Origin of the sequence: Amycolatopsis sp. CB00013 (genome assembly GCF_001905755.1) — a bacterium.
GTDB lineage: Bacteria > Actinomycetota > Actinomycetes > Mycobacteriales > Pseudonocardiaceae > Amycolatopsis > Amycolatopsis japonica.
Genome location: NZ_LIWC01000002.1, coordinates 1050807 through 1107287 on the forward strand (window position 1 = coordinate 1050807; position 56481 = coordinate 1107287).

The window sequence follows — 56481 nt, forward strand, 5'->3', positions numbered from 1 at the left end:
GGCGTTGCGAAAGCCACTTTCGCAACGTTGAAGGTTGCGAAAGTGGCTTTCGCAACGCCTCTTGCCGTCCGGTCGCCGAGTGGTCGGCTAGCCGTGTCGCGAAAGCCACTTTCAGGACATCTGACGTCCCGAAAGTGGCTTTCGCGGCACGGGCTTCCCTTGAAGGCAGGGCAAACGTGGCGTGATCGGACTGGCCGATGATCCAGCGCGCCGCGCCGCCCCCGGTGACGTTGCGAAAGCCACTTTCGCAACGTTGAAGGTTGCGAAAGTGGCTTTCGCAACGTCAGGCTTCTAGCTCCGGTACGCGAGTTTCCGCACCAAGATCTCCGCCGGTCCCCGATACGCCCGCCGGTGCATCACGTACGCGACGACGACCGTCAGCAGCCACACGCCGAGCCCGCACGCGGCCGCGACGAACGTGCTGCCGCTCAACCCCAGCATGAACGGCGGCGCCAGGATCAGCCACGCCACCGACTGGAACAGGTAGGCACTCAGCGTGCGCTGGCCGAGCGCCGAGATCGCGGTGACTAGGACGCCGCGGCGTTTTTTGCCGACCGCCATGCCGATGAGCCCGAACAGGCTGATGTAACCGATCGCGCCGAACAGGCCCGCTCCCTCGTACATCAGCTTGACGAGCCCGGCGGTCTCCTCGTCGAAGCCGACGTAGTCACCGGCGAAGAGCCCCATCGGCAGCGCGCCCGCGATCGCGACACCGAAACCCCCGAACAGACCGAAAAGGAGCAGTTTCCGATTCGGCTCCTCCAGCACCCGCTTCTTCGCGGCCCAGGCGCCCACCCAGACGAACAGGATCGACGACAGCAGGACCGCGGTGGTCATCGGCCATTCGACGAGCCGTTCCCGCACGGCGCCGCCGTACGTCGGCGCCAGTGACGACGCGTCCTCGATGGACGGAACCGGCGCGCTCCCGGAATTCCCGGTGAGCACCAGGTACATCAGCACTGCCAGATAGCAGACGCCGAAACCCAGGTACAGCACCGGAATCCGATAGAAACCCTTGCCGCGCCGCAAAAGCAGCAGGGCGAACACCATGCCGACCACTCCGTACGCACCGAGCACGTCGCCGGAGAAGAACAGCACCCCGTCGACGGCGCCGAAGACGAGCAGCCACGCGTGACGGCGGAGCAGGATGCCACGCGTGCGCGGCCATGACTGCCCCAGCGCTTCCTGCCGATCGGCGAACTGCACCATCCCGTAGCCGAGCATCATGCCGAACAGCGGCAGCGCGCACGCGTGGACGAGCACGAACAGCACCACGAAGTACGGCCGTTCCAGTCCTTCCGGCGTCTGATCGACGCCCGGCGTGTTGCCGAGGAAGATGCTCGCGGTATGCGCCAGCGCGACCAGCAGGAGCGCGAAACCCCTGGCCAGATCCGGTGCGAGCACACGCTCGCCCGTCGGTGTCGATGTCATGGATCCCCCTTTAGTATCCAACGTACACTAATTAATGTCCGGCGGATACTAAAGGCTGAGGAGGGGTTTTGTCAGCTCGCTTCGACGAGAGCGGCGATGCCGTCGAGGACGACGTCGAGACCGAAGTCGAAGTCGGAGTTCTGTTCGGAGCCACCGAGACCCGAGCTCAGGAAGCCCACGGCGTCGGGGAAACGCTCAGGGTCGATCAGCTCGGCGAGGCCCTTGCCGTAGGCCTGTTCCGCCTGCGCCTGGGTCAGCCCGCTGTCCTTCCGGCCCTCGGCGAGCTGCAGGGCCTGCGCGCAGGCGAGGCGGACATAGCCGCCGATCAGGACCAGGATCCCGCCCTTGGTCCCCCAGTCGAGGCCGGTTTCGCGCAGCGTGCGCAGGAAAGCGTCCATCCAGGCGACCGCGTGCGGACCGGCGGGCGGGCCGGAAAGCGGCAGCTCGACCAGCCACGGATGGCTCATCAGCACGTCGCGGTTGGCCTCGGCCAACGTGGTCAGCTCGGCCCGCCAGTCACCGGTGGGCTCCACCTCCGGCGGATCGCCGATGGCGACGTCGGCCATCAGCTCCAGCAGCTCCGCCTTCGAACCGATGTGGCGGTACAACGACATCTTCGTGACGCCCAGATCCTTCGCCACGTTCGCCAGCGTCACGTTCGCGACGCCTTCGCGATCGGCGAGGTCCACCGCCGCCGCCACGACACCGTCGATGTCGAGCACGGAAGGCCTGCCGCGCGTCGGGCGTTCCGACCGGCGCCAGAGCCGCATCAGCGTCGCCGGTGCGCCTGCGTCGTCGGTCATCCCGACAATTTAACCCGCGTTCGCGAGAGCGAGCCGTACGTGGTTCCGAAAGCGCGGTTCTCCAGCGAGACGTCGACGGCGTCGAGGAACGCCTGCCGCAGTCCCGGCCGGGCGAGGTCCGCGGCGTCGATGCCGAGCCGCACCAGCCCGCCGCGGCGCGCGGCCCTGGCGGCGGCCAGCACCAGCGCGAAACACCGGACGGTCTCCGTGCGGTGCGACGGTCCGCCGAACTCCTGCACCCTGGCGCGCTGGACGTCCCCGGACACCAGGTCCCGCACCGACGCCAGATCCGCGCACAACGTGAACCCGTGCTCGCGCAGGGCCTGCAGAGTGCCTTCCGAGGCGATCCAGCGCGGCGGCGCGAAGCCGTCGACGGCCATGCCGTTGGCGTCGAGCGCCGCCTTCGCCGCGATCAGGCGCAGCCTCGCCTCGTGCGCGGGCAGAGCCGCGAACTCGGCTCGTTTGCCCAGGTAGACGGCGCGATGGGTGGGCGGGATCTGGTGGTCGTACCCGTGCAGGAGGACGGAATCGCCGCGGGTGCGACGCGTCCGGACCCACTCGGTCACGGGGCCCTCGCCGGTGCGAGCGGCGTAGAGCACGGACAACGGGACCCTGCGCCGGTCGAGTTCGGCCGCGAGATCGGCGCAGCGGTGCAACGTCCGGGTGGTCACGCCGGACAGGGAAACCAGCAAACGTGCGTCCACCCCACCAGTGAGCCAGCCGCGACTTGCGCCGGACTGACCACGGGGTGAACGCCGCAGGTCAGGCGGGCCAATCCTGCAGCGACCGGCCGGTGATGCGTTCGTACGACTCGATGTACCTCGCGCGCGTGGCGGCGACGATGTCCTCGGGCAAGGGTGGCGACCCGGGTCTGTCCCGGCGATGCCAGCCGGACGCCGGACTGGTGAGCCAGTCCCGCAGCGGCTGCTTGTCGAACGACGGCTGCGGGCTGTCCGGCGCGTAGCCGCCCGCCGGCCAGTAGCGCGAGGAATCCGGGGTCAGGACCTCGTCGGCGAGCACGAGATTCCCTTCCCGGTCGACGCCGAATTCGAGCTTCGTGTCCGCGAGGAGGATGCCGCGTTCGGCGGCGAACTCCGCGCCGCGGCGATACACCGCCAGCGTCGCCTCGCGGACCTCCTCGGCCCGCTCGCGGCCGAGCTGCCCGACGACGTCGGAGAAGGCGATGTTCTCGTCGTGCGAGCCGCGGTCGGCCTTGGTCGCGGGCGTGAAGATCGGCTCGGGCAGGCGGGACGATTCGGTCAGACCGGGCGGAAGTTCGACACCGCAAACCGTGCCTCGCGCGCGATAATCGGCGAGACCGGTACCGGTGAGATAGCCGCGGGCGACGGCTTCGAACGGCAGCATCGCCAGCCGCCGCACCAGCAGCGCGCGGCCGCGGACCTCGGCGGGGATGCGGTCGTCGTCGTAGGAGACGAGATGGTTGGGGAGGACATCGGAGAGCAGGGAGAACCAGAACACGCTCATCGCGGTGAGCACCCGCCCCTTGTCCGGGATGGGCGTGTCGAAGACGACGTCGTAGGCGGAGATCCGGTCGGAGGTGACGAGCAGCAGATGCTCGTCATCGACGGCGTAGAGCTCACGGACCTTGCCGGCGGCGATCTTCGGGTATTCGAGCGTCGTCACGGCTGCACCCTAGCGATCAAGGATGATGGCTGATCATGCCGATCCACTGCGTTTCGTTCACGACCGACTACGGACTGAGCGACGGTTTCGTGGCCGCGTGCCACGGCGTGATCGCGCGGATCGCGCCGTCCGTACGGGTGATCGACGTGAGCCACGAGATCCCTCCGCAGCAGGTCAGGACCGGCGCCGAGGTGCTCGCCCAGACCGCGCCGTATCTGCCGGAGTCCGTCCATCTCGCCGTCGTGGACCCCGGTGTCGGCACCGCCCGGCGCGGCGTCGTGGTGGTCACCGACCGCGGAATGCTCGTCGGCCCGGACAACGGGCTCCTCATTCCCGCCGCCGAAACACTCAGCGGGGTGATAGCCGCGTACGAACTCGCGGCGCCGGAATACCGCCTTCCGGTGACGTCGTCGACGTTCCACGGACGTGACGTCTTCGCCCCCGCCGCCGCGCATCTCGCGCTCGGCGTCCCGCCCGAGGAGTTCGGGCCGCGCGTCGACGACCTCGTGCGGCTGCCCGACCCGTTCGTCGCGGTGTTCCCCGGCAAGCTGGTGGCCGAGGTGCTCACGGTCGACCACTTCGGCAACGTCCAGCTGGCCGCGAGCCCCGCCGACCTCGAACTGGCCGGGCTGGCGGGCACGGTCTCCGTCAGCAGCGAACACGTCCTGGTGAAAGCGCTGGTCGGCGACACCTTCGGCACGGTGCCGCCGGGCCGGAACGTGCTCTACACCGATTCCGCCGGACGGCTCGCGGTCGCCGTGAACGGCGGCTCGGCCTCGGCGGTACTCGGGCTCGGACCCGCCCAGGAGTGCACGATCACCTCGTCGCCGACGGCCACCTGACCGGGTCCGGTCACCGCCATTTTGATCCCGAACGAGACGCCGCCCTCGGGTTCGCGGCGGTAGTCGGCGAGCGACCGGATCGGCTCGGGACCGGCCTTCTTCCCGGTCTCCTGGTCGACCATCGGCACCGTGCAGCGGATGCAGACCTTCGCGTACCCCAGTTCGAGGCCACCGGCGGTGAGCGAGCGGACGTCGTCCTCGCGATGCGGCTCTGGCCAGCCCGCGACGACGATGTTGGGCCGGAAGCAGTCCATCGGCACGGCTTCGGCGCCGCGCGACGCGATACGCTCGTTCAGACCGTCCAAAGAGGACTCCGAGGTCAGCAGGATCGCGTGCGCGTCGGCGAAGGCCGCGGTGCCGGGGATCTCGCCGTTGGTGACGCGTTCGTGCTCCGGTGCGAGCCCGACGAACACCGACGGCAGGCCGAGGACGTCGGAGAACCACTCGGCGGCCTCGTCTCCCTGATGGACGCCCTTGCCCTGCCAGGTGAACGTCGCGGCGGGCTGCCTCGGCCCGTCCGTGACCGTCTCGACCAGCAGTTCCTCGACGCCGGGAGCGGCGAGACGCAGGCGGGCGCCGTCGTCGAGCACCTCGGCCCGGATCGACGCCATCACCGGATGCTTGCGCTGGCTGCGGAACTCGCCCTCCGGGGAGACGACCATCCAGGCCCGGTCGAACCTCAGCCCCGCGGGGGTGACGTCGGCCGTCGCGACCGACGTGCCCGCGCAGCCTTTGACCGGGTAATAGACCAGCTTCGCCACTCTCGCCATAGCCGCAGGTTAACGACTAAGGCGTGGTGAGTGGCGATTCGGGCCAAGGCTGTCTTAGGTGCCTACTGAATGTGGGTGGCCGTTGGCCGCCGGTCCGTGAAGGCCTCCTTCCCTACCCTGAAGGTAGGCAAGGAGGCCTTCACGGACTACACGATCGCCACCCGCGGCTCTGCGACACCACCAGCCCCAGCAGTCACAGCAGATGTGTGAAGGCCCCCCTCCCTCGGCTCAGCGGAGGAAACTCGACCTTCACACCTTCCCAAGTACATGAAGGCCCCCTTCACTGCGTCTAGCGCAAGGAAGGGGGCCTTCATGTACTGCGGAAGCGCGCTACAGCACTTGCGACAGGAAACGCTGCAGCCGCTCGCTCCGCGGAGCGTCGAAGATCGCCTCCGGAGCGCCCTGTTCGACGATCTTCCCGTCGTCCATGAACGCGACTTCGTCGGCGACGCCGCGCGCGAAACCCATCTCGTGGGTGACCACGAGCAGCGTCAGCCCGCGCTCGGCCAGCCCGGCCATCAGCGTGAGAACGCCCTTGACCAGCTCCGGGTCCAGCGCGCTGGTCGCCTCGTCGAACAGCATGACCTCGGGCTCCATGGCGAGCGCCCGCGCGATCGCGACCCGCTGCTGCTGCCCGCCCGAGAGCGCGCTCGGCCGGTACGGCGCCTTGTCGGCGAGGCCGACCTCGGCGAGGCGGGCGTGCGCGATCTCCGCCGCCTCCTCCTTGCCGAGTTTGCGCACACTGCGCAGCGGCAGGGTGATGTTGTCCAGCACGCTGCGGTGCCCGAACAGGTTGAAGTGCTGGAACACCATCCCGACGCGCTGCCGCAGCGCGTCCGGATCGGTCGAGATGACGCTCTCGCCGCCCAGCAGCAGGTCGCCCGAGTCGGGCTCCTGGAGGCGGTTCACACAGCGCAGCAGCGTCGACTTGCCGGACCCCGACGGCCCGATGATGCAGGTCGTGCGGCCCTTCTCGACCGTCAGGTTCACACCCTTCAGCACTTCGAGGGTGCCGAAGGAGACGTGGATGTCGCGGAGTTCGACGCTGGAGGAACGGACGGCGGCGGTCATGACATCGGCACCTTTCCGGCGTTCAGGAGTTCCGTTTCGCCGCCCTCGTCGTCGACCCGGATCTTCTTGCCGGTGCGCAGCTTCTTGTCGATGTAGTTGACCAGATGCGTCAGCGGCACGGTGATCACCAGGTAGACGGCACCGGCGGCGACAAGCGGCGACAGGTTCCCGGTGTTCGCCGCGAGGTCCTGCCCGATGCGGAACAGGTCGCGCTGCTCGGCGAGGAAGCCGAGGAAGTACACCAGGCTGGAGTCCTTGACCAATGCGATGAACTGGTTCACCAGCGCGGGCAGCACGCGCCGCACACCCTGCGGGATGACGACGAGCGTCATCGCCTTGGTGTAGCTCATGCCCAGCGCGCGGCTGGCCTCCATCTGTCCTTTTTCGACACTCTGGATACCGGCGCGGAAGATCTCGCCGATGTACGCGGCCGCGATCAGGCTCAGCGCCAGGATGCCCAGCGGGTAAGGATTCCGCGACAGCGACGGGATGAGGATCCCGCCGCCCTGCCCGATCACCAGGATGGTCAGGATCGCGGGCAGGCCGCGGAAGATGTCGGTGTACACCCGGGCGGGCCAGCGCAGCCACGCCTTGCTGGACAGGCCCATCGTGGCCAGCAGCATGCCGAGCACGGTGCCGATCAGTGCCGAGAACACCGACAGGATCAGCGTGTTCAGCAGGCCGGTCCCGAGGAGGTCGGGGAAGACCTCCCAGATGTACTCCCAGTTCAGGAAGGTGTTGAGGAAATCGTCCACTTACTTCTGCCCGGCCTTGAACTCCGCGGGCACCGGCGCGTTCGGTTCGAACCGCTGGTGCACCTTTTCCCAGGTCCCGTCGGCGATGACCGCCTTGAGCCCCGCGTTGATCTTGCCCGCCAATTCGGTGTTGCCCTTCTTGACCGCGAAACCGTGCGGGATCGTCGTGGTGATCGCCTTGACCACCTTGAGTTTCGCGTCCGGGTTCTTCGCCGCGTAGTCCTCGGCGGTCGCCTGGTCGAAGATCGCGCCGTCGATCGCGCCCGACTTCAGCGCGGCGAGCGCGGCGGCGTCCTGCGGGAACTTCACCGCCTGCGCGGTGGGCGCGTTGGCCGTCAGCCAGCTGTCCGACACGGTGCCCTGGACGACGCCGATCCGCTTGCCCGCCAAGGAGTTCTCGTCGGTGATCGCGACGCCCTCGCGGGTCTCGATGCCGAGCGACTGGTAGTTGTACGGCGCCGAGAAGTCGACGGTCTTGCGGCGTTCGTCGGTCTGCGAGATCCCCGAGCTGCCGATGTCGAACTTGCCGGTGGCGACCTGGCCGAGCAGCGCCGAGAACTCCGTGGAGACGAACTCGAGTTTCAGGTTCTGGTGCGCGGCGATGGCCTTCAGCAGCTCGTTGTCGAACCCGGTGAACACGCCGTTTTCCTGATAGGCGTTGGGTTTCGAGTCGCTGAGGGTGCCGACGCGAAGGGTTTTCCCGCCGGCGTCCTCACCGCCGCCGCACGCCGCCAGCACCGCCACGAGGACGGCACCGACGACGGCGGCGAGTGACTTCTTCATCGTGATCCTCACGCCTTGAACTGGGCCGGGACCGGGGCCGTCGGCAGGAACTTCTCGTGCAGCTTGACCCAGGTGCCGTCGGCGATGACCTGCTTGAGGCCCTCGTTGATCTTGGTGAGCAGCTCGCTGTTGCCCTTCTTCACCGCGAAGCCGTGGGGCACGTCGGTGGTGAAGGACTTGACGACCTTGAGCTTCGCGTCGGTGCTCTCCTTGACGTTCGTCTCGGCGATCGCCTGGTCGAGGATGTAGGCGTCGACGGCGCCGCTCTTGAGCGCGGCCAGCGCCGGGGCGTACCCGGGGAAACGCACGGCCTGCGCGTCGGGCACCGTCGAGGTGAGCCACTTGTCGCCGACGGTCGCCTGGATGACCGCGACCCGCTTGCCGGACAGGCCCTTCTCCTCGGTGATCGGCGAGCCGTCCTTGGTCTGGATGCTCATGACCTCGAAGTTGTACGGGCTGGAGAAGTCGACGTTCTTCTTGCGCTCGTCGGTCTGCGCGATGGCCGAGCTGGCGATGTCGAACTGGTTGTTCGCGACCTGGCCGAGCAGCGAGGAGAAGTCGGTCGAGGCGAACTCGAGCTTCAGGTTCTGCTTGGCGGCGATGGCCTTCAGCAGCTCGTTGTCGAAGCCGGTGTAGTTGCCGTTCTCGACGTAGATGTTCGGCGGCGCGTCGCTCAGCGTCCCGACGCGCAGGGTCTTCTCGGTGGCGGATTCGCCACCACCGCAGGCGGCGAGCACGGCGACGAGGCCCGCGGCCAGCGTGGCGAGCAGCGTTTTCTTCATGATTTTCAGACCCCCGGGTTCTGCACGGGCAGGCCGGGGCCGCCCTGTTCGAGTTCCTTGGGCAGCGGCTCGGTTTTGAAGAACTGAGCGTGCAGGCGGGCGACGGTGCCGTCCGCCACGGCCTTCGCGAGGCCGTCGTTGATCTTCTTCAGCAGTTCCTTGTTGTCCTTGCGGACGGCGAACGCGGACGGCGTGTCCTTGGTCTCGACGGTGTAGCCGAACTCCAGCTGCAGGTCCGGGTTCTGGTCGATGTACTTCTGCCCGATGTCCTTCGGCACGACCCAGCCGTCGAGGCTGCCGCCCTTCAGCTGCGCGAAACCGGCGTTGTAGTCGGGGAAGCGGACGACGTTGGCGCCGGGCACCTTGCCGCTGGCGAAATCGTCCTGCACCGACGCCTGCACGACGCCGAGCCGCTTGCCGTTGAAGGCGCCGACGTCCTTGAGACCCGCGCCCTTCTTGGTGATGATCGAGGTGAACCCGGTGCTGTAGCCGTTGCTGAACGCGACGGTCTTCTTGCGGGCCTCGGTGGTGGAGATCGTGGAGCTGCCGATGTCGAACTTGTTGGTGGCGACGGCCGCGAGCAGCCCGGCGAACTCGGTGCCGACGAACTCGACCTCGAAGCCCTCGCGCCTCCCGATGTCGCGCAGCAGTTCGTTGTCGTAGCCGGTGAAGGTGCCGTTCTCCAGGTAGATGGACGGCGGCGCGTCGGTCAGGGTGCCGACCCGCAGCTTCTGGCCGGTCGTGCTCGCGTCACCGGAGCCGCAGGCGGCGAGGGCGAGGGTGGCCGCTCCGGCCGTGACGACGGCGACGATTTTCGACAGCGTGGATCTCATCGCTTCTTCCGTGGGTGTCGGCGCGCAAGGCGCGATACAAACACGCCAGGCCGCCTCATGGGCGGCCTGGCGCTCCGGGTTCAGCGATCGAGATTAGGCATTTCGCCCGATCGAGTAACTTCGTCTCACTCTGTGAACGCCCCGTGGTGGGGCTGCTCACAGGTCAGAGGATCGGTGCCGGCGAGTAGTTCGCCGCCTCCGGGAAACGCTCCAGGATGGCCTCGACGCGGGCCGCGATCGCGGCCACCTGACGCGGCGCGACACCGGTGAACGAGATGCGGTCGGCGAGGAGTTTGTCCAGCTCACCGCGGTCGAGCGGGATGCGCTCGTCGGCGGCGAGCCGGTCGAGGAGGTCGTTCTCGGCCAGCCCCTGCTCCCGCATCGCGAGCGCGACGCCGACGGCGTTCTCCTTGATCGCCTCGTGAGCGGTTTCACGCCCGACCCCCGCGCGGACCGAGGCCATGAGCACCTTGGTGGTCGCGAGGAACGGCAGATAGCGATCGAGCTCACGTCCGATGACCGCCGGGAAGGCGCCGAACTCGGCCAGCACCGTGAGGAAGGTCTCCAGCAGACCGTCGAGCGCGAAGAACGCGTCGGGCAGCGCGACCCGGCGGACGACGGAGTCGGACACGTCGCCTTCGTTCCACTGGTCGCCGGCGAGCTCGCCGATCATCGACAGGTAGCCGCGCAGCACCACGGCGAGCCCGTTGACCCGCTCGCAAGAGCGCGTGTTCATCTTGTGCGGCATGGCCGACGAGCCGACCTGGCCGGGTTTGAAGCCCTCGGTGACCAGCTCGTGGCCCGCCATCAGCCGGATCGTCTTCGCCAGGCTCGACGGGGCGGCCGCGAGCTGGACGACGGTGGACAGCACGTCGAAGTCGAGCGAACGCGGGTACACCTGGCCGACGCTGGTGAACACGTTCTCGAAGCCGAGGTGGGCCGCGACCCGCGACTCCAGTTCGTCCAAAGTGGACTCGTCGCCGAGCAGGTCGAGCATGTCCTGCGCGGTGCCGACCGGGCCCTTGATCCCGCGCAGCGGGTAGCGGCCGATGAGGTTTTCGAGCCGGTCGAAGGCGACCAGCAGTTCGTCGGCGGCGGTGGCGAACCGCTTGCCCAGGGTCGTCGCCTGCGCGGCGACGTTGTGCGAACGACCGGCCATCACCGTGTCGGCGTGCTCGACCGCGATCGCGGTGAGCCGGGCCAGCACGGCGCCGACGCGGCTACGCACCAGCTCCAGCGACCGCAGCACCTGCAGCTGCTCGACGTTCTCGGTGAGGTCCCGCGACGTCATGCCCTTGTGGACGTGCTCGTGTCCGGCGAGCGCGTTGAACTCCTCGATGCGGGCCTTCACGTCATGCCGGGTGACGCGCTCACGTGCGGCGATCGAGTCGAGGTCGACCTGCTCCAGGACGCGTTCGTAGTCGGCGACGACACCGTCCGGCACCTCGACGCCGAGGTCGGCCTGCGCGCGGAGCACGGCGAGCCAGAGCTCGCGCTCCAGCACGACCTTGCGTTCCGGGGACCAGAGTTCGACCAGCTCAGGCGAGGCGTAGCGGCCGGCGAGCACGTTGGGGATGCGGGGCTTGTCCGTCACGCGGCCAGACTAACCCGCCCCGCGTTTCGTCCTCTGAATGCGGTGGTTCGCGACGCCAACTACCGCATTCAGAGGACGAAACGCGGGAGTTTCAGGCCAGGGCCGCCTGGAGCATGCGCGCGGCGGCGGCCCGGGGCTCCGGGTCGACCTCGATGAGCGCGTTGACCACGGCGCCGTCGACCAGGGCGACGAGCCGCTCCAGTTCGGTGGCGTCCACAGGAGTGCCGGAGCGCGCGAAGATCTCGTGGAGCAGCTCGTACAGCTGCGCGGACAGCGTCCGCATCAGGGGGCGAAGGTACGGGCGGCGCCCTGTCCCGACGAGGCGTTCGTAGCGCAGAAGGACCGCTTCGGCATCGGCCTCGCGATCCGGGCGGAGCGGGCCGAGGAGCATGTCCAGCACCAGGTCGACGGTGGCCTCGACGCCGCGATTGCGGGTCGCCAGCTCGTCGAGACGCTGCCGCCCGTCCTCCAGTTCCACCTTCGCGTGGTGCTCCACCGCGGCGGTGACCAGCTCTTCCAGCGAATCGAAGTAGTACGTCGTCGAAGCGAGCGGAAGACCGGCCCGCTCGGCGACCGCACGATGCCGCACAGCGTCGAAACCGCCCTCGGCCAGGAGCGACGAGGCGGCCTCGATCAGCTCGGCACGGCGTCGCTCACCCTTCGGTGTGGTCGCTGCGGCGGTCATGGCGGGCTATTTTGCCAGCTCGGTTAATAGCGGGCGGCGAGCACGCCGACCAGCCTGTCGACGTCGGACTCGGGAAGGGCGGGCCTGCCCGAACCGTCGCCGAGGCTCACCACGACCACGAGAGACCCCTTGGGGGTGGTCCGCCGCGCCTCGGCCGCTCCGGTGGGCATCACCGGGACGGACGAACCCGCCGGGTAGACCGCCGCGGAGACCGTGCCGCCCGGCACCTGGAACCCCGCGGACCTGGCTCCCGTCGTACAGATGTCGCCGGGCGTCGACTTGGCGACATCCACGGGGACCGGGAGCTCGCCAGCGAGGGCGGTGGCGAGCTCCCGGTCCACCTGGTCGCACCCGTAGGTGCCTTCGGCCACCAATGGGCCGGTCTTCTCTACTCCGCCGCCCCCCTGCTGAGGCGGCGGGTTCGAGAAGTTCGAGGACTCCCCGTTCTGAGGACGTGCGGACGCGGCCCCGGGTTGCCCCGCGGACGCCGCTTCCTGATCGGATTTGGCCGCGGTCCCCAGTTCGAAGTCGGTTCCGCCGAGCACGCCGAACATGCCCACTCCGGCCAGCACCAAAACCACCGCACTACAGGCCACCGCGATACCGTTTCGGCGTCGGGCAGTGGCGCGTTTCGAGGCGCGGACCACGTCGGCGGTGTCGAAGGTCGGCGACGGCGCGTCGCCGGGGGCGTCACGGAACAACGCCTTCAGGTCATTCTCGTCCATCCCGTGCCACCTCCTCCTTCTCCATGACCTGCCTGAGGTTCGCCAGCCCGCGCGCGGTCTGGCTCTTGATGTTCCCTTCGCTGCAGCCCAGCGCCTTCGCCGCGGCACCGACGTCCAGCCCCTCGAAGAACCTGAGCACCAGCACTGCCCGCTGCTTCGGGGGCACTTCCCGTAACGCGGCCAGCAGGTCTTCCCTGGTGACGACCTGTTCGCCGAGGTCGAAGCCGTCCTGCGGCGGTTCGGGCAGCTCTTCGGTCTGCCACTCCCGCCGCCACGGCCGCCTCGACTCGTCGATGGCCGCCCTGACCAGCGTCTTCCGCACGTAGGCGTCGGTCGCCGCCCGTTCTCTGATCTTCTTCCACCTCCGGTGCAGCGCGACGAACGCCGTCTGCGCGAGATCGTCCGCACGATGCCAGTCACCGCAGAGCATGTACGCGGTCCTGCGCACGGAGTCCCGCTTCGCGGCGAAGTACTCCGCGAACTCTTGTTCGTCGCGCTGGTTCACGCGGTTTTTGTCTCCGCTCTTGCCTCGTCGGTGGGTAGGACGGAACCGGGGGCGTCCACGGTTGCATGAGCGGGCGCGGCGGACCAGCCGGGGAGGAGATTCATGGCGGGCCCGTCGATGTGATGTGATCGTACCGTGACCTCGCGCTCTCTCCCGCTGATCGATTTCCGCTCCGACACCGTCACCCGGCCCGACGACGTCATGCGCCAGGCCATGGCGAAGGCCGAGGTCGGCGACAACGTCCTCGACGGCGATCCGACCGTCGCCGCGCTGGAACAGCGCGCCGCGAAACTCCTCGGCATGCCCGCCGCGCTCTGGACCCCGTCCGGGACCATGGCGAACCTGATCGCGCTGAGCATCCATCTCCAGCGTGGCGACCGGTTCCTCGCACCGCGTGGCTCGCACGTCATCACCGACGAGCTCGGTTCCGCGGCCTGGCTCGCGGGCGGCATGCCGGAGCCGCTGGAGCACGACGCCGGGCCCGGGCGGCCGACGCCGGAGACGCTTTCGGCCGCGATCGGCGTCCCGCGCGGGCCGTACTACGCGCTGCGCACCCCGCTGTTGTGCCTGGAGAACACGCACAACACGGCGGGCGGCGCGGTCACCCCGCCCGACGAGCACGCCCAGCTGGTGGCGATCGCGAAGGAGGCCGGGCTGACCGTGCACCTCGACGGCGCCCGCATCTGGCACGCGTCGGTCGCGCTGGAGGTCCCGCCCGCGGCCCTCACGGTCGGCGTCGACACCGTGTCCGCCTGTTTCTCCAAGGGGCTCGGCGCGCCCGTCGGCTCGGTGGTGGCCGGCAGCGAGGAGTTCGTCGAGAAGGCGCGGCGGATGCGCCAGATGCTCGGCGGCGGCGTCCGGCAGGGCGGCGTGCTGGCGGCGGCCTGCATGGTCGCGCTGGACCGCATCGGCGACCTCGCCGAGACCCACGAGAACGCGACCCGGCTCGCGGCCGGGTTCGCCGAGCTCGGCTGGGAGGTCAACGCTCCCGAGACCAACATCGTGCAGGTCACCGCACCGGATCTCGAAGGGCGGCTGGCGTGGCTGGCCGGGCTCGGGATCCTGACGCTGCCGAGCTCGGGCCGGATCCGCTTCGTCGCGCACCGGGACCTTTCGGCGGCGGACATCGAAGAAACCCTTCAACGCGTCAAGACCGGGGGCTGAACATGAACTGGATCGTCTTCGACTACGGCGACGTCATCAGCGAGCACACCGACGCGCTGCCGACCCTGGCCAAGGCCTTCGGCCTCGATCTCGCCGACTTCGAGCCGCACTATTGGGCCGAGCGGGTCCAGTACGACTCGGGCGGCTCGGACCTCGAGTACTGGCAGAACGTCGGCCGCGCGCTGAACGTGCCTGTCGACAAGGCGTTCGCGGACGAGCTGACCCGCATCGACGTCGAGGGCTGGACGCACCTCGAACCGGACGTCCTCGAACTGCTGGAAGGGCTGCACGAGGCAGGCGCGGCGCTCGCATTGCTCTCGAACGCGTCGTCCACCTTCGGCCGGTGGGTGCGCGAGCAGGAGTGGGCGAAGCTGTTCCGCGTGAAGCTCTTCTCGGGTGACCTCGGCTGCATGAAGCCCGACGCGAAGATCTATCGGATCCTGCTCGCCGAACTCGGCGCCGAACCGGGCGACTGCCTGTTCTTCGACGATCGTCAGTCCAATGTGGACGGTGCACGGGCGGTGGGGATGAAGGCCGAACGCTGGGTCGGCGTGACAACAGCGAAATCCAGCTTCGGCTCTTCGGAGGAATAATTCACCCTCACCGCTCATCCGCTTACGCGCGGTGAAGCGGATGACCTACGCTGAACGCGTCCAAACCGAGTTACCCCGGTAGGTGCCCATGTCAGCGGACCAGCGCCCGTTCGTGCCCGTCGATTTCGACCGGCCGAGCATCGCGAGGGTCTTCGACGCGCTGATGGGCGGCCAGGACAACTACGAAGCGGACAGGGTGGCGCTGCGCCAGATCCTGGAAATCTCGCCGGACGCGCAGGCGATGGCCAAAGAAGTGCGGCACTGGCTGGTGCGGACCGTGCGCTACCTGACCGACCGGGAAGGCATCGACCAGTTCCTCGACCTCGGTTCCGGTTTCCCGAGCATGGACAACACGCACCAGGTCGCGCAGCGGTACAACCCCGAGGCCCAGGTCGTCTACGTCGACCGGGATCCGGTGGTGCAGGCGCACGGCCGCGCGCTGCTCGCGGCGAACGACTTCGCGCATATGGTGGCCGCGGACCTGACCGAACCGGCCGAGGTCGTCGAGGAACTCGCCCGCACCCACCGGCTGGACTTCGACCGGCCCGTCGGGCTCGTCCTGTGCGCGATCGTCCACCACATCCAGGACCTCGACGAGGCGCGGAAGACCGTCCGCGCCTACGTCGACGCGCTGGCCCCGGGCTCGTTCGTCGCGCTGCTGCACCAGCACAACCCCGCCGATGGCTCCGAAGCCGCCGACGTCGCGACGGCACTCGAGAAGCGCTTCAACGGCACGGGGCTGGACACGCTGTACCGCACGCGTGACGAGATCGAGTCGTTCTTCGAAGGACTCGATCTCATGGAGCCCGGGCTGACGTACCCGCACCTGTGGTGGCCGGACGGCCCGCGCTTCACCCCGCTTTCGCCCGTGAACTTCACGTCGCTCGGCGGGGTGGCGCGTAAGCCTTAGCGGCGGAGCTGCTTCGGGGTGCCCTTGCCCTTGATGGCGCCGTACGCGGCCGTGCCGAGGAAGACCGCGCCGCCGATGACGGCGATCCAAAAGACGGCCTTCACGAGGAAACCGAGCACGGATCCGAGCACCATGAAGGCCACCCAAGCCAGGATCAGCCCGCCGACGATCTTCCAGAACATGGCATCCTCCGATTGCCTCACCGTGCCCGAGCGGGCCCGGTGAGTCCAGGTTGTCAGGCGAAGCTCGCGAGCGCCTTCATTCCGCCTAACGTTCAGGGTGATTTCCGGGTTCCCCCTGAGCGGTGAGCCACTTGCCCAGCCTGCGGACCCCTTCGTCGATGTCCTCGCGAGAACCCGCGAAGGAGAACCGCACGAACCGGCCGCCGTCGACCGGGTCGAAGTCGATCCCGGGAGCGATCGCGACGCCCGTTTCGGCGAGGAGCCGTTGGCACCAGCTGAGGCTGTCGGTCGTGTACGCGGAGACATCGGCGTAGGCGTAGAAGGCGCCTTCGGCCGGCGCGAGCTTGTCGATGCCGATGCCCTTGAGACCGGCGAAGAGCACGTCGCGGTTGGCCCGGTAGCGCTCGACGTGACCGTTGGCCTCCGCGTACGCCTCCGGGGTGAACGCGGCGACCGCGGCGTGCTGGGAGACCGCGGGTGGGCAGATGGTGAAGTTGCCGGTCAGGACGTCGATCGCGCGATGCAGCCGCTGCGGCGCGAGCATCCAGCCGAGCCGCCAGCCGGTCATGGCGAAGTACTTGGAGAACGAGCCGAGGACGAGCGCTTCGTTGCCGTACTGCCAGGCGCAATCGAGCCCGGCGCCATAGGAGATCCCGTGGTAGATCTCGTCGCTGATCAGCTGCACACCGCGTGACGCGCACCAGCCGCTGATCGCCGCCAGTTCACCCGGCGGCAGGACGGTGCCGGTCGGATTGCTCGGGCTGGCCACGATGAGTCCCTTGACCGGCCCCAATTCGTCGAGCAGCGCGACGGTCGGCTGGAAGTTCGTGTCCGCCCCGGTGGCGAACTCGACGACCTCGCAACCGAGCACCTTCAGCAGGTTGCGGTAGGCCGGGTAGCCGGGACGCGCCATCGCGACGCGGTCGCCCGCCTCGAAGGCGCTGAGGAACGAGAGCAGGAAACCGCCGGAGGAACCGGTCGTCATGATGACGTCCTGCGGGCTCACGTCGACCGGGTACGTGCGGTTGTAGTGCTCCGCGACGGCCTCGCGCAGCTCCGGGATGCCGAGCTGCTCGGTGTAGCCGAGGTTGTGGTCCTTCAGCGCCCGTTGCGCGGCTTCGAGCACCGGTCCCGGCGCCGGGGCGGACGGCTGCCCGGCGAGCAACGGGACCAGGTCGCCGTGGCTGCGCTGCCGGGCCTGTGCGGCCGAAAGGACGTCCATGACGTGGAACGGCGGGACGTCGGAACGTGCGGCGGGACCGGGGATGAGCATGACGTGAGGCTAACCGGACTTCGCGAGGAGAACCGAGTAGCCGTCGAGGAGCCGTTGCAGGCCGAACTCGAAGAGCGTGTCGAGGTCGTAGTCGAACGGAGCGCGCGAGACGACACCGGCGAAGTTCGGGAAACGGCCGCCGGACACCAGATCCCAGAGGATCGGCTCGTGCTCCGCCAGCCAGGCGTCGGCCGTGACCGCCGTTCCGGATTCGGTGTCGGCTTCGGCCTCGAAGTTGAGGGCGATGCCGCGTACGTGGTTGAAGATCGTGATGTGCGCGTACATGATCGTCGACGGCGGGAGGCCGTGACCGTCGAGCGCGCGGGTCGCCCAATCGGCGTGTGTCAGCAGATTCGGCAGTGGCTGCGGGCGGGTGATCGAGAGCGCCTGCGCGAGCCAGGGATGCCGCCGGAACAGAGCCCATTGCGCCCTCGCCATCAGCTCCAGCTGGGCCCGCCAGCCGGATGGCGGCTCGGGCGGGAAGCGGATCTCGCCGAGTGCCATGTCCGCCATCTCGAGGATCAGCTCCTCCTTCGCGGTGACATGGCGATAAAGCGCCATCGTCGCGACGCCGAGCCCGGAGGCGACGCGGCGCATCGAGAGCGCGCGAATGCCCTCGGCGTCGGCGATCCGGATCGCGGCCTTCACCACTCGCTCGCGTGACAGCTCCGCCTCGGTCTTCGGCGCGGCCTTCCGGGTGCGGCTCGCGACGACCGTGCCCGCGCCGGGTTTGGCGACGACCAGGCCGTCCCGTTTGAGCGTGGCGAGCACCTTCGTCGCGGTCGCCATCGCGACGCCCCACTCGGCGATGATCCGGCGGGTCGACGGGACCTTGTCGCCCTCGCGAAGCTCGCCGGACGTGATCCGGTGACGGATCTCGGCGGCGATCCGCAGATAGGGCGGATCGGTTCTTGCCATAGTGCACCTTACCGCATTCCAGGTGCCGCACTAGCTCGATCGCACTAGTGCAGTGAAGGTTTTCTAGCGGTTTTACTGGGGCTGAGCCGACGTGTCCATACGTTGTACGCAGTGCTTCAAAACGCCGTACACAAGGAGTGGACATGCGGAAGGTCCTGATTTCGGGCGCGGGTATCGCCGGTACGACGCTGGCGTACTGGCTGCGCCGGCACGGTTTCGCGCCGACGGTCGTCGAGCGGGCGCCCGCGCCCCGGGTCGGCGGGCACGCGGTCGACATCCGCGGTACGGCGCTCGGCGTCGTCGACCGGATGGGGGTGCTCGAACGCCTCCGCGAGCTACGGACGGACATGCGTGGGATGTCGTTCGTGAACGGCGAGGGCAAGACCCTCGTGAACGTCACCGACCACACGCTGACCGGCGGGCTCACCGACAGCGAGGACGTCGAGATCCTGCGGGACGACCTCACCGACACATTGGCTTCCGTCGCTCAGGAGGGTGTCGAGTACGTCTACGGGGACTGGATCACCGGGATCACGCAGCGCACCGACGGTGTCCGAGTCGCCTTCGCACGCGGAGAGGCTCGGGACTTCGACCTCGTCATCGGCGCGGACGGGCAGCACTCGGCGGTGCGGTCACTGGTTTTCGGTGCGGAGAAAGAGTTTTCGCACTACATGGACACCTATCTCGCGGTGTTCACCGTGCCGAACTTCCTCGATCTGGACCGCTGGCAGACCTTCCACATGACGCCGGGGAAACTGGCCGGGCTGTACAGCGCGCGAAAGAACACGGAAGCGCGGGCGATGCTCGGTTTCCAGTCGCCGGAGCTCGACTTCGACCGGCACGACCTGGAGCAGCAACGAAAACTGATCGCCGACCGGTTCGCCGGTCAAGGCTGGGAAGTGCCGCGGCTGCTTCGCGAAATGGCGTCGAGCGAGCTGTACTTCGATTCCATGACCCAGATCCGGATGGACCGGTTCACCGACGGGCGGGTCGCGCTGGTCGGCGACGCGGGCTATGGACCGTCGCCGCTTTCGGGGCAGGGCACCAGTTTGGCGATCGTCGGGGCCTACGTGCTCGCCGGGTCGCTGGCCGCTTCTCTTGACCACCGCGCCGCTTTTGCTTCCTACGAAAGGGAAATGCGGCCATTCGTACTCAAGAACCAAGCGCTGGCGGCGATGAACCAGAAGAGTCAGACGCGGTTCCGGCAGTGGAAACAGATCCAGTCGATGCGGGTGCTGCCTCATCTGCCGTTCCGGGACCGGCTGATGAAGGCGGCCATGCGACCGCTCACGGTAGCGGCGAACGCCTTGGCACTCAAGGACTACTGACGGCGGGCCCTTGGGGTGCGCCGGCCGGGGGACTCGCGTGACTGGACGGACGACACGCGTGACGGAAGTGACTTGATATCCGTGAAGGCCTCCTTTCCCAAGTACATGAAGGCCCCCTTCACTGCGTCTAGCGCAATGAAGGGGGCCTTCATGTACTTCTCTGGCGGGCCCGAAACGCGGCACGCGCCGGTCGAGCTCGTTAGTAGCCCTGGTATCCGCCGCCACCGGCCATGGACTTCAGGCCCGGGTGGCCTTCGAAACCGCCGTACCGCGAGAACGTGTACCGCACGCCCGCGATGATGTTGTCGACCGGGTTGTAGATGTCGTCGTGCCCGGGAAGCTTGTGCGCGTTGAAGGTCGGGTCGATGCACTGCATCAACCCCTTCGACGGCGTGCCCTTCGCCGCGTTGGAGTCCCAGTTGTTGATGGCGTTGGGGTTACCGCCGGACTCCTTCTCGATGATCGTCCAGATCTTCTGGATATCCGCCTCGGTCACCGGGATCCCGTTGGCCTGCAGGATCTTGATGGCCTCTTGGATCCACTGCTGGACGTTGCCCGGCGGCGTCGTCGACGGCGGACCGCCGCTCGGGCCGAGGCCGCCGCCCCCACCGCCACCGCCGCCGCCTCCTCCACCGCCGCCACCGGCGTGGAGTCCGCCGGTGCGCTTGGGGACGGAGCCGTCCTTGCCGGGCATCGGGACGGTGGAATAGCCGCCCTGGATGTCCTTCTTCATCAGTTCTTGGGACTTCTGGATCATCTGGTTGGCCTGGTCGAGCAGGCCCTTGACCCGGCCGTCCGCGTCCTTGGCGATGCCGTTGATGTCGGTCTTGGCCTTCTGGATGATCTCGTCGGCCGAAGGGCTCGGCGCCGGTTTGTGATCCTTCTCGGCCTGCGCGGCGGCCGTGATCGCCGCGTTCTTGTCCGACTCCGCCTGGGTGTTCCTTTTGTTGACCGCCGCTTCGGCGTCTTCGTAGACACCTTTCACCTGGGCCTTGATGTTGCCGAGATCGGTGTGGACGCGATCGAGGTCGTCGACGACCTTGCCCAGCTGCTCTTCGACGTTCTTCCCGGCCTTGGTGATCGACTTGACGTACTCGAAGAAGGCCTCTGCGGCGGGCCCGGCCCAGACGCCGCCGTTCAGCGCCTCGGTCGACGTCGACAACGCCGCGCTGTGGTCACCCGCGTTGTCGGCGGCCGTCTTGAACTGCCTCGACGCGTTCTGAATGGCGGCGAGGTTGACCTTGCTGATCTGCTCGGCCTTCTGGGTCAGTCCGTCCCAGCCGTCCGGCGTGCCGGCGCCGACACCGTTCAAAGCCACTGCTCAAGCCCCCTTGGTCTTCGGCCCCCAGGCCTGGCGAGTCGTCACAGGTCCCCGTGCACCTTCAGGTTGTCCACGTGGACCGCTTCGGTCTCCTTGATCAGCCCCGCGGCCTTTCGCAGCACGAAGGCCGTGGCCTCCATCAGCTGACCGGCCGAATCGAATTCGTTGTGGACACCCTGTTTGAACTTGCCGACCGCGCCCTGCGCGTCGCCGTGCTCGTCCACTCCGCCGAAGGGGCTTTCCTTCTCGTCATCCATCCCGGTGACGCCTTTTTTGGTCTTCTCGAACTCGTCCTTGAGCTTCTCCACCTGACCGGCGGCGATCCCCATGGAATCCGGGTCGTACACAGGCACGGTTCGTCATCCCCTTCACGGAAAAACTTGTGTCCGCCCGATCTGACGCGCGGCCGATCAAGACGGTTCCCGCGCATACTTTAAGACCTCGGCAGGGGGCCGTGTGCGTATCCACGCCAACTTCCACCCCGCCGATAATCGGGCGAATCAGAAATCGGCGACTTCCCGGATCCTCGTCGCCAGCAGTTGATTGTCCGCCGGGGTGATGGTCGCCCAATCCCGCCCGTCGCGGTTCCGCGCGACCTGGAACAGATAGCGGCCCGCGTCCGTGTCGTAGAAGGCGACCACGCCGTCCGCGCGCCGCGGGCGGCCGTCGCGGCCCGCGCGTTCGGCACCGAACTGGCCGCGCGCCTCCTGGCCCAGCAGCATGCCCGCCACCTCCTGCGCCTGCCAGAGGGGCACGTCCAGATCTTCCAGGGCCGTGACCAGCGCTTTCGCCTCGCCGCGGGCCGTGGCGTCGGCTTGGACGAGGACGTCGTGGGGGATGCTGATCGACTGGCCGACACCGGGGCCGAGATCACCCGCGACCGAGACGGCGGCTTCGGCCAGCGAACTCTCGCGGGCCGGGATCAGCCACACCTGACCGGCGTCGATCACGCCGAGCAACGCCTGGTTGCCGACGCTGACCGCCTGGCCCTTGATCTCGCGGTCGGTCCACACCCAGACGTCGATCGCGAGCCGGGGGTGCGCGAACAGGTTCAGCATGTCGACCAGCTCGCCCGACGCCTGGTGTCCCCGCGCGAGCCCTCGCGCGCGCAGGGATTCCCAGGCCTCTTCGATCAGTGCCGCCCGCTCCGTATGGGTCGTTCCGGGGCTCGGCACGTCGAGTGCGACATGGCGGCGGGGCAGCCTTTCGGCTTCCCAGAGCATTTCGAACTCGAGTGCGGACAGCACCAGGCTGCCGTTGTCGTTCGGCACAGGGTCAGCGCGTTTCGGAGTTGCCGTGGTCACCGATCACGTCCGGCGACACCAAGCGCTCGTCGGTGAACAGATCCTTGTCGTCGACGCCATAACGCCTGATGTGCTCCGCGTCCTCTTCGACGTCCTGGGTGGCCGCGCGCTCCATGAACTTCGACTCGGGCTTCGGCTGCTTCGCGCCGATCTTCTCCGAGCGCCGCATGGCCTCCTCTTCGGGAAGCTCGCCGATCGGCAGCTGGCGGGTCGGCTTCACGCCGCCTTCCTGGCGGGGACGGCGGTCGCGTTCCTTGTCGCCGCTCAGCGCGCCACCGGCGACACCGGCGCCGAGCGCGGCGGCACCGGCGCCCAGGTCGCCCGCGGCCGGGCCGGTGATCTTCGGGACGGCGGGGAAGCCGCGGCCGGATTCGTTGCCGGGGGCCAACGGCGCCTGCGGTCCGGAGCCGACCGAGCGGCCCTTGCCGAGCGCCTGATCGCCACCGGCGCCGCCGCCGACGTTGCCGAAGACACCGGGGCCGGAGCTGGAACCGGCGCCTTTGCCGAGCGCGGCGTCGATACCGGGACCGGTGCCGAAGGACTTGCCGACCGGCTGCGCCGACGTGGTGCTGTTCGGCGGCAGGCTGCCGGTGGACTGGCCCGGCGGGATGTTCGGGTTGGACGGCGCGCCCGGCGGGACAAACGGCGGCGAAGCGGGAGGGCCGGTGACCGGGTACGAAGGCCTGCCCTGTTCGGGCTGCGGGGACGGCCGGTTCGGCGTCACCCAGCCGGAGCCCGGGGCGGGAGCCGGCCGCGAAGTGCCGGCCGGTGTCGTCGAGCCCGCCGACGCGGGAGCGGTCGCGCCGGGTGCCGCCGAAGCGGTCTTCCTGGCCGTCCCGCCGCCCATGGCGACGCCGTAGGCCGGGGTCGGGGCGTCGTAGGACGGCGCCTTCGGGTGGCTGACCGGCTGCGCGACCGGCGGCACGTACTTCGACTCGACGGCGGCCGACGCGGGCCGCACGCTGCCGTCCGGGGTCAGATCCGTGGCCGTGCCCGCGAGGTCGAGCGGGGCGGACCCGCCGCCCGCGCCGGCGGTCGTCGTGGTCTGGGTCAGGTTCATCGCCTGCGGATCGGCCAGGGTGTCGGTCGTCAGCAGGTTCTCGCCGCTCGTCTTGGCGTAGTCGTTCAACGCCTCCTGCGCCTGCGCCCGCGCGTTGTTCGCGGCGCTGACGGTCTTGGCGTGGTCGGTCTCGAACCCGATGAGGCTCAGCAGGACGTCGCCGACGGTCAGGCCGCCGGCGCCCTTCCGGACCACGTCCGGATCCGGGAGCTTGTGCAGCGTCCGGTTGAAGGCCTCACCCTGGGCGAAGATCATCTCCGCGGAATGCGAGACCTTCGTGTTCGCGTCCTGGGAGAAACCCGCCTGCTCGGTGAACACCTGACCGGCGGCGCCGCCCGCTTCGCTCTGCCATTCCACGCCGAGCTTGCCCAGCTCGTCACGCAGCGTCTTGTCGGTGTCGGCGAGCGCGCCCGCGACGGATTTCAGCGCGTCGACGGCGATGCCGATGCTGCCGGTGCCGTCGCCGCTGCGGAACTGCTCGATCTCGGTCGCGATCCCGGTGTCGGTGTAGCCGTCGAACCGAAGATCGCGGAGCCTGCCCGCGAGGTCGGAAACGTTCACGCCGCCCTCCCTAATTGCGTGCTTTCAAGGTCTGCAAAGCCAAATCGGCCGCCAGTGCGGACTTCTCGCACAGCTGCGGCATGGTGAACGCGCCCGCGGTGATGGTGACGGCCCGCACCGCCAGCGTCTGTCCTTTCGCGACGCCGACGAGCGTTTCGCAATCACCCGGCGTGCCGGTGTCGCGGTGGTTCCTGATGGCGGGGAACCCGTCGACCTGCGTCGGTTCCGTCGTCATGCTGTTCTTGCGGCGCTTGCCGGTGAACCATTCTTCGACGTCCGCCGTGATCGTGCGGACGTAGTAACTGTGGAAAGGCTGTTCGGCGTCCGCGTCGAAGACACAGGTCGGGCCGTCGATCGGTTCCGCGGCCGGGCGCGGTTTGCTGTTGATCTTGAGCCGGTCGAGCTGCGGATCGGCGAGCAGGACACACGGATCGACACCCTGGAGGGTGAACTCGGCGGGCCTGGCGGGCAGCGCGGACGCCTTGGCACCCTGCGTGGCCGAAGCCAGCGCGGGTTCGTTCGGGAACGGCTGACCGCCCGTGTCCGTGGTACATCCGGCCAGGGCGAGGGTGAGCACGCCGCCGGACACCAGCACACGGGGCCTACGCCCGGTGAACACCACGGTCCCCGAGAGCGGCCGCCTTGTCCGCATCACTGGTCTTGTACTCCTTGGCCGCCGTGCGGAGCTGGCTGACCAATCCCCGCAGACCGGCCACGTACGCCCGGACCTGCGCGGCGTACGACTGGTCGCCGTCGGCCACCAGCGAGTTCCACACGTCGGTCGCGTGCACGCTCACGGTGTCGTTGGCCGGAGTGTCGATCCGCAGCTGGTCGAGCCGCGTCATGAGCTTGTCCTGCAACGCGTCGACCTGCTCTTCGACGATCTTCGCCACTTCGAGCAGCTTCGACGGATCGACTCTGATGTCGGCCACCGACGGTGGCGTCGGGACCGCCGACGTGAGGTCCTGGACCTTGCCCGATGCTGCCATTCCCCACCCCTTGGACACTGCGCACGGTGACCGTTCGTCCTGTCTGAGGCTACCAACGCGGATGTATCGGCTGCCTAAGCTTTGCCGGAAATACCGGGTTAGACGCACCAAGGACCGGAGCGGTTCCGTCCGGAATTCACGAGACCGGGGTGGCGATCTCTCCCTTGGCGGCGAGCAGGGCGATGTCGGTGCGATGGTGGGAGCCGGCCAAGTGGACCTTCTCGACCGTCGCGTAGGCGTCCTTGCGGGCGGCCTTCAAGTTCTTGCCGGTGCCGACGACCGACAACACGCGGCCGCCGGAGGAGACCACGGCGCCGTCGTCGCGGCGGCGGGTGCCGGCGTGGAGCACGCCTTCGAGCTCGCCACCGGTGATGACGTCGCCGGTCCTCGGCTTGCCGGGGTAGCCGTCGGCGGCGAGCACGACGGTGACCGCCGCGCCGGAATCCCAGTCCAGCGGCGGCAGTTCGGCGAGCTTGCCGGTCGCCGTCGCGTGCAGGACCTTGCCGAGCGGGCTGCGCAGCAGCGCCAGGACGACCTGGGTCTCCGGGTCGCCGAAGCGGCAGTTGAACTCGATGACCTGCGGGCCCTCGGAAGTCAGCGCGAGACCGGCGTAGAGCAGGCCGGAGAAGGTGGCGCCACGTTTGTCGAGTTCGTCGACCACGGGCTGGACGATCCGGGCGACGACGTCGTCGACCAGGTCCTTCGGCGCCCACGGCAACGGCGCGTACGCCCCCATGCCGCCGGTGTTCGGGCCCGCGTCGCCGTCGCCGACGCGTTTGAAGTCCTGCGCGGGCAGCAGCGGGACGACCGTGCGGCCGTCGACGAAGCAGAAGAGAGAGGCCTCCGGGCCGTCGAGGAACGACTCCAGGAGCACCGGGTGGCCGCCGTCGAGCAGCATCAGGGCGTGCTTGCGCGCGACGTCGACGTCCGTGGTGACCACGACGCCCTTGCCCGCGGCGAGACCGTCGTCCTTGACCACCCAGGTGGGGCCGAACCGGCCGAGCGCGGCATCGAGACGGGCGGGGTTGTCGACGACCTCGCAGTGCGCCGTCGGCACCTTCGCGGCCGCCATGACGTCCTTCGCGAAGGCCTTCGAGCCCTCGATCCTGGCCGCGGACGCGGACGGGCCGAAGCAGGCGATGCCCGCCTTCCGGACCGCGTCGGCGACACCCGCCACCAGCGGGACCTCGGGACCGACCACCACCAGGTCCGCCTGCCACTGCTTCGCGAGGGCGGAGACCGATTCGGGGTCGGCCGCGTCTACGCCGAGCTGCTCGGCCACCGAAGAGGTGCCGGCGTTGCCCGGGGCACAGGCCAGTGCGGTGACGGAAGGGTCTTCCGCGACCGCGAGGACGAGTGCATGCTCACGGGCGCCGGACCCGATTACCAGTACGCGCACGACGCACAGGGTAACCGGGCCGGTGAGCCCCGAACACGTCGCCGTCCTCGAGCGGGTGGTTCCATCCGGCGTTCACCCGGCGGTCAGGCCTCCGCCGGTCCGTCTTCGCCGTCCGGACGCCTCCTGCGTCAAGGGTGGCGCGGTACCCCGAGTTCAAGCGAAAGAGGTCATCCACCATGCGAAAGCGCCTGGGCGTGCTCGCCCTGTCCGGACTCGCCGTACTCAGTGTCACCGGGTTGGCCGGCGCCGCCGAGCCGGGTGCCCGAGATGTGTCGGCGTCGGCCAAGGGCCACGATGGGCCGGTGATCGTCGGACACCGCGGCGCCCCCGGCTACCGCCCGGAGCACACGCTCGCCTCGTATGAGCTCGCCTACCGCCAGGGCGTCGACTGGGTCGACGTCGACCTGGTGCCCACCAAGGACGGCCAGCTCGTCGCCCGGCACGAGAACGAGATCGGCGGGACCACCGACGTCGCGAAGCACCCCGAGTTCGCGGGCCGGAAGACGACGAAGGTCATCGACGGCACGTCGTTCACCGGCTGGTTCACCGAGGACTTCACGCTCGCCGAGCTGAAGACCCTGCGCGCGACCGAGCGGATCCCGCAGCTGCGGCCGAACAACAAGATCTACGACGGCCGCTACCAGATCGCCACCTACCAGGAAGTGCTCGACCTGACGCGCCGCCTGGGCCGCGAACTGCGCCGCGAGCTGGGGACGTACCCGGAGATCAAGCACTCGACCTACTTCTCGTCGATCAAGAACCCGACCGAGCCGAAGCTGGTCGAGCTGCTCAAGCGCAACGGGCTCAACCACCCGAAGGCGCCAGTGATCATCCAGTCGTTCGAGGTGTCGAACCTGATCGAGCTCTCGCGCCAGGTGCGGGTGCCGCTGCTGCAGCTGACCTCGGCGTCGGGCGCTCCGGCCGACTTCGTCGCGAAGGGTGACCCGCGGACGTACGCCGACCTCGTGACGCCGGCGGGCCTGAAGGAGATCTCGAAGTACGCGGACTACCTGGGCCCGGAGAAGGCGCAGGTCATCCCGGTGGTGAACGGCGCGCTGGGGCAGCCGACCAAGCTCGTCGCCGACGCGCACAAGGCCGGGCTGAAGGTCGGGCCGTACACGTTCCGCAACGAGAACAACTTCCTCCCGCAGAACCTGCGTTCGTCGGCGAACCTCGCCGAGTACGGCAACGCGTTCGCCGAGCAGGAAGCGTTCCTGAAGGCGGGTGTCGACGGGTACTTCGCCGACCACCCGGACACGGCGCTGGAGGCCGTGAAGGCGTTCCAGGGGCGCTGAGCTCTCGCGGTCGTGAGTTGACCGGCGGCATCAAGGCCTCTTTGCTCGCGCGCTTCTGACGATGAGTGTCAGGAAAGGGTCGTTCAGGACGTTCTTCGTCCTGAACGACCCTTTCCTGACATCTGGGGACGGGTTTCTTGACGGGACCTTGACATGCGCAGGTCGGCGGGCCTAATTTCGGCGGATCTCAATGGTCTGTCCGCATACCTTTTAAGTGGGTGCCCGATGGATGTCTCTGACAAGCAGGCCGCAGAACCCGCCGACGAAGACAGTGCCCGGCTCCACCAACTCGGCTACGCGCAGGAACTCCGGCGCACGATGTCGACCTTCTCCAACTTCGCCGTCTCCTTCACGATCATCTCGATCCTCTCCGGCTGCCTGACCCTCTACGGGTTCGGCATGAAGACCGGCGGCCCCGCCGCGATGATCTGGGGCTGGCCGCTGGTCGGCCTGTTCGTCATCCTGGTCGGGCTGGGCATGGCCGAGGTCTGCTCCAGCTATCCGACCGCGGGCGGCCTCTACTACTGGGCCGCGAAGCTCGCTCCGCGCAACGGCGCGGCGTGGTCGTGGTTCACCGGCTGGTTCAACCTCATCGGGCAGATCGCCGTCACCGCGGGGATCGACTTCGGCGCGGCGCTGTTCCTGAACGCCTTCCTCGACCTGCAGTTCGGCTTCGAGGCGACGCCGGGCAACACGATCCTGCTGCTGGCGATCATCCTGGTGATCCACGGTCTGCTGAACACCTTCGGCGTCAAGATCGTGGCGCTGCTGAACAGCATCAGCGTGTGGTGGCATCTGGTGGGTGTGCTGGTCATCGTCGGGGTGCTGATCGTCGTGCCCGCGAAGCACCAGGACGCGTCCTTCGTCTTCGGCGAGTTCGTGAACAAGACCGGCTGGGCGTCCCCGGTCTACGTCTTCTTACTGGGGCTCCTCGTCGCGCAGTACACGCTCACCGGCTACGACGCCTCGGCGCATATGACCGAGGAGACCAAGAACGCGGCGAAGGCCGGGCCGCGCGGCATCATCAACTCGATCCTCGTCTCCCTGGTCGCCGGGTGGGTGCTGCTGATCGGCCTCACTTTCGCCATCCAGGACTACGACGGCGCCGTGGAATCCGAGACCGGGGTGCCGCCCGCGCAGATCTTCATCGACGCGACCGGCGCGACGACCGGCAAGTTCCTCCTACTGATCTGCATCGGTGCCCAGTTGTTCTGCGGGATGGCGTCGGTGACCGCGAACTCGCGGATGATCTACGCCTTCGCCCGCGACGGCGCGATCCCGGGTTCGAAGTTCTGGCACCGCATCAACAAGCGCACCCAGACACCGACCAACGCGGTGTGGCTGGCCGCGGGCGGCGCGCTCCTGCTCGCCCTGCCGTACCTGTGGAGCGCGACCGCCTACGCGGCGGTGACCTCGATCGCCGTCGTCGGGCTTTACGTGGCCTACGTGATCCCGGTGTTCCTGCGGGTGCGCAAGGGCGACGACTTCGAACCAGGACCGTGGAACCTCGGCCGCTGGGGCAAGCTCGTCGGGACCATCGCGACCGTCTGGGTCTGCTTCATCTTCGTGCTGTTCATGCTTCCGCAGGGATCACCGGTCACCATCGACAGTTTCAACTACACGCCCATCGCCTTCCTCGTCGTACTCGGTGGTGCGGCGGTGTGGTGGTTCGCCTCGGCACGCAAGTGGTTCACGGGTCCGAAGGTGCAGGGCTCCGAGGAGGAACTCGCCGCCGTGGAAAAGGAACTCAAGGAACTGGGGTAGCGGCGACGTTCTCCCGGGAGCGGCCGGCGCGGACTCCGGTCACCGCGGCCGCTCCCAACGCCCCGACTCCGGCGAAGGCGTAGAAACCCCACGGATATGCGATCCCGGCGCTCAGCAGCGCGCCACCGAGGATCGGGCCGCAGATCGCGCCGACCCGGCCGACACCCGCCGCCCAGCCGATTCCGGTGGCGCGCATGACGTCCGGGTACGTCTTGCCGATGTACGCGTACACGAGCACCTGCGCGCTGAACACGAAACCGCCGGTGAGGAACACCGCCACGTACAGGCCGACGGCGGGCAGTTTCACGCTCAGCAGGGCGAGGAACACGGCCGCCCCGAGGAACCAGAAGATCACCGCCGGGCGGACTCCGACCTTGTCCGCCACCCGGCCGGCGACGAGCAGGCCGACGACACCGCCGAGGTTCAGCGTGAGCAGCAGCCCGAGCGCCGCACCCAGCGGGTACCCGGCCTGGCGCATGATCTCCGGCAGCCAGGTGTTGAGCCCGTAGACCAGCAGCAGGCCCATGAACGACGTCACCCAGAACGCGATGGTGGCGCGCAGGAGCCCGCCGCGGAACAGCCCGCCGACCACCTCCGTCGCCGACTTCTCCTGCGTCTCCCGCGCCCGCTCGAAGGACTCGGACTCCGGCAGATACTTGATCATCAGCGGGACCAGCACGAGCGCGGGCAGCGCGCCCGCGACGAACATCGCCCGCCAGCCGAGCGGCTGGATCAGCCAGATGCCGAGCAGGGCGGTGAGTACCGCGCCGACGTGATAGCCGGTCATCACCGTGGTGGTCGCGCTGCCGCCCTTGCCCTTGCGGGCGTACTCGGTGACCAGCGCGATCGCCGTCGGCAGGCAGCCGCCGAGGCCCAGCCCGGCAAGGAAGCGCAGCAGGCCGAAGACGAACGCCGACGGCGAGATCGCGCAGAGCGCCGTGAACGCCGAGAACGCGGTGACCGCGATGATCAGCGCCTTCCGGCGACCGATGACGTCGGTGATCGTGCCGATCGCCAGCGCGCCGATCGTCATGCCGATCAGGCCGACCGTCGAGATCACCGACGCCGTGCCCGGCGTCAGGCCCCAGACGTGGTCACGGAGCAGCGCGGGCAGCACCGTGCCCAGGACGACCAGGTCGAATCCGTCGAGCAGTACCGCCGTCCAGGCGAGTGGGACCACCCACGAACGGGCCGCGGCAGGGGACATGGGGACCTCCAGCTGTGTTCGCTATGCGCACGAGTATGCACAATCCGAACGCTGTGAGCAAGGCCACTGGGCCCCTGAATGACATGAAAGGGCCGTTCAGGACGATGAATGTCCTGAACGGCCCTTTCATGACTCGCGCGTCAGCGCTTCACGAGGTCTCCGAGAACCTGCCAGGTGCGAAGCCGCTCTTCGCTGTTCCGGATGCCGCTTTGTGCAGCGACGACCTCGGTCGCCCCTGCGTCGAAGTACCGCTGGATCTCGGCGGCGACGGTCTCTTCGTCCCCCGCGATCACCAGCTCACCGGCGGAATCCACGCCCTGGGCGTCGAAGACCGCGCGGTAGGACGGGATGTCGCGGAAGAACGCGTACTGCCGGTCGACCGCGGCGCGCACGGCGTCGGGATCGTCGGTCACGACGACCGGGGCCATCGCGATGATCCGCGGCGCCGGACGACCGGCGGCGGCCTTGGTGATCTCCGGGACGATCAGCCCGGAAAGGGCCTTCGGCCCGGCGAGGAACGGGATCGTGCCGTCGGCGAGCTCGCCGGTGACGCGCAGCGCCTGCCGTCCCATCGCGGCGACGATCACCGGAATGTCCGAAGACCCCGCGACGGAAAGCGAGGCCGCGAACCCCTTGGCGTGCGCCCGGACGGTCTCGCCGTGAAAGTCGACTTCGCCGCCGTCGAGCACCTGACGGAGGATCGTGAGGTACTCGCGAAGGTGTTTGATCGGCGACGGGTACTCGATGCCGTACGCCGGTTCGAGCCAGTTCTTCGCGCCGGTTCCCAGGCCGAGGACGAAGCGGCCCCCGGTGGCGGCCTGCGCCGTCTGCGCGAGACCGGTGATCAGCAAGGGATGCCGCGGGTAGATGGGGACGACGCTCGTCCCGACGGTGACCCCCGGGACGGCCCGGCCCGCGAGGGCGGCGACGGTGATCGCGTCGTGCTCCATCTGCTGCGAGAACCAGACCGACGTCAGCCCCGCGTCGGCGGCCTGCCGGGTCTGGGTGACGAGTTCGTCGACGATGTTGACTGCGTCCGCGGTGTCCCCGGACGGGAGTGCCACTCCGATGGTCATGTTCGACGGCAACGACGGCGCCTCGCGGATATTTCGCCGTTCACCAGTTGGGATCATGCGCGCGGATCGCGGTGTTGGCCCACCCTGGGCGGCGTCCGACACCTCGATCCTGGAGAGACCCGATGTCGCTGACCGATGTCATCGAAGGAACCAAGACCGCCGTCGACGCCGACCCGCGCAACGCCGCCGTCTCGTTCAGCGTCGCCAACGCGCTGAACCCCGGGACCGCGACCCGGGTGGACGTGCGGGTGCGCGACCACTCGTTCGCCGTCGACGAGCCCGCAGCGCTCGGCGGCACCGACACCGCGGCGAACCCGGTCGAGTACGCGCTCGCCGCGCTGGGCTCGTGCCAGGTGATCACGTACCAGTTCTGGGCGGCGAAGCTCGGTGTGCCGCTCGAAGGCGTGCAGGTGACCGTGGACGGCGACATCGACCTTCACGGGTTCTTCGGATTCTCGGAGACCCGGCCGGGCTTCGGGGACGTCCGTGTTTCAGTCGAGCTGAGCGGGCCCGCCGGGGCGGAGGTCTACGAGGACCTGAAGCGGCAGGTGGACGAGCACTGCCCGGTGCTGGACCTGTTCCGGAACCCGACGCCGGTGAAGACTTCGCTCGCTTAAGACGCTAGGAAAGGTCCTTTCATTGCAAAATTTGCAATGAAAGGACCTTTCCTAGCACGCGAAGGGGGTCAGACGAACTCGTGCCGCACGATGGTCTGCTCCCGGCCCGGCCCCACGCCGATCGCCGAGATCCGCGCGCCCGAGAGCTCTTCGAGCCGCTCGACGTAGGCCCGCGCGTTCGCCGGCAGCTCCTCGAAGGTGCGGCAGCCCGAGATGTCCTCGAACCAGCCCGGCAGCTCTTCGTAGATCGGCAGCGCGTGGTGCACGTCGGTCTGCGTCATCGGCATGTCGTACGTGCGGAACCCGTCGACCTCGTAGCCGACGCACACCGGCACCTTCTCCAGGCCGGACAGCACGTCCAGCTTGGTGAGGAAGTAGTCGGTGATGCCGTTGACCCGCACCGCGTAGCGCGCGATGACCGCGTCGAACCAGCCGGTGCGCCGCGAGCGGCCGGTGGTGACGCCGAACTCGCCGCCCTGTTTGCGCAGGTACTCGCCGGACTCGTCGTCCAGCTCGGTCGGGAACGGGCCGGAGCCGACACGCGTGGTGTAGGCCTTGAGGATGCCCAGCACGGTCTCGATCTTGCCGGGGCCGATGCCCGAACCCGCGCTCGCGCCGCCGGAGGTCGGGTTCGACGACGTCACGAACGGGTAGGTGCCGTGGTCGACGTCGAGCAGGGTGCCCTGCGAGCCTTCGAGCAGCACGGTCTCACCGCGTTCGAGGGCCTGGTTGAGCTGCAGGCGCGTGTCGGCGATGCGGTGCGCGAACTTCTCACCCGCGGCCAGCACCTCGTCGGCGACCTGGTTCGCGTCCAACGCCTTGCGGTTGTAGACCTTGACCAGCACCTGGTTCTTGAACTCCAGTGCCGACTCGACCTTCTGCCGGAAGATCTTCTCGTCGAGCAGGTCCTGCACGCGGACGCCGACGCGGGCGATCTTGTCCTGGTAGCAGGGGCCGATGCCGCGGCCGGTGGTGCCGATCTTGCGGCTGCCGAGGTAACGCTCGGTGACCTTATCGATCGCCACGTGGTACGGCATGATCAAGTGCGCGTCGGCGGAGATCAGCAGCTTGCTGGTGTCGACGTCGCGTTCTTCCAGCCCGGCGAGTTCGTCGAGCAGCACGCCCGGGTCGATGACGACGCCGTTGCCGATGACGTTGGTGACGCCCGGCGTGAGGATCCCGGACGGGATGAGGTGGAGGGCGAAGTTCTGCCCGTCGGGAAGGACTACGGTGTGGCCCGCGTTGTTACCGCCTTGGTAACGCACGATCCACTGGACGCGGTCGCCGAGCAGGTCGGTGGCCTTGCCCTTGCCCTCGTCCCCCCATTGGGCCCCGATCAGCACGATGGCCGGCATGTGACACTCCAGGTGTTCGGCGACTTGTGGTTTGGCGCTGGTAAATGCCGGTGCATGAGCGTAACGGAGGGCCTTCGGGTGCGCGGAATAGTGGTGGTCTGTCCGGAGGGCGAGCCCACACTCCCGGAGATCGACGACGTCGAAATGGTGCACGTCCCGAGCCGTCCCGGCAAGGCGGATATCGACCCCTTGCTGGGGGAACACGACCATCTCGTGGTCGCGGGCACCGATGCCGACCTCGCGGCGGTCGCGCTGCGGCTGTTACGAAGAGAACAGCTCTCGGGCGTGTCGCTCGGCTTCGTGCCTTCCTCGCCGGACTCCGACGTCGCCCGCATCTGGAGCCTGCCGACGCAGCCGCTGCGCGCCCTCTCGCTCGCGTTGCGCGGCGAGGTCGATCCGGTGCCGCTGATCCGTGACGACACCGGAGGCGTGCTGGTCGGACGCGGGGTGATCGGGATGATCCGCGGGGTGGCCTACTGCGACGAGCACACCGTCCTGCGCGGCCCCGCGCGCTCGATCGAGGTCGAGCCGGACACGAGCGGCCCGGGGCTGATGGTGCGGGTGACCAAGGGGACGCTGTTCAAGCGGCCTTCGACGCAGTACGCGCGGGCGTTCCAGCTCGGCTGCATCCCGACGCGGCCGAGCAGCGACGGCGTCGCCCATCCGCGGGCGATGAGCCGGTGGACCTGGTACCGGCACACTGAGGACCTCAGGCTGGTGCGCGGGCTCGACTAGAGGGTGTCGCCGAACTGAAGTCCGCTGGTCAGGCGAGGGCACGCGCGCGCGTCTCTTTTCGGCCGGAGGCCTCGGATTTGCGGAGACGGGCCGCTGAGACGGCCGAGCGAGTGGCTCGCCTCGCCACGGCCCGGCTGCGGAAATCCGAAAGCGCGCTCCGACGGACACCGACTAGGCCGTTCGGCTCAGAACCTTCAGCTGGACTTTCCGAAGATTTTTCGGCGACGGACACCCTGTCCTACCTGCTCGTGACACCCTCCGTTCACGAATAGCCAGCAGAGTGTCATCCGATGGTGTTGCGTGGGTCATATCGGTGCCGCATGGTGACCAGGTCCCCAAACCTGACACGGAGGCAGCAATATGCCAACTGCGCTTGCTGTTCGTCGCTCCTTCACCGTTCTCGCCGTCTCGGCGATCGTCTCCGCGGGCGTGGTGGGTGTCGCCGAAGCGACACCCCCGGGCATCCCGTCGGCCTCGACCGCCAAGACCCAGCTCGCCGCGCTGACCGTCAAGCCGGACGGTTCGTCGACCGGGTACAGCCGCGACAAGTTCCCGCACTGGTCCGACCAGGGCAACAGCTGCAACACGCGTGAGGTCGTGCTGAAGCGGGACGGCACGAACGTTCAGCAGGACAGCAGTTGCGCCGCCGTCTCCGGCAGCTGGTTCAGTCCGTACGACGGGGCCACCTGGACCGCTGCGTCCGATGTGGACATCGACCACGTCGTCCCGCTGTCCGCCGCGTGGCGCACCGGGGCGTCTTCGTGGACCACCGCACAGCGCCAGGCGTTCGCGAACGACCTCAGCGCGCCGCAGCTGATCGCCGTCACGGACAACGTCAACCAGGAGAAGGGCGACAAGTCGCCGGACGCCTGGAAGCCGCCGACCGTCGGCTACTGGTGCACCTACGCGAAGATGTGGACCACGGTGAAGTACAAGTACAAGCTGAGCATCAAGTCGGCGGAGAAGACCGCGCTGACGGACATGCTCAACCGCTGCTAGACCCCGCAAGTACATGAAGGCCCCCTTCCTTGCGCCTAGGTACATGAAGGGGGCCTTCACGTACTTTCGGCACTGTCAAGCGGAAACGTGGGACGTTTCGCGGGCTGGGAGCCGGGTTCAGCATGTGGGCGGGGCTCAAGGCCGTGATTAGCGTGATTCGGGTAGGCGCAAGAGAAAGCGCCCCCGTTCCCCGCTGGAGGCCACCCGGTGTCCCGAACCGCCGCCACTTCCTTGCTCGCCCTCACCGCGATCGTCGTCACTGCTTGCTCCTCCGCGGGTGGCGCGACGGGCGCCGACGCCGGGCCGCCCAAACCCGGTGGCACGCTGCGACTCGGGATCTCGTCGAGCCCGGACTGCGTCGACCCGCAACAGGTCGGCACCAACGCGTCGCTCAACGTCGGCCGTCAGCTGGTCGATTCGCTGACGGATCAAGACCCGGCCACCGGCGAGATCAAGCCGTGGCTGGCCGAAAAATGGGAGAGCAACGCGGATTCGACCGCGTTCACTTTCCACCTTCGCGACGGCGCGACCTTCTCCGACGGCAGCCCGGTCGATGCCGCCGCGGTCAAGACGAGCTTCGACGCGATCAAGGCGCTCGGCCCGAAATCACAGCTCGGCTCGGGCTATCTGGCCGTCTACAAGGGGACGACGGTCGTCGACCCGAAGACGGTGAAGATCGAGTTCTCCGTTCCCAGCGCACAGTTCCTGCAGGCCAGCTCGACGATGTCGCTCGGTGTCCTCGCGCCCGCCGCGTACCAGAAGACCGCCGACCAACGTTGCCAGGGTGACGGCCTGATCGGCTCCGGCCCGTTCGTTTTCGAAAGCCTGAAGCAGAATCAGGAGATCGTCCTCGCGAAACGCAAGGGCTACAACTGGGGTTCGTCGCTGTTCAAGCACCAGGGCGAGGCGTACCTCGACAAGATCGCCTACAAGATCGTGCCGGAACCCGGTGTACGCACCGGAAGTCTCGCGTCCGCCCAGCTCGACGCGATCACCGACGTCCAGCCGGTCGACGAACCGCAGTTCACCGGCAACGGTTTCACCGAGCCCACGCGCCCGAATCCCGGCGTCGTGTTCAACCTGCACGCCAACGTCACCAAGGGCGTGCTCACCGACGAAAAGGTCCGCCAGGCGGTGGTCAAGGGCATCAACCGGCCCGAGGTCACCAGCACCGTGCTGACCCCGAACTACAAGCCCGCCACCAGCGTCCTCGGCTCGGCGACACCGTTCTACACCGACCTTTCCCCGCTGCTCGCCTACGATCCGGCAGGGGCCACGGCGCTGCTGGAGAGCGCGGGCTGGCTCCCCGGCCCCGACGGGATCCGCACCAAGAACGGGCAGCGGCTGACCGCGAAGGTCGTCTTCTCCCTGGTGTTCAACCAGAACAAGAGCGTGCTCGAACTCGTGCAGCAGCAGTTGCGCAAGATCGGCTTCGACCTTCAGATCGAGCAGCGCACGACGGCCGAGAGCGTGCAGATCACGCAAAGCGGGAACTACGAGTACCTCTGGTACAACACCACCCGCGCCGATCCGGACATCCTGCGCAACCTGTTCTCCACCAAGGCGAACAACCGCAGCAAACTGTCCGCGGGCAACCCCGTCGACGCGCCTCTCGACGCGCAGTCGTCCACTGTGGACCCGGCGAAACGCAAGCCCGCGGCCGAGGAGGCGCAGCGCGCGATCATCGAGCACGGCTACTCCGCGCCGGTGTTCGAGCTGACCCAGGTGCTGGCGCACGGGCCGAACGCGCACGGCGTCGGTTTCGAGGCGTCGTCCCGGCTTCAGCTGTTCGACGCCTGGGTGTCCGGCTCGTGACGCGGTATCTGCTGCGGCGGATCCTGCAGGCGGTCTTCGTGCTGTGGGCCGCGTTCACCGTGTCCTTCGTGATCCTCTACCTCCTGCCGGGCGACGCGGTCAGCGCGAAGCTCGGCGGGGGCGAGGCCGGTCTTTCGGTGACGCCGGAACAACTCGCCGCGGCGAAGGCGGAATACGGACTCGACGATCTCTTGCCGCTGCAGTACGGAAAGCGGCTGCTCGCGGCACTCCAAGGGGACTTCGGACGCTCGATCGCCACAGGGGACGACGCCACGAACATGGTCGTCTCCGCCCTGCCGCCGACGCTGGCGGTGACCGGCTTCGCCCTGGTGCTCGCGATCCTGTTCGGCGGCGGGATCGCGTTCGCCGGCACCCTCACGCGGCATCGGTGGCTGGGCAACCTCCTGCTCGCGTTGCCACCGCTGGGGATCTCCCTGCCGCCGTTCTGGGTCGGGCTGCTGCTCGTGCAGTTCTTCTCCTTCCAGCTCAGGCTGTTGCCCGCGCTGGGTTCGAACGGCTTCGAGTCGCTGATCCTGCCCGCGATCACGCTCGCCATCCCGACCGGCGCGATCATCGGGCAGGTGCTGGCGAAAAGCCTCCGCACGCAGCTCGCCGAGCCGTATGCCGAGATCGCGCTGGCGAAAGGGGCCAGCCGGTCGAGAGTCCACTTCGGACATCTCCTGCGCAACGCGGCGGTGCCCACGCTCACCATCGCCGGCGTGGTCGCGGGAAACCTGATCGCGGGTTCGGTGATCACCGAGACCGTGTTCTCCCGCGACGGCCTCGGCCGCGTGACGTCGTCGGCGGTCACCGCGCAGGACATCCCGGTGGTGCAGGCGGTGATCGTGCTCGCCGCGCTGGTGTTCGTGGTGATCAACCTGCTCGTCGACCTCGTCTATCCCCTGCTCGACCCGCGGATCCGACACCGGGAGACGGCCGATGCCTGACGTTCTCGTGCGCACCGGGCGCAAGCCGGGCCTGATCCTCGCGATCGCCGTGCTGGCCTTCGCCCTGCTGTCGGCGGTCGCGCCCGGCCTCTTCACCGGACAGGACCCGCTCGCCGGCGTCCCCGCCGAGAAGATGCAGGGGCCGTCGCTCGGCCATCTCTTCGGTACCGACGAAACCGGGCGCGACATCTTCGCCCGTGTCGTCCACGGCGCCGCGCTTTCGTTGCAGGCGACCGTGATCGCCGTCGTGGTCGCGCTGGTCGCCGGTTCCGCGCTCGGGCTGCTCGCCGGGTTCCGCGGCGGCGCGCTCGATTCGGCGATCATGCGCTGCGTCGACGTCCTGCTGGCGATCCCGTCGATTCTCCTGTCGCTGGCGCTGGTCACCGCGCTCGGCTTCGGGACGACCAATGTCGCGATCGCGGTCGGGGTCGCGAACCTCGCGCAGTTCGCCCGGCTGATGCGGGCCGAAGTGCTGCGGGTCCGCAGTGGCGTGTTCGTCGAGGCGGCCAGGGCGGGTGGTGTGCGCTGGACCGGCGTGCTCGGGCGGCACGTGCTGCCCAACGCCCTCGGCCCGGTACTCGCGCTCGCGACGCTCACCTTCGGCACTGCGGTGCTGGAGGTGTCGGCGCTGAGCTTCCTCGGCTACGGCGCCACCCCGCCGACCCCGGAATGGGGCTCGCTGGTGGCGGGTGGCCGTGGCTTCCTCGCCACCGCCTGGTGGATGACGACCTTCCCCGGACTCACCGTCGCGGCCGTGGTGCTGTCCGCGAACCGGCTGTCCAGAGCGATCGAAGGAGACGTGCGGTGAGCGAACTGCTGACCATCCGCGATCTCGCGGTTTCCTACAAATCCGTGACCGCCGTGGACGGCGTCTCGCTTTCCGTCCACAAGGGACAGATCGTCGCGGTGGTCGGCGAGTCCGGCTCCGGCAAGAGCACGACGGCGCACGCGGCGATCGGCCTGCTGCCCCGCGGCGGGCGGATCGACCGCGGCGAGATCACCTTCGACGGCCGTGACCTCACGAAACTCTCCGACCGCGCTTGGCGTTCGGTGCGGGGCCGCGAGATCGCGCTGGTCCCGCAGGATCCGACCGTGTCGCTCAATCCCGTGCACCGGATCGGTGACCAGGTCGCGGAAGTGCTGCTGATCCACGGTCTCGCCGACAAACGCACCGCCGGTACGGAGGCGGTGAAGCTGCTGCGCAAGGCCGGGATCGCCGATCCGGAAACGCGGGCGCGGCAGTATCCGCACGAGCTGTCCGGCGGGCTTCGGCAGCGCGCGCTGATCGCGGCCGCACTCGCCGGGCGGCCGAAATTGATCATCGCCGACGAGCCGACCAGCGCGCTCGACGTCACCGTGCAGCGGCAGATCCTCGACCACTTCGAAGAACTCGCCGCCGAAGCGGGTACCGCCGTCCTGCTGATCACCCACGACCTCGGCGTCGCATCGGATCGCGCGTCGCGGATCGTCGTACTGTCACAGGGAAGTGTCGTCGAGGAAGGCACGACCGGCGAGATCCTCGCCGCACCCTCGCAGACGTACACGCGGGACCTGCTCGCCGCCGCGCCCAGTCTGTCCGATACCCCGCTTAGGGAGCCGAAACCGCCGTCGTCCGACGTCCTGGTGTCCGTCCGTGGCCTCGGCAAGACCTTCGGGACCGTCCGAGCGGTCGACGACGTTTCGTTCGACATCGCCCGCGGCCGGACGCTCGCGCTGGTCGGCGAATCCGGTTCGGGCAAGTCGACCACCGCGCGGATGATCCTGCGGCTGGAGACGCCGACCGACGGTGCCGTCGAATTCGACGGCGAGGACATCACGACGCTGCGCGGTGAGGAGCTGCGACGGCTGCGGCGCCGGTTCCAGCTGGTGTACCAGAACCCATATGCGTCGTTGAATCCGAAGTTCAGCATCGAGGACGTCATCTCCGAGCCGCTGCGGGCGTTCGGCGCCGGAACGAAGGCGGAACGCCGGGCGCGGGCGGCCGAGCTGGTCGACCAAGTCGCCCTGCCGTCTTCGGTGTTGAAGCGGAAGCCGGCCGAATTGTCCGGCGGGCAGCGGCAACGGGCGGCCATCGCCCGGGCGCTCGCCCTGCGCCCGGACCTGATCGTCGCCGACGAACCCGTGTCCGCGCTGGATGTCTCGGTGCAGGCGCAGATCCTGCGGCTACTCGCCGACCTGCAGGACGAACTCGGCCTGACGTACCTGTTCATCTCGCACGATCTCGCCGTGGTCCGGCAGATCGCGGACACCGTCGGCGTGCTGCGCGGCGGCGAACTCGTCGAACTCGGCCCCGCGCAAGACGTCCTCGGACGGCCGAGCGCGGACTACACCCGGGAGCTGCTCGCCGCCATCCCCGGCCGGAAACCCTTGGAGACACGATGAAGTTCGGGCTCTTCTCCCTGGTCGCCAACCATCCCGACCCGGTGACCGGCGCGACCCCGACCCAGCACGAACGCCTGCGCCGGGTCGTCGACGAGGCGATCTTCGCCGAGGAACTGGGCTTCGACGCGTACGGCGTCGGCGAGCGGCACGGGGAACCGTTCCTTTCCTCGGCTCCGCCGGTGATCCTCGCGGCGGTCGCGGAACGCACGAAACGTGTCCGGCTGCTGACCACCTTGACCGTGATCAGCGTGCTCGACCCGGTGCGCGTCGCCGAGGACTACGCGACGCTCGACCAGCTTTCCGGCGGCCGGCTGGAACTCATGATCGGGAAGGGCAACGATCCTCGGCACTTCCCGCTGTTCGGCCTCGAAGAACACCGGCAGTGGGAGTACCAGGCGGAGAAGTTCGCCCTGTTGCGCCGCCTGTTCCTGGAGGAGGGCGTGACGTGGGAGGGCGAGTTCCGCACGCCGCTGACCGACGTCACGACGCAACCGCGCCCGTTCCACGCCCGGCCGCGGATCTGGCACGGCAGCGCGTCGAGCACCGAATCGACCGAGCTGGCGGCGAAGTTCGGCGATCCGCTGTTCACCGCGAACGGTTTCCACCCCAAGAAGAAGTACGCCGACCTGATCGACCACTACCGGCGGCGATGGGTGGAGTACGGCCACGATCCGGCGGACGCGCTCGTCGGTTCCGGCGCGGGCGGGCTGTACGTGGCCAAGACCTCGCAGGAGGCGTTGGACGGATACCGGCCGTACTTCGAGGCGCTGATGAAGACGCCCGCGTATCAGCACAACAAGTCGGAGTTCACCACGCTGGAGGACAAGATCGCCGGCGGTTCCGCGCTCGTCGGGAGCCCGGAACAGGTGATCGACAAGATCGGCGACTACCACGCGTCGTTCGGGCACGAGGTGCAGGCGGTGTCGGTCGACGGGCTGGAGGCCGGGGAGGCGCGAGACGTCCTGGAGCTCTTCGCCGCCGACGTCGTCCCGATCGTGCGGAAAGAACTGCCCTCGCGGGTGTGGGAGAGCTAGTACCTTCGAGGAGTGCGCATCCTCTTCACGTGCCGCCCGGCCTACGGTCACCTGTACCCGTTGATGCCCTTGGCGATCGCCGCCCGCGACGCCGGACACGAAGTGGTCTTCGGGACCGGCGAAGCGTTCGTGGACAAGGTCCGCGGACTCGGTTTCGACGCGCACAAGGTCGGGATCTCGATCCAGGACGCCGTCGACCAGGCCGAAGGGGACGCGCTCGAGGCCATCTTCACCGCCTTCGCCGACATCCTGCCGCAGGCGACGATCGCCGACCTGACCCCGCTGCTCCCCACGCTCCGGCCGGATCTGGTCGTCTACGAGATGAGCGACGTCGGCGCGGCGGCCGCCGCCCGCCGGGCCGGGATCCCGGTGGTGTCCCACGTGATCGGGCGGTCGATGCCCGCCGAGCTGATGGCCGCCGCCGCGCACCGGTTCGCGCCGTTGTGGGACGGCAACCCGCCTGCCGACCTCATGCTGGGCGACGCCGGGATCGACGTGTGGCCGGATGTCGTCCGCGACCCGGTGGCGAGCTCGCTGCCGACGGTCTTCCGGCTCCGGCCGGTGCCGTGGAATGAACCGGGCACGGTGCCGTCGTGGCTCGACGGACGTGACCGGCCGCTCGTCTACCTGACGCTGGGCACCGTCGCCTTCGGCGCCACCGGCGTGCTGCGTTCGGCGATCGACGGCCTCGCGCGGCTGCCGGTGGACGTCCTGGTCGCCCGTGGTCCCGGTGACCCCGGCGAGTTCGGCGACCTGCCGCCGAACGTCCACGTGACCGGCTTCGTGCCGCAGTCCGAAGTCCTTCCGCGCGCGGATCTGGTGGTGCACCACGGTGGAACCGGGACCGTGCTCGGCGCGCTTTCGGCCGGCCTGCCGCAACTGGTGCTGCCGCAGGGCGCGGACCAGTTCGTCAACGCGGAAATGCTGGAAACGGCCAACGCCGGACGGGCGCTGATCGGCGACGAGGTGACCGCGGACGCCGTCGAGGAGAGGGCCAAGACCCTCCTCGACGACGCCCGCGTGCGCGAGGTGGCGGCGAGGGCCCGTCACGAGATCGCCGCCATGCCCGCGCCGTCGGAGGTCGTCCGGCGGCTGGAGGAGTTCGCCGCTCGTTAAGTGACCAACCGCAAGATCTCCCGCGCGACGACGTCGTTCTGCAGGAACGGGAGCGCGTTGGTCCTCGGCCGGGTGAACGCCCCGGCCGACCGCGCCGACGTATGCGGCCCGAGCGCGAACCGGCGTGGATGCGGGCGGCCATCGCCGTCGAGCATCCGGCCGTCGGAGACGCGGGTGTGGATACGGCCGGCGAGCAGCCTGTCGCCGGTGACCGGGTCGAGGACGGCTTCCTCGCCGAGCGCACCGCTGTCGCGCAACTGTCGCAAAAGGACATCGGACGCCCTGGAGACGCTCGGCTCGGGAAGCCGCGCCTCGACAAGGGTTCGCGCCTCGGTCTCACCGGGGAAGCTCGCACCCGAAGCTACGAAGGCCTTGCGCTCCTCGTCGGCCGACACCCGCATTTCGGCACCCAAGAAGGAAACGAGACCCGCTTCCTGGAGCGCGAGCAGTTCTTCGAGCCGTCGCGGCGGCGGCCCGCTGGCGAAGTACGAGAAGAAACCGAGGAACCAACCGTCCAAATCGGACAGTTGTGACGCCGCGTCGAGCCGTCCGGTCTGCACCAGCGCCGGAAGCTGCCCCATCACGGAAAGCAGCGCCATGAACGCGCCCAGATCCGCGCTGTACTCGGGGTCCGCCCGGCGGCTCAAGTCCGCTTCGATGTACTCGCGCAGTTCCTTGCCGTACTCCTCGGCGGTGCCGAACTCGGCCCCCGCCATCGGCCGGTCGAGCCTGCCGAGATCGAGCCGATCGTCCGGCGCCGGAACCGCCCGTGCCACCAGCGCGTCGAGCTCGCCGGGCGCGGCGTCCGCGAAAGCGTCGGCGAAGACCGCGAAATCCATCCGCACCCGATCGGGGTGGGCAGTGAACAGTTCGCTGTAGTAGGCCCACGCGATCTCCTTCGAGATCAGTGGCCAGACGTCGCGGCGGAAGTCGATCCGGCCGGGTACCGCGCAGAGCTTCCCGATCGCGTAGGAATCGAAGAATTTGGGCAACTGCAAGGGTTTCCCGCGCAGCCGGTAGCCGATCTTCGAGTGGTACGGCACGCCGCGGCGCGAACCGACGTGCACTACGGGCTCGGCGCCGCTGGGGTGGTATTTCAGCCCGCCGCACGCCTGCTCTTCGAACCGGCCGCCGCGGCCTTCGGTCAGCAGCAGCATCAGATCGACGAACGCGAGGCCGAATCCGCGCACCAGCACCGTTTCCCCCGGCCCGATCGCCGAGTAGTCGACATCGGCGGTGTAGCCGGCCGGGTAGTAGGCGAGGTCGTGCCGGGCGGCGAAGTCGGCTAGTGCGGTTTCGCGCTCGTCCGGTTCGGCGTCGAGATGCCCGACGGTGAACAGGACCGCGTCCACGGCGAGGGGTTCCGCCCGGTCCTCCAACCAAAGCGACTGCGGATCGCCGTCTTCCAGCCGCACCGCACGGGTCCGGTGCTCGACGACCTCGATTTCGGGCGGGAGCCCGGCGCGGACCTCGCGGTGGAACCAGGCGAGGTACGCGCTCTGCAACCGTCGAGTCGGGAAATGATCGCTTTGCAGCGCCTCGAGTTCGGCGCGCAGGCTTTCGTCGACTTCCGCGTCGAGCGCGCCCTCGCGGACCAGCCGGGCCCACTCGATCAGCGAAGGCCCGGGGCGGATCGGCCCGTCGATCTCCACGGTGTCGTCGGTGAACACGGTGACGTCCTCGGGCATGGAGTTCATCCGCAGCAACGGCGACTGCTCGTAACGCCAGACCCGCCCGGCCCCGGCGGGAAACGGATCTACGAGATGCACCACCAGCCGCCGCCCGCCGAGGAGCTCGGCGGCGTTGGCACCGAGCCGTTCGAGCACGCCCACCCCGCGTGGACCGGCGCCGACCACCGCGAGCACGTAGGGAAGGTCCGCGGTGGTCACGAAGCCGAAGCTACGCCGGGATTCCGCGCCGTGTGCGGGTTCTCAAGGAGCGGAACCCGTTGCCACGGCGAGGAACCGGCGCGTACTCGTCGAACAGGGGGACACGGACGAGAGGGACGGACGATGCCGGTCGAATTCCTGGGTATCGGAGGCACCAACGACGGTTCGGAGACACATCCGCGATCGGGTGGCGTCTTCGACAAGGACTACACACTGCGGCTCGCGCGGGCACACGAGGAATTCGGCTGGGACCGGGTGCTGTTCGCGTACGGCTCCAGCGGGCCGGACCCGGCGCAGGCGGCCGCGTACGTCGCGGCGAAGCTCGACAAGCTCCAGATCCTGCTGGCGCACCGGCCGAACGTCTCGTACCCGACCTTCGCGGCGAAGACCTTCGCCACGCTGGACCAGCTTTCGGACGGGAAGCTCACGGTCCACTTCATCACCGGCGGCAGCGATCACGAGCAGCAGCGCGAAGGCGACTACCTCACGAAGGACGAGCGCTATTCACGCACGCGCGAGTACATCCAGATCGTGAAGCGGGCTTGGACGTCCGAAGAGCCCTTCGACCACGAAGGGGAGCACTACCGCTTCGCCGACTTCGTTCTCGACGTCCGGCCTGTGCAGCAGCCACGCCCTGGCGTCTCGTTCGGTGGCTCGTCTCCTGCGGCGTACGCGGCGGGCGGGGCCGAAGCGGACATCTTCTGTCTCTGGGGCGAGCCCCTCGCGCAAACGGCCGAGCAGATCGAGTCCGTCAAGGCCGCGGCGAGGGCAGCCGGGCGGACCGACGTCCCGCGCATCCAGGTCGCCTTTCGCCCGATCATCGCGCCGACCGAGGAGCTCGCCTGGGAGAAGGCGCATCGGACGGTCGATGCGATCAAGGCCCGGACGAGCGGCGGTCAGCAGCTGACTCGGCGACATTCGCTCACGAACCCGGAGAACACCGGCTCGCAGCGGCTCCTCGCGGTCGCCGCCGAGGGCGAGCGGTTCGACCGGGCGCTGTGGACCCCGACGGCAGCCGCGACCGGCGGCGCGGGCAACTCCAACGCCCTGGTCGGCACGCCCGAAACCGTCGCGCAGGCCCTGCTCGACTACTACGACCTCGGCGTCGACATCCTCTCCGCCCGCGGCTACGACATGCTCGGCGACACGATCGATTTCGGCCGTCATGTCATCCCGATCGTGCGCGAAGAGGTCGCCAAACGCGACGCGGCGAAGGCGGCTTCGGCGCGCGAGGTACTCGCCGTCGACGGCTGAGCCGTTCACTCGACCGGATGGCGGTCGGCATCATCCATTCGGCGCACGACGCCGGCTGCCGTCGATTGCCCCGGTCGTCGCGGAGCGGAGTCGAAACCCGTTCGCCCACAGGCGCCTCGGAGCCACGCGCGGACCGCCGTCGCGACGCGGCATCCCCGCCCCGGGTGACGCCGTCCTGCCCGCGTTTTCCCGGCGAAAAGCCCGAATCAACCCAAAAGCGCTGGCCTGGACCGCGATACCGGTCACCGGGACATCTTCGCGAACGGCCGTTCGTCCACGAAAAAGATCTCCAACTCCAGAAACCCGGCGAAAGAACCTAGCCAATCACCAACAGTCAGGAGACACTTACGTGAACGAATGACGCTTCGTGACGAGCTCGTGACCGCGTTACTCTCGGTCACGAGTTTCTCGCGTAATAAGGACCCTATTGGGGGCAACATGGCTTCGGCCGGACGGGTCACTTACCGAGAGGTGTTCGGTGTAGCCGAGTTCCGTTCGCTCTGGTTCGCCGAACTGTTTTCGATCTTCGGTGATCAACTCGCCAGGGTCGCCCTGTCCGTCCTCGTCTTCACCGAAACCCGCTCCGCGACCCTGACCGGTCTCACCTACGCGCTGACTTACGCCCCTTCGCTGCTCGGCGGCATCTTCCTCACCGGCTTCGCGGACCGGTTCCCCCGGCGGACCGTCATGGTGGTCGTCGACCTCTTACGGGCCTTGCTGATCGCGCTGGTCGCGGTGCCGGTACTGCCGTTCTGGGTCCTGTGCGTCCTCGTCGGCGGCGTCTCGCTGCTGAACCCGCCGTTCAAGGCGGCCCAGCTGGCCCTGCTGCCGCAGATCCTCGAAGGCGACCGGTTCGTCGTCGGCATGGCGATCCGCAGCATGACCGTCCAATCGGCACAGCTGGCGGGCTTCGCCGGCGGCGGGCTCCTGCTGACCGCGCTCGAACCCCATATCGCCCTCGCATTGGACGCGGTCACCTTCGTGATCTCGGCGCTGTTCGTCCGGTTCGGGCTGAAATCGCGGCCGGCCGCGGCGTCCGGGGAGAAGCGCAAGTCGTTCTTCGCGTCGATCGGCTCGGGCGGCAAGATCGTCTTCGCCAGCGCCGGGTTGCGCTCGTTGCTGCTGTTCACCTGGCTGATGGGCCTGCTGCCGGTGTACGAGGGCATCGCGGCGCCCTACGTCGCCTCGTCGGGCGGCGGCCCCGAGGTCATCGGCCTGTTGCTGGCCGCCGACCCGATCGGCAGCGTGATCGGGGCGTTCATCTACTCACGGTGGGTGCCGGCACACGTCAGACCGAAACTGATCGGGCCGCTTTCGGCGTTGACCGCGCTCCCGCTGCTGCTGTGCTTCCTGCAGCCGGGACCGCTGTCGTCGATCGTGCTGTTCGTGCTCTGCGGCGGCTTCGGCACGGTGGCGCTGATGCAGGCGACCGCGTCGCTGACGCTGGCCGTGCCGGACGAGAGCCGGGCACAGGTGATGGGGCTGTCGAACACCGGATTGACCACGACGATGGGGGTGAGCCCCCTGATCGGCGGCATCCTGGCGGACCAGGTCGGCCCTCAGTCGACCGTCGGCGTCTTCGGCCTTGCGGGATTGATTCTGACCGTCCCGCTCGCGTTGAGCTGGTTCCGGACCCTCAGCCGCGACCCGGAACGGTGGCAGGAAAAAGACGCCGCACGCGCAGAACATTGAGCTGTTCCACGCGCCGGCCCGATCGCGCGGACGTCTGGCGCGCGCCCCAGTTCACTGATCCCTACCGGCCATCGCTGGCACCTTTCCCTCGACCTCTCAGAGAAAAGTACACACCTAGGGAGCTTGTCGACAGCCCGCAAGTCGGTAGAAGCTGTCCGTAAGTAGGGGGTTTCGGAGAATGACGCAAGAGTCAGGGGGAAAGATGATCACATCGGAGGAACGCGCTGGACATCGTTCGGCTCTCACGGTAGCGACGTGGGAGCTGTGGAAGAGGCCTAAACACTGGATCGCCTACACCGGGCTGTCCGTCGCGACGATGCTGGCACTGACGGGGGTCTTCGCCGCATCCATCGCCATCACGTCTTCGCAGGTCCTGCTGTGTTCCCTGCTCGCGGGGCTCGCCATCGCGCACACCGAGGCGACCCGCCGGATCGAGCGCCAGCGGCGCAGCATGAGCGTCACCCCGCATATCAACATGACCTCGGTCTGGGTCCTGCCGGGCGCGATCCTGCTTCCGCCGCAGTTGACCGCGCTTCTCGTAACCGTGATCTATCTTCACCTCGGATACCGCAGCTGGGCGGGCCTCCGCACGGTCAACCCCCATCGAACTGTGGCGAACGCCACATCGATGACGCTGACCGCGTTCGCCGCCTGGGCGGCCGTGCAGATCGTCGGCGCCGACACGGCGTCGGTGACGTCGATCTGCGCCGCGAGCCTCGCCTTCTTCCTGATGAACGCCGTCTTCACCGGCACCGGCCTGTACTTCGCGGCGCCCAAGAAGGCGACCGTCCAGACGCTCCTCGGTTCCTGGGACGACAACATCCTCGAAGCCTCGACGGTCTGCATCGGCGCGCTCGTGCTCGCCGTCCTGCCGCATCAGCCGGTACTCGTGCTGCTCGTCTTCCTGCCGCTGTACCTGCTGCAGCGTTCGGTGCTGATCAAGCAGCTGGAGGAGCTCGCCACCACCGACCAGAAGACCCAGCTGCTCAACGCCACGACCTGGCAGCAGGGCGCCGTCCGCGAGGTCTCCCGCGCCGAGCGTGAGAACGGCCAGTTCGGCGCGCTGATGATCGACCTCGACCACTTCAAGAGCATCAACGACACGTACGGCCACCTGGCGGGCGACGATGTCCTCAAGGGTGTCGCGGCGCTGGTCAAGGCCGAAACGCGGACGCAGGACCTCGCCGGCCGCTTCGGCGGTGAGGAGTTCGTCGTACTCCTGACCTCGTCTTCGAAGCAGGAGTCCGTCGCGGTCGCCGAGCGGATCCGGCAGCGGATCAGCGAAATGGTCATCAAGACCCAGGACAACGAGGGCAACGCCGTGGTCATCGAGCAGCGGACGGCGTCGGTCGGCGTCGCGACGTTCCCGCTCGACGGCCGGACGATCGACGAGGTCATGGCCTCGGCCGATGCCTCCGTCTACGCGGCCAAACGCAACGGCCGTAACCGCGTCGTCTCGTCACCGGATCTGGCGTCGGTCACCGAAGAAGCCATGGAGGCCGTCGCGGCCTAACGCAGTCTTTCCATCACGTCGGCGGCCGCGGTCCGGAGACGGACGACGCCGCCGACGGTGAATTCGGTGAGCAGGTCGATGAGCGCGTCCGCGTCGGGCGGCTCACCGTCCCAGCTCGCCTGGACGAGCGCCTCGGTCATCGCGAAGAACAGCGTGACCAGCGCCTTGTCCGCGCGGCCGGAGTCGACGCCGTGGCGTGCCCAGCGCTGACGGCTCGCCTCGGTGTAGACGGTCGCGAGCCGTTCCCGAAGCCGGGTGAGGGCCGGGTCGCCCATGCGCTCCGCTTCACGCAGCACGGGGAACGCGTCGGGATTCGCCGCGACGAAGGCGAACATGTTGGCGTAGTTGGCGCGGGCCCAGGACCGGAGCTCGGGCTGCGAGAGGTCGAGGGCGGGCGCGCCGATCGCCTCGAAGGCGCGTTCCTCGATGTCCGCCACGACCTGGGCGAACAACGTCGTGCGATCGCCGAACTGCTCGTAGACGGCCTGGCGGGACACCCCCGCGCGCCGGGCGATCTGCTCGATCGTCGCGGCCTGCGCGCCGTGCACCGCGAAGACGCCGGCGGCCGAACCCAGCACCCGCGCGCGTTGCTCGCCGATCGGGAGTTTGCGGGGTCTCCCTCGCGGCGCCGGACTTGACATTGTGCGCCACCTCACTGACTCTCTTTTTCGACACGTCTGTCGAAAATGTTTGTGCTCAACGAGGAGCAAGCATGCGTCCAGGATCCCGGCGCGGTGTGTCCGCCGCCGTCTCAGCGGCCACCATCGCGGCCCTGCTGACCTTCGGGGCACAGCAGGCCGGCGCCGCCCCGTCCTTCTACGATCCCCCGTCGCCGCTGCCCGCGGGTGCTCCCGGCGACATCATCCGGCACGAGCCGTCCACCTTCTACGTCGATCCCGTGAAACTCATCAAGGCCGACGCGGACGTCCAGCGCATCATGTACCGCAGCACCGACACCCACGGCCGGGCCAACGCCGTGACCGGCACCGTCCTCACCCCGAAGAAGGCGTGGACCGGCGCGGGCGAGCGGCCGGTCATCGGCTACGCGGCCGGGACGCAGGGCGTCGGCGACCAGTGCGCGCCGTCGAAAGCCCTCTCGGCGGGCATGGAGTACGAAGGCCCCTTCATCGCCGGGCTGCTGCTTCGCGGCTACGGCGTCGTCGTCACCGACTACGAAGGCCTCGGCACTCCCGGCGTCCACACGTACGTCAACCGCGTCGCCGAGGGCAACGCCGTCCTCGACTCGATCCGCGCGGCGCAGCGCCTGCCCGAAGCGAATCTGCCGGACAACGGCCCGGTCGCGACCGCGGGCTACTCGCAGGGCGGCGGGGCGTCGGCGTCGGCCGCCGAACTGCAGCCGTCGTACGCGCCCGAACTCAAGCTGAAGGGCTCGTACGCGGGCGCCGTCCCGGCCGACCTGGCCGAAGTCGGCAAGAACATCGACGGGCACTACGCGTTCGGGTTCCTCGGCTTCACGATGGTCAGCATGGACGCGGCGTACCCGGAGCTGAACATCCCGTCCCTGCTGAACGCGAAGGGCGCCGAAGCGTTCGAGAAGGTCAAGCAGGAGTGCACTGTGGACGCGATCTTCGCGCACGCGTTCACGCAGTCGAAGGACCTGACGAAAGATGGCAGGCCGCTGACGGCTTACCTCGGCGAAGAGCCCTACAAGACGCGAGTCGGGGAGCAGCTCATCGGTGCGCGTAAGCCGGGCGCCCCGACTCTGGTCGTCCACAGTGCTCTCGACGACATCGTCCCCTACGCGCAGGGGAGGACCATGGCGCGCTCGTGGTGCGCGAAGGGTGCGAAGGTGCAGTTCTCGACTTCGCTGGTTCCGACGCACGTCGGCGGGGCGATCCGGGCGTTCCCGGAGGCCTTCGCTTGGCTTGAGGGACGCTTCGCGGGGCTGCCGGCCTTCGGGAACTGCGGCCTGTTCTAGCGCTGCCTGGCCGAAAGTCCGTGAAGGCCTCCTTGAGGGACTCTGGGTCCCTCAAGGAGGCCTTCACGGACTGGGCACACAGGCGCGGCGTGGCCGATCGGTCCAGGTGGTCGTGAGTGGCGATTCGGGTTAGAACCCGAATCGCCACTCACGACGTCACTTGAGGCCGGTGGCTTCCGCGGCGGCGGGGTCCGAGTCGCTCAGGAAGGTCCTGCAGCGGTCGTACTCCTCGGTCTCGCCGATCTTGCCGGCGGCCTTGCCGAGGACGGCGAGCGAACGCAGGAAACCCTGGTTCGGACGGTGCGACCACGGCACCGGCCCGTGTCCCTTCCAGCCCGCGCGGCGGAGCTGGTCGAGGCCGCGGTGGTAACCGGTGCGGGCGTAGGCGTACGCGGCGACGGTCTCGCCCGCGTCGAGCGCCTTCTCGGCGAGGGCGGCCCACGCCTCGCTGTAGTCGGGGTGCTCGGCGGCGACGGCGGCCGGATCGGTCCCGGCGTCCAGCGCCGCCTGCGCGGCGGTGTGCTCGGGGAGATGCGTCGGCTGGGGGCCGAGGAGGTTCGTCATACGGGCCATTGTGCCGACCCGTCTCCCCAAGGGCGCCCCGCGCCCGACGGAGACTTCACATCGCGCGCCCTTTGTCGGCCGAAGGCCACGAAAGTTCGATGAAGGGGCGCATCTCGGAGCACGCGACCATCGCCGGAGAACGGCGCCCCTTCGGCGAGCTTTCGTCAGCGCGCGATCAGCAGCGCTGTGACTAGAAGAACAGGCTCCCGAGAATGCCCCCACCGGCCAGCACCAGAGCGGCGACGAGGACCGCCGCGACGAGTCGTTTCGGCATCATGGCGGCACACCTTGCCCTGTTTCGCACGCCGGTCGCAAATCCACCACCCCTACGGGTGAACCCCGATTTTCGACCCCAAATGCCCATCCCGTGATCTGGAGCAGGGAAGATGACCCGCATGACAAAGGCGACAGAAGTGACCGGGGACCTTTCGCCGGGTGTCATCCCCCGCAGCCCGATCGCGAAGACGAGGCTGTTCTTCAAGCTCCATTGGCACCGCGGCGCGCCGGGACAGGCGACGCCGGACTGGGTGCTGAACTTCTGCTACTCGATGTGGCTGGCCGCGTTCGCCTTCAAACTGGTGGGCTCGTCCTGGGACATGTCGTGGCATTTCATGTGGCTGCGCGACGACCTCGCCCCGCCGCATCTGATCAACACCGTCGGCACGGTGATCATCATGGTGCTGGTGGCGATCCACAGTTACACCGGCATGGGTGCCGACCGGCGTTCGCTGCGGCTGATGCAGATCGGGCTCGTGGTGTTCCTCATCGCGGCGCCGCTGGACGTCATCAACCACCGCGTCAACGGTCTCGACCTGACCGCGTGGAGCCCGTCGCACATGATGCTCTACATCGGAACGGGCATCATGCAGGCCGGCGTGATCATGGGCTGGCTCAAGTACGCCAAGCCCGGCCGCCTGCGCACCGGTGTCCTGATCGGACTGTGGGCCTTCTTCCTCGAGAACACGTTCTTCCCGAACGGTCAGCAGGAGTACGGCATCCTCGGCCTGCGCGCCTGGGAACGCGGCACGCCCGAGGCCGAACCCGAGTTGCTGAACTTCGCCGCCAACCAGATCGGGCATCCGGTCGACCGGGTGGCCGTCGAGTACTTCACGATGCCGATCGACGACTGGGTGTACCCCCTGTGGGGCATCGGCGTGATGGCGCTGATCTTCGCGCTGGCGCGGCACACGACCGGCTTCCGCTGGGCGGGCACGACGGTCGCCGCCGCGTACCTCGCGTACCGGCTGGTGATGTGGCCGCTGCTGCTCGGGATGGGTTTCCCGGTCTCGGTCGTGCCGTTCTATCTGCTGGCCGTCGGCCTCGCCGTCGACCTGGCGTTCCGCATCGGGCGGGGGCATCCGATGCTGACGGCGGGCGCGGGCGCGCTGCTGGTGACCGCTTTCGGCTACGGGATGCTGTGGGTGCAGTCGCAGTTCCGGCCGTGGATCCTCGGCGACGCGCACACGGAGTCGGCGCCGCCGGTGGCCTACTGGACGGCCGCGGTCTGCCTGGTCGGGGTCGGCGTGCTGTGGGCCGCCGCCGGACCGGGGACGCGGGCGATGAACTCGGTGCTGGAGAAGCGTCGCGCACGCGCCGCCTGAGTCTCACGTAGCCGGATCGTGCCCGGCCCGCCACAAGGAATCGAGCGGGAGCGCCATCAGCCGATCACCGAAGCTGATGGCGCCCTGGCTCCCCGTGTGCAAGACGATTCCTTGCGTGAACTGATCACCGAGAAGGTCTCTCAACTGGGCGAGGCCGCGGAAATCCGCCGCGGTCACGGTGTCTCGCGCCTTCGCTTCGACGCCGACAACCTGCCCGTCGTCCCGTTCCATGACCACGTCGACCTCCGCGCCACCGCTCACTCGCCAGTGGTGGAGCCGAACCTCGGCTTCGCTCCACGTCGCTTGCTTGGCAAGTTCATTGACGATGAAGGTCTCGACAAGGGGGCCACGGGTCGGCGCCACGGGCTTCGCCAGGGATTCCGGTGACACGCCCAGCAAAGAAGCGGCGAGGCCCGTGTCGGTGAGGTGCAGTTTGGCGTGTTTCACCGCCCGGGACGTCAGATTTCGCGACCACGCCGGGAGCCGGTGGACCAGGAACACCGCTTCGAGCAACTCGACGTACTTGTTCACCGTGGTGCGGTGAAGGCCTGTCCTGGTCGACGTGTTCACGCTGTTGTGCTCTTGCGCTGTGATGGAGGCCAGGTAGGCCAGCAAGGCCGTCATCGCGCTGGGTTCATTGACCCTGGACATCTCCCGGATGTCGCGCTCCGCGATGGCCTGCACGTAGGCACGGAACCAGGCCTTACGCGCACGCGCGCCGCCGAGAAGCGCGGGTTCGGGAAAACCTCCGCGACAGATCCGCGCGAAGTAGTCCGCGCGATCGACGTTCGCGGGACCGAGGCCGAGCAAACGGCCGGGTTCGTCGAAAGCGACATCGATGAACCGCTCGAACCGTCCCTCGAACTCCCCCTGCGAAAACGGCCACACATCGACGACGACGCCCCGTCCCGCCAGGGACTCCGAAAGGCTGGGAGTCGCCAGGAACCTGGTGGACCCGGCCAGGACGTAGCGTCCTGGCCCGCTCTCCGCGTCGACCTCCGCCTTGATCGCTCTGATCAGCGGGTCCCCTGCCCGTTGCACCTCATCGATGAGCCTGGGCTCCGGGCCGGTACCGGCGAATCCGACGGGGTCCTCGATGGCCGCTTGCAGAAGCTGCTCGTCGTCGAGGTTGAAGGAGGTACCACCGTGACGCCGGTGCAGATGCCTGAGCATGGTCGTCTTACCGGCCTGACGCGGGCCGTTGAGGATCACGATACGAAAGCTCGCCAGGTACTCCTCGGCGACGGCGCAACTGGCCCGTACCAGGTCCGATTCGGCCATAGCTCCTCGAAATGCCGGAGGTCGTGTACATCTCACAGTACCCTCGACCGACATTTCACGACCAGGTGAACCACCATTCCACAGCGCAAGTGACCGACATTTTGCTGATCATGAAACCGCTGGCCTCAGCCACGCTCCGAGTACATGAAGGCCCCCTTCCTTGCGTCTAGCGCAAGGAAGGGGGCCTTCATGTACTTCCGCATTCAGAGGACGAAATGCGGGAGGGTCAGAGCTTCTTGCCGGCGGAGCCCAGCGACTGGGCGGCCTCGACGATGCGCGCGGCCATGCCGGCCTCGGCGGCCTTCAGGTAGCTACGCGGGTCGTAGACCTTCTTGTTGCCGACCTCGCCGTCGATCTTCAGGACGCCGTCGTAGTTCTTGAAGAAGTGGTCCGCGATGGGCCGGGTGAAGGCGTACTGCGTGTCGGTGTCGACGTTCATCTTCACGACGCCGTAGGACACCGCCTCGCGGATCTCCTCCGGCAGCGAGCCGGAACCGCCGTGGAAGACCAGCTCGAACGGCTTCGAACCCGCCGGGAGGCCGAGCTTCTTCGACGCCGCCTCCTGGCCGCCCTTGAGCACGTCCGGGCGCAGCTTCACGTTGCCGGGCTTGTAGACGCCGTGCACGTTGCCGAAGGTCGCGGCCAGCAGGTAGCGGCCGTTCTCGCCGGAGCCGAGCGCGTCGATCGTCTTCAGGAAGTCGCCCTCGGCGGTGTACAGCTTCTCGTTGATCTCGGCTTCGACGCCGTCTTCCTCGCCGCCGACGACGCCGATCTCGACCTCGAGGATGATGTTCGCGGCCGCGGCCTTGGCGAGCAGCTCCTGCGCGATCTCGAGGTTCTCGTCGAGGTCGATCGCGGAGCCGTCCCACATGTGGCTCTGGAACAGCGGGTTCTGGCCGTTCTTGACCCGCTCCGCCGAGATCTCGATCAGCGGGCGGACGAAGCCGTCGAGCTTGTCCTTCGGGCAGTGGTCGGTGTGCAGCGCGACGTTCACGTCGTACTTGGCGGCGACGACCTGGGCGAACTCGGCGAGCGCGACCGAACCGGTCACCATGTCCTTGACCTTCTGGCCGGACGCGAACTCCGCGCCGCCGGTGGAGAACTGGATGATCCCGTCGCTCTCCGCCTCGGCGAACCCGCGGATGGCGGCGTTCAGGGTCTCCGACGAGGTCACGTTGATGGCCGGGTAGGCGAATTCGTTCGCCTTCGCCCGGTCGAGCATCTCCGCGTAGACCTCGGGGGTGGCGATGGGCATCGTTTACTCCTCCTCGAAGCAGGCTGGTGCACCTCTCGGCCGCATCGTACGAGGTCGGCCGGGAGGTGCCTACAGCCGTCGCGTCAGAGGAGGACCGCGGCGAGCGCCCGGTAGACCGGCAGGGGGTCTTGGTTCAGTACCTGGATGTTGACGTGGTCCGCCCCGGCTTCGATATGCGCGGTGACGCCGCGGGCGACCGTCTCGGCGTCGCCGTGGACGGCCAGCGCGTCGACCAGTTTGTCGCTGCCCTCGCCTGCCAGGTCTTCGTCGGTGAAACCGAGTTTCCGCAGGGAGTTCGTGTAGTTGACGAGGCTCAAGTAGAACTGGACACCCGGCCGCCCGATCTCACGGGCCTTCCCCGGGTCGGCCTCGAGGACGACCTTTTGCTCGGGCGCGAGCAGCGGTCCTTCGCCGAGGATCTCCCGCGCCTGGCGGGTGTGCTCGGGCGTCATCAGGTACGGGTGGGCTCCCGCCGTGCGGTCTCCTGCGAGTTTGATCACCTTCGGGCCGAGAGCGGCGAGAACGCGGCCTTCGACCGGCACCCCGGCGTCGTCGAGCGCGTCGAGGTACTCGACCAGCGCCGTGTACGGCTTCTTGAACTCGGCGGTGTGCTCGCGGTGCCCGGCCCCGATCCCGAGCAGGAACCGGCCCGGGTGCTTCGCCTCGATGCGCTTGTACGACTCGGCGACCGTGACCGCGTCGTCCTTCCAGATGTTGACGATGCCGGTGGCCACCTTGATCGTCTTCGTGGCGTCGAGCAGCTCCTCCGCCTTCACGAGGTCGCCGTCCGGTGAGCCGCCCAGCCAGATCGCGCCGTAGCCGAGTTCCTCCAGCTCACGGGCGATCTCCGGGGTGAAGACGGATTCGTGCTGCCAGATGCCGATCCTGCCGAGTTCGATTCCCATGTTCCGAGCCAACACCGCGGG

54 protein-coding genes are annotated in these 56481 nt (G+C 68.4%); 21 read left to right on the forward strand and 33 right to left on the reverse strand.

Annotated features, from left to right (window positions below; genetic code table 11):
• Window positions 1–291: 291 nt before the first annotated feature.
• The 4 genes from AMK34_RS15080 to AMK34_RS15095 form a co-directional block, all read right to left on the reverse strand.
• The gene (locus AMK34_RS15080) at window positions 292–1431 is read right to left on the reverse strand and encodes a DUF418 domain-containing protein (protein WP_073845778.1); all 1140 of its coding nucleotides are present in this window, start codon (window positions 1429–1431) and stop codon (window positions 292–294) included.
• A 71-nt stretch (window positions 1432–1502) separates the two neighbouring features.
• On the reverse strand, window positions 1503–2234 hold the full coding sequence (locus AMK34_RS15085; RefSeq protein ID WP_073845779.1) for a TetR/AcrR family transcriptional regulator: 732 nt from the start codon (window positions 2232–2234) through the stop codon (window positions 1503–1505).
• Window positions 2231–2938 carry a DUF2334 domain-containing protein gene (locus AMK34_RS15090; protein ID WP_228694807.1) on the reverse strand — a complete coding sequence of 236 codons (708 nt, stop codon included), beginning with the start codon at window positions 2936–2938 and terminating at the stop codon, window positions 2231–2233. The genes AMK34_RS15085 and AMK34_RS15090 overlap by 4 nt, the downstream gene beginning before the upstream one ends.
• 58 nt (window positions 2939–2996) lie before the next feature.
• Entirely contained in the window at window positions 2997–3878 is an 882-nt protein-coding gene (locus tag AMK34_RS15095; RefSeq protein WP_073845780.1) for a phosphoribosylaminoimidazolesuccinocarboxamide synthase, read from the reverse strand.
• A 35-nt stretch (window positions 3879–3913) separates the two neighbouring features.
• On the opposite strand from AMK34_RS15095, the gene AMK34_RS15100 reads away from it, so the two are divergent.
• The gene (locus AMK34_RS15100; protein ID WP_073845781.1) at window positions 3914–4720 is read left to right on the forward strand and encodes an SAM hydrolase/SAM-dependent halogenase family protein; all 807 of its coding nucleotides are present in this window, start codon (window positions 3914–3916) and stop codon (window positions 4718–4720) included.
• Here the strand turns inward: AMK34_RS15100 and AMK34_RS15105 are convergent.
• The 10 genes from AMK34_RS15105 to AMK34_RS15150 form a co-directional block, all read right to left on the reverse strand.
• A complete protein-coding gene (locus AMK34_RS15105) occupies window positions 4603–5490 on the reverse strand; it encodes an MOSC domain-containing protein (RefSeq protein WP_073845782.1) in 888 nt (295 codons plus the stop codon). The two genes, AMK34_RS15100 and AMK34_RS15105, sit on opposite strands and share 118 nt — an antisense overlap.
• Window positions 5491–5820: 330 nt before the next feature.
• The gene (locus AMK34_RS15110) at window positions 5821–6561 is read right to left on the reverse strand and encodes an amino acid ABC transporter ATP-binding protein (RefSeq protein WP_073845783.1); all 741 of its coding nucleotides are present in this window, start codon (window positions 6559–6561) and stop codon (window positions 5821–5823) included.
• Window positions 6558–7316, reverse strand: coding sequence for an amino acid ABC transporter permease (locus AMK34_RS15115; RefSeq protein WP_037334661.1), 759 nt, complete (start codon window positions 7314–7316; stop codon window positions 6558–6560). The genes AMK34_RS15110 and AMK34_RS15115 overlap by 4 nt, the downstream gene beginning before the upstream one ends.
• Window positions 7317–8099 (reverse strand): ABC transporter substrate-binding protein, encoded by a 783-nt coding sequence (locus AMK34_RS15120; RefSeq protein WP_073846302.1) that lies wholly within the window; start codon window positions 8097–8099, stop codon window positions 7317–7319. It lies immediately after the preceding gene.
• Window positions 8100–8107: 8 nt separating this feature from the next.
• Window positions 8108–8881, reverse strand: a complete 774-nt coding sequence (locus AMK34_RS15125; protein ID WP_038521444.1) for an ABC transporter substrate-binding protein — start codon at window positions 8879–8881, stop codon at window positions 8108–8110.
• 5 nt (window positions 8882–8886) lie between these two features.
• Window positions 8887–9714: a substrate-binding periplasmic protein gene (locus tag AMK34_RS15130; protein ID WP_083649869.1), complete on the reverse strand. Its 828-nt coding sequence runs from the start codon at window positions 9712–9714 to the stop codon at window positions 8887–8889.
• 163 nt (window positions 9715–9877) lie between these two features.
• Complete coding sequence (gene purB / locus AMK34_RS15135; RefSeq protein ID WP_073845784.1) at window positions 9878–11308, reverse strand: adenylosuccinate lyase; 1431 nt, start codon at window positions 11306–11308, stop codon at window positions 9878–9880.
• Between the two features lie 91 nt (window positions 11309–11399).
• Window positions 11400–11993 carry a TetR/AcrR family transcriptional regulator gene (locus AMK34_RS15140; protein ID WP_037334651.1) on the reverse strand — a complete coding sequence of 198 codons (594 nt, stop codon included), beginning with the start codon at window positions 11991–11993 and terminating at the stop codon, window positions 11400–11402.
• A gap of 23 nt (window positions 11994–12016) precedes the next feature.
• Entirely contained in the window at window positions 12017–12718 is a 702-nt protein-coding gene (locus tag AMK34_RS15145) for a hypothetical protein (protein ID WP_037334649.1), read from the reverse strand.
• Complete coding sequence (locus tag AMK34_RS15150; protein ID WP_038521447.1) at window positions 12705–13223, reverse strand: SigE family RNA polymerase sigma factor; 519 nt, start codon at window positions 13221–13223, stop codon at window positions 12705–12707. Before AMK34_RS15150 ends, AMK34_RS15145 begins: the two co-directional genes overlap by 14 nt.
• 135 nt (window positions 13224–13358) lie before the next feature.
• Between AMK34_RS15150 and AMK34_RS15155 the strand changes: the two genes are divergently transcribed.
• The 3 genes from AMK34_RS15155 (at window position 13359) to AMK34_RS15165 (ending at window position 15890) form a co-directional block, all read left to right on the forward strand.
• Complete coding sequence (locus AMK34_RS15155) at window positions 13359–14387, forward strand: threonine aldolase family protein (RefSeq protein WP_073845785.1); 1029 nt, start codon at window positions 13359–13361, stop codon at window positions 14385–14387.
• A 2-nt stretch (window positions 14388–14389) separates the two neighbouring features.
• Window positions 14390–14980 (forward strand): HAD family hydrolase, encoded by a 591-nt coding sequence (locus AMK34_RS15160; RefSeq protein WP_073845786.1) that lies wholly within the window; start codon window positions 14390–14392, stop codon window positions 14978–14980.
• A gap of 88 nt (window positions 14981–15068) precedes the next feature.
• Window positions 15069–15890: an SAM-dependent methyltransferase gene (locus tag AMK34_RS15165; RefSeq protein WP_038521455.1), complete on the forward strand. Its 822-nt coding sequence runs from the start codon at window positions 15069–15071 to the stop codon at window positions 15888–15890.
• Here the strand turns inward: AMK34_RS15165 and AMK34_RS15170 are convergent.
• The 3 genes from AMK34_RS15170 to AMK34_RS15180 all read right to left on the reverse strand — a co-directional run bounded on the left by AMK34_RS15170 (window position 15887) and on the right by AMK34_RS15180 (window position 18263).
• Window positions 15887–16072 (reverse strand): hypothetical protein, encoded by a 186-nt coding sequence (locus tag AMK34_RS15170; protein ID WP_007032516.1) that lies wholly within the window; start codon window positions 16070–16072, stop codon window positions 15887–15889. The genes AMK34_RS15165 and AMK34_RS15170 overlap by 4 nt on opposite strands.
• 85 nt (window positions 16073–16157) lie before the next feature.
• A complete protein-coding gene (locus tag AMK34_RS15175; RefSeq protein ID WP_073845787.1) occupies window positions 16158–17345 on the reverse strand; it encodes a pyridoxal phosphate-dependent aminotransferase in 1188 nt (395 codons plus the stop codon).
• 9 nt (window positions 17346–17354) lie between these two features.
• Window positions 17355–18263 (reverse strand): TetR/AcrR family transcriptional regulator C-terminal domain-containing protein, encoded by a 909-nt coding sequence (locus AMK34_RS15180; RefSeq protein ID WP_073845788.1) that lies wholly within the window; start codon window positions 18261–18263, stop codon window positions 17355–17357.
• A 143-nt stretch (window positions 18264–18406) separates the two neighbouring features.
• On the opposite strand from AMK34_RS15180, the gene AMK34_RS15185 reads away from it, so the two are divergent.
• Entirely contained in the window at window positions 18407–19591 is a 1185-nt protein-coding gene (locus tag AMK34_RS15185; RefSeq protein ID WP_073845789.1) for an FAD-dependent monooxygenase, read from the forward strand.
• A 199-nt stretch (window positions 19592–19790) separates the two neighbouring features.
• On the opposite strand, the gene AMK34_RS15190 is transcribed toward AMK34_RS15185, so the two are convergent.
• The 7 genes from AMK34_RS15190 to purD all read right to left on the reverse strand — a co-directional run bounded on the left by AMK34_RS15190 (window position 19791) and on the right by purD (window position 26225).
• A complete protein-coding gene (locus tag AMK34_RS15190) occupies window positions 19791–20909 on the reverse strand; it encodes a transglycosylase SLT domain-containing protein (protein ID WP_038521467.1) in 1119 nt (372 codons plus the stop codon).
• Window positions 20910–20953: 44 nt separating this feature from the next.
• The gene (locus tag AMK34_RS15195) at window positions 20954–21265 is read right to left on the reverse strand and encodes a hypothetical protein (protein ID WP_038521469.1); all 312 of its coding nucleotides are present in this window, start codon (window positions 21263–21265) and stop codon (window positions 20954–20956) included.
• Window positions 21266–21412: 147 nt separating this feature from the next.
• Complete coding sequence (locus tag AMK34_RS15200) at window positions 21413–22183, reverse strand: ESX secretion-associated protein EspG (protein WP_073845790.1); 771 nt, start codon at window positions 22181–22183, stop codon at window positions 21413–21415.
• Between the two features lie 4 nt (window positions 22184–22187).
• Window positions 22188–23837, reverse strand: coding sequence for a PPE domain-containing protein (locus AMK34_RS15205; protein ID WP_073845791.1), 1650 nt, complete (start codon window positions 23835–23837; stop codon window positions 22188–22190).
• 10 nt (window positions 23838–23847) lie between these two features.
• Window positions 23848–24489, reverse strand: coding sequence for a DUF3558 domain-containing protein (locus tag AMK34_RS15210; protein ID WP_241832773.1), 642 nt, complete (start codon window positions 24487–24489; stop codon window positions 23848–23850).
• Window positions 24440–24826, reverse strand: a complete 387-nt coding sequence (locus AMK34_RS15215) for a PE domain-containing protein (protein ID WP_037334617.1) — start codon at window positions 24824–24826, stop codon at window positions 24440–24442. Before AMK34_RS15215 ends, AMK34_RS15210 begins: the two co-directional genes overlap by 50 nt.
• Before the next feature lie 136 nt (window positions 24827–24962).
• Window positions 24963–26225 carry a phosphoribosylamine--glycine ligase gene (purD, locus tag AMK34_RS15220; RefSeq protein WP_038521481.1) on the reverse strand — a complete coding sequence of 421 codons (1263 nt, stop codon included), beginning with the start codon at window positions 26223–26225 and terminating at the stop codon, window positions 24963–24965.
• Window positions 26226–26401: 176 nt separating this feature from the next.
• Here purD and AMK34_RS15225 point away from each other — a divergent pair, with 176 nt between their 5' ends.
• Together AMK34_RS15225 and AMK34_RS15230 are read left to right on the forward strand one after the other, a co-directional pair.
• The gene (locus AMK34_RS15225; protein WP_038521484.1) at window positions 26402–27520 is read left to right on the forward strand and encodes a glycerophosphodiester phosphodiesterase; all 1119 of its coding nucleotides are present in this window, start codon (window positions 26402–26404) and stop codon (window positions 27518–27520) included.
• Window positions 27521–27745: 225 nt separating this feature from the next.
• Complete coding sequence (locus tag AMK34_RS15230; protein ID WP_038521486.1) at window positions 27746–29284, forward strand: amino acid permease; 1539 nt, start codon at window positions 27746–27748, stop codon at window positions 29282–29284.
• On the opposite strand, the gene AMK34_RS15235 is transcribed toward AMK34_RS15230, so the two are convergent.
• Together AMK34_RS15235 and AMK34_RS15240 are read right to left on the reverse strand one after the other, a co-directional pair.
• The gene (locus AMK34_RS15235) at window positions 29268–30491 is read right to left on the reverse strand and encodes an MFS transporter (RefSeq protein WP_073845793.1); all 1224 of its coding nucleotides are present in this window, start codon (window positions 30489–30491) and stop codon (window positions 29268–29270) included. The two genes, AMK34_RS15230 and AMK34_RS15235, sit on opposite strands and share 17 nt — an antisense overlap.
• Window positions 30492–30631: 140 nt before the next feature.
• Window positions 30632–31567, reverse strand: a complete 936-nt coding sequence (locus AMK34_RS15240) for an LLM class F420-dependent oxidoreductase (RefSeq protein WP_073845794.1) — start codon at window positions 31565–31567, stop codon at window positions 30632–30634.
• 122 nt (window positions 31568–31689) lie between these two features.
• Here AMK34_RS15240 and AMK34_RS15245 point away from each other — a divergent pair, with 122 nt between their 5' ends.
• The gene (locus tag AMK34_RS15245) at window positions 31690–32184 is read left to right on the forward strand and encodes an OsmC family protein (RefSeq protein WP_038521494.1); all 495 of its coding nucleotides are present in this window, start codon (window positions 31690–31692) and stop codon (window positions 32182–32184) included.
• Window positions 32185–32252: 68 nt separating this feature from the next.
• Here AMK34_RS15245 and AMK34_RS15250 read toward each other — a convergent pair whose 3' ends face one another.
• A complete protein-coding gene (locus AMK34_RS15250) occupies window positions 32253–33539 on the reverse strand; it encodes an adenylosuccinate synthase (RefSeq protein ID WP_038521497.1) in 1287 nt (428 codons plus the stop codon).
• 54 nt (window positions 33540–33593) lie between these two features.
• Between AMK34_RS15250 and AMK34_RS15255 the strand changes: the two genes are divergently transcribed.
• The 8 genes from AMK34_RS15255 to AMK34_RS15290 all read left to right on the forward strand — a co-directional run bounded on the left by AMK34_RS15255 (window position 33594) and on the right by AMK34_RS15290 (window position 42567).
• Window positions 33594–34274, forward strand: coding sequence for a hypothetical protein (locus AMK34_RS15255; RefSeq protein WP_241832774.1), 681 nt, complete (start codon window positions 33594–33596; stop codon window positions 34272–34274).
• Window positions 34275–34634: 360 nt separating this feature from the next.
• On the forward strand, window positions 34635–35273 hold the full coding sequence (locus tag AMK34_RS15260; RefSeq protein WP_038521503.1) for a GmrSD restriction endonuclease domain-containing protein: 639 nt from the start codon (window positions 34635–34637) through the stop codon (window positions 35271–35273).
• 207 nt (window positions 35274–35480) lie between these two features.
• Window positions 35481–37088 (forward strand): ABC transporter substrate-binding protein, encoded by a 1608-nt coding sequence (locus tag AMK34_RS15265; protein ID WP_073845795.1) that lies wholly within the window; start codon window positions 35481–35483, stop codon window positions 37086–37088.
• Window positions 37085–38035: an ABC transporter permease gene (locus AMK34_RS15270; protein ID WP_073845796.1), complete on the forward strand. Its 951-nt coding sequence runs from the start codon at window positions 37085–37087 to the stop codon at window positions 38033–38035. The genes AMK34_RS15265 and AMK34_RS15270 overlap by 4 nt, the downstream gene beginning before the upstream one ends.
• Window positions 38028–38843, forward strand: a complete 816-nt coding sequence (locus AMK34_RS15275) for an ABC transporter permease (RefSeq protein ID WP_073845797.1) — start codon at window positions 38028–38030, stop codon at window positions 38841–38843. Before AMK34_RS15270 ends, AMK34_RS15275 begins: the two co-directional genes overlap by 8 nt.
• On the forward strand, window positions 38840–40417 hold the full coding sequence (locus AMK34_RS15280; protein WP_073845798.1) for a dipeptide ABC transporter ATP-binding protein: 1578 nt from the start codon (window positions 38840–38842) through the stop codon (window positions 40415–40417). The genes AMK34_RS15275 and AMK34_RS15280 overlap by 4 nt, the downstream gene beginning before the upstream one ends.
• Window positions 40414–41451: an LLM class flavin-dependent oxidoreductase gene (locus AMK34_RS15285; protein WP_073845799.1), complete on the forward strand. Its 1038-nt coding sequence runs from the start codon at window positions 40414–40416 to the stop codon at window positions 41449–41451. The genes AMK34_RS15280 and AMK34_RS15285 overlap by 4 nt, the downstream gene beginning before the upstream one ends.
• Window positions 41452–41463: 12 nt before the next feature.
• Complete coding sequence (locus AMK34_RS15290; RefSeq protein WP_073845800.1) at window positions 41464–42567, forward strand: glycosyltransferase; 1104 nt, start codon at window positions 41464–41466, stop codon at window positions 42565–42567.
• On the opposite strand, the gene AMK34_RS15295 is transcribed toward AMK34_RS15290, so the two are convergent.
• Entirely contained in the window at window positions 42564–44456 is a 1893-nt protein-coding gene (locus AMK34_RS15295; RefSeq protein WP_073845801.1) for an FAD/NAD(P)-binding protein, read from the reverse strand. The genes AMK34_RS15290 and AMK34_RS15295 overlap by 4 nt on opposite strands.
• A gap of 123 nt (window positions 44457–44579) precedes the next feature.
• Here AMK34_RS15295 and AMK34_RS15300 point away from each other — a divergent pair, with 123 nt between their 5' ends.
• The 3 genes from AMK34_RS15300 to AMK34_RS15310 all read left to right on the forward strand — a co-directional run bounded on the left by AMK34_RS15300 (window position 44580) and on the right by AMK34_RS15310 (window position 48915).
• Window positions 44580–45710, forward strand: a complete 1131-nt coding sequence (locus tag AMK34_RS15300) for an LLM class flavin-dependent oxidoreductase (protein WP_073845802.1) — start codon at window positions 44580–44582, stop codon at window positions 45708–45710.
• Between the two features lie 438 nt (window positions 45711–46148).
• Window positions 46149–47402, forward strand: coding sequence for an MFS transporter (locus tag AMK34_RS15305; RefSeq protein ID WP_037334593.1), 1254 nt, complete (start codon window positions 46149–46151; stop codon window positions 47400–47402).
• A gap of 202 nt (window positions 47403–47604) precedes the next feature.
• Window positions 47605–48915 (forward strand): GGDEF domain-containing protein, encoded by a 1311-nt coding sequence (locus tag AMK34_RS15310; protein WP_037334592.1) that lies wholly within the window; start codon window positions 47605–47607, stop codon window positions 48913–48915.
• Here AMK34_RS15310 and AMK34_RS15315 read toward each other — a convergent pair.
• On the reverse strand, window positions 48912–49493 hold the full coding sequence (locus AMK34_RS15315; protein ID WP_081975716.1) for a TetR/AcrR family transcriptional regulator: 582 nt from the start codon (window positions 49491–49493) through the stop codon (window positions 48912–48914). The two genes, AMK34_RS15310 and AMK34_RS15315, sit on opposite strands and share 4 nt — an antisense overlap.
• 134 nt (window positions 49494–49627) lie before the next feature.
• Between AMK34_RS15315 and AMK34_RS15320 the strand changes: the two genes are divergently transcribed.
• Window positions 49628–50854, forward strand: a complete 1227-nt coding sequence (locus AMK34_RS15320) for a lipase family protein (RefSeq protein WP_037334588.1) — start codon at window positions 49628–49630, stop codon at window positions 50852–50854.
• Between the two features lie 156 nt (window positions 50855–51010).
• Here the strand turns inward: AMK34_RS15320 and AMK34_RS15325 are convergent, their stop codons facing one another.
• Entirely contained in the window at window positions 51011–51418 is a 408-nt protein-coding gene (locus tag AMK34_RS15325) for a DUF3151 domain-containing protein (RefSeq protein ID WP_038521526.1), read from the reverse strand.
• Window positions 51419–51813: 395 nt separating this feature from the next.
• Here AMK34_RS15325 and AMK34_RS15330 point away from each other — a divergent pair, with 395 nt between their 5' ends.
• Window positions 51814–53019, forward strand: a complete 1206-nt coding sequence (locus AMK34_RS15330; protein ID WP_037334584.1) for a hypothetical protein — start codon at window positions 51814–51816, stop codon at window positions 53017–53019.
• A gap of 3 nt (window positions 53020–53022) precedes the next feature.
• Here AMK34_RS15330 and AMK34_RS15335 read toward each other — a convergent pair whose 3' ends face one another.
• From AMK34_RS15335 to AMK34_RS15345, 3 genes are all read right to left on the reverse strand, one after another.
• Window positions 53023–54300 carry an ATP-binding protein gene (locus tag AMK34_RS15335; protein WP_073845803.1) on the reverse strand — a complete coding sequence of 426 codons (1278 nt, stop codon included), beginning with the start codon at window positions 54298–54300 and terminating at the stop codon, window positions 53023–53025.
• A gap of 226 nt (window positions 54301–54526) precedes the next feature.
• The gene (gene fbaA / locus AMK34_RS15340) at window positions 54527–55555 is read right to left on the reverse strand and encodes a class II fructose-bisphosphate aldolase (RefSeq protein WP_038521530.1); all 1029 of its coding nucleotides are present in this window, start codon (window positions 55553–55555) and stop codon (window positions 54527–54529) included.
• An 83-nt stretch (window positions 55556–55638) separates the two neighbouring features.
• On the reverse strand, window positions 55639–56460 hold the full coding sequence (locus tag AMK34_RS15345) for an LLM class F420-dependent oxidoreductase (RefSeq protein ID WP_073845804.1): 822 nt from the start codon (window positions 56458–56460) through the stop codon (window positions 55639–55641).
• Window positions 56461–56481 lie beyond the last annotated feature (21 nt).

Bases quoted from the DNA above. Each gene is read 5' to 3' on its own strand.
- AMK34_RS15275 (WP_073845797.1), top strand. From the start codon at position 38,028: ATGCCTGACGTTCTCGTGCGCACCGGGCGCAAGCCGGGCCTGATCCTC.
- AMK34_RS15235 (WP_073845793.1), bottom strand. From the start codon at position 30,491: ATGTCCCCTGCCGCGGCCCGTTCGTGGGTGGTCCCACTCGCCTGGACG.
- AMK34_RS15345 (WP_073845804.1), bottom strand. From the start codon at position 56,460: ATGGGAATCGAACTCGGCAGGATCGGCATCTGGCAGCACGAATCCGTC.
- AMK34_RS15100 (WP_073845781.1), top strand. From the start codon at position 3,914: ATGCCGATCCACTGCGTTTCGTTCACGACCGACTACGGACTGAGCGAC.
- AMK34_RS15245 (WP_038521494.1), top strand. From the start codon at position 31,690: ATGTCGCTGACCGATGTCATCGAAGGAACCAAGACCGCCGTCGACGCC.
- AMK34_RS15325 (WP_038521526.1), bottom strand. From the start codon at position 51,418: ATGACGAACCTCCTCGGCCCCCAGCCGACGCATCTCCCCGAGCACACC.
- AMK34_RS15165 (WP_038521455.1), top strand. From the start codon at position 15,069: ATGTCAGCGGACCAGCGCCCGTTCGTGCCCGTCGATTTCGACCGGCCG.
- AMK34_RS15230 (WP_038521486.1), top strand. From the start codon at position 27,746: ATGGATGTCTCTGACAAGCAGGCCGCAGAACCCGCCGACGAAGACAGT.
- AMK34_RS15210 (WP_241832773.1), bottom strand. From the start codon at position 24,489: ATGCGGACAAGGCGGCCGCTCTCGGGGACCGTGGTGTTCACCGGGCGT.
- AMK34_RS15185 (WP_073845789.1), top strand. From the start codon at position 18,407: ATGCGGAAGGTCCTGATTTCGGGCGCGGGTATCGCCGGTACGACGCTG.
- AMK34_RS15175 (WP_073845787.1), bottom strand. From the start codon at position 17,345: ATGCTCATCCCCGGTCCCGCCGCACGTTCCGACGTCCCGCCGTTCCAC.
- AMK34_RS15240 (WP_073845794.1), bottom strand. From the start codon at position 31,567: ATGACCATCGGAGTGGCACTCCCGTCCGGGGACACCGCGGACGCAGTC.
- AMK34_RS15125 (WP_038521444.1), bottom strand. From the start codon at position 8,881: ATGAAGAAAACGCTGCTCGCCACGCTGGCCGCGGGCCTCGTCGCCGTG.
- AMK34_RS15330 (WP_037334584.1), top strand. From the start codon at position 51,814: ATGACAAAGGCGACAGAAGTGACCGGGGACCTTTCGCCGGGTGTCATC.
- fbaA (WP_038521530.1), bottom strand. From the start codon at position 55,555: ATGCCCATCGCCACCCCCGAGGTCTACGCGGAGATGCTCGACCGGGCG.
- AMK34_RS15110 (WP_073845783.1), bottom strand. From the start codon at position 6,561: ATGACCGCCGCCGTCCGTTCCTCCAGCGTCGAACTCCGCGACATCCAC.
- AMK34_RS15180 (WP_073845788.1), bottom strand. From the start codon at position 18,263: ATGGCAAGAACCGATCCGCCCTATCTGCGGATCGCCGCCGAGATCCGT.
- AMK34_RS15130 (WP_083649869.1), bottom strand. From the start codon at position 9,714: ATGAGATCCACGCTGTCGAAAATCGTCGCCGTCGTCACGGCCGGAGCG.
- AMK34_RS15250 (WP_038521497.1), bottom strand. From the start codon at position 33,539: ATGCCGGCCATCGTGCTGATCGGGGCCCAATGGGGGGACGAGGGCAAG.
- AMK34_RS15310 (WP_037334592.1), top strand. From the start codon at position 47,605: ATGATCACATCGGAGGAACGCGCTGGACATCGTTCGGCTCTCACGGTA.
- AMK34_RS15085 (WP_073845779.1), bottom strand. From the start codon at position 2,234: ATGACCGACGACGCAGGCGCACCGGCGACGCTGATGCGGCTCTGGCGC.
- AMK34_RS15305 (WP_037334593.1), top strand. From the start codon at position 46,149: ATGGCTTCGGCCGGACGGGTCACTTACCGAGAGGTGTTCGGTGTAGCC.
- AMK34_RS15105 (WP_073845782.1), bottom strand. From the start codon at position 5,490: ATGGCGAGAGTGGCGAAGCTGGTCTATTACCCGGTCAAAGGCTGCGCG.
- AMK34_RS15300 (WP_073845802.1), top strand. From the start codon at position 44,580: ATGCCGGTCGAATTCCTGGGTATCGGAGGCACCAACGACGGTTCGGAG.
- AMK34_RS15140 (WP_037334651.1), bottom strand. From the start codon at position 11,993: ATGACCGCCGCAGCGACCACACCGAAGGGTGAGCGACGCCGTGCCGAG.
- AMK34_RS15080 (WP_073845778.1), bottom strand. From the start codon at position 1,431: ATGACATCGACACCGACGGGCGAGCGTGTGCTCGCACCGGATCTGGCC.
- AMK34_RS15335 (WP_073845803.1), bottom strand. From the start codon at position 54,300: ATGGCCGAATCGGACCTGGTACGGGCCAGTTGCGCCGTCGCCGAGGAG.
- AMK34_RS15170 (WP_007032516.1), bottom strand. From the start codon at position 16,072: ATGTTCTGGAAGATCGTCGGCGGGCTGATCCTGGCTTGGGTGGCCTTC.
- AMK34_RS15145 (WP_037334649.1), bottom strand. From the start codon at position 12,718: ATGGACGAGAATGACCTGAAGGCGTTGTTCCGTGACGCCCCCGGCGAC.
- AMK34_RS15215 (WP_037334617.1), bottom strand. From the start codon at position 24,826: ATGGCAGCATCGGGCAAGGTCCAGGACCTCACGTCGGCGGTCCCGACG.
- AMK34_RS15260 (WP_038521503.1), top strand. From the start codon at position 34,635: ATGCCAACTGCGCTTGCTGTTCGTCGCTCCTTCACCGTTCTCGCCGTC.
- AMK34_RS15320 (WP_037334588.1), top strand. From the start codon at position 49,628: ATGCGTCCAGGATCCCGGCGCGGTGTGTCCGCCGCCGTCTCAGCGGCC.
- AMK34_RS15160 (WP_073845786.1), top strand. From the start codon at position 14,390: ATGAACTGGATCGTCTTCGACTACGGCGACGTCATCAGCGAGCACACC.
- AMK34_RS15120 (WP_073846302.1), bottom strand. From the start codon at position 8,099: ATGAAGAAGTCACTCGCCGCCGTCGTCGGTGCCGTCCTCGTGGCGGTG.
- AMK34_RS15225 (WP_038521484.1), top strand. From the start codon at position 26,402: ATGCGAAAGCGCCTGGGCGTGCTCGCCCTGTCCGGACTCGCCGTACTC.
- AMK34_RS15255 (WP_241832774.1), top strand. From the start codon at position 33,594: ATGAGCGTAACGGAGGGCCTTCGGGTGCGCGGAATAGTGGTGGTCTGT.
- AMK34_RS15285 (WP_073845799.1), top strand. From the start codon at position 40,414: ATGAAGTTCGGGCTCTTCTCCCTGGTCGCCAACCATCCCGACCCGGTG.